The sequence below is a fragment of the Acidovorax sp. JHL-9 genome, assembly GCF_000426205.1.
Lineage (GTDB): Bacteria > Pseudomonadota > Gammaproteobacteria > Burkholderiales > Burkholderiaceae_C > Acidovorax > Acidovorax soli.
In genome coordinates, this window is record NZ_AUEX01000028.1 from 1 (window position 1) to 49,961 (window position 49,961).

Sequence of the window (49,961 nt, forward strand, 5' to 3'; positions counted from 1 at the left end):
GATGCGCAGAGCGCCGGCGTCGGTCAGCACGGTCTTGGCGCTCTTGCCGTTGCGGTGATTGGCCGCAGCCCCTTCGGGCTTGGCCTGGCCGGGGGCGTAGCCCAGGTGGTGACTCATCTCCGCGCCCAGCGCGCGCTCAAGCACCGACTTCTTGAACTGCTGGAAGATGCCCTCAAGCTCGGCTGGCGTGACTGGCCCGGGAATGAGTTGCTCAAGCAGCTCGGCTGAGAATTGCGGCTGCGCCGCCTTGTCCGCTGATGCGGTGGTCTTCGTCTTGCGTGGCATTCATGCTCCTTGTTGACATGCTATGCCTCACACACAAACTTTCTGACAGGCTCGAACTTTCACGAACCCAGCCACAGCATCACGATTGCACCTCTACTGATCGCAACTGAAACCGATCGCGGATTCAGTTCTGTGGCTACCAGCCATCACAACGATGGAGTGTTGCTTCCCATACAAGTCTCACCGTCTTCATTGAAAGACTGCATCGAAAAAGTACTGTGGATAAGCGAGGGTTTGGCAATTGACCCGCTTCTGTGGATTTCTGGTCGATACAAGCCAACGCCTACGATCGTGGAGGCTGCATCCGCTCTGTACGGGCAGCACTCGGTGGCCGATTTGTCACGCAGCGATGCAGGCGCCAAGAATTTGTCCATCACATCCAATGCTGTCAGTCAGTTGATTCGACGTGTCAAGGATCAACACCGAAAAGCCATTTGCTTCATCACAGGTGTTCCCGGGGCAGGCAAGACATTGGTAGGTCTCGACGTTGCCACCAAAAACATGGACGCGAACAGTGAGCTGCACAGCGTCTATTTGTCAGGTAACGGTCCGCTTGTAAAGATTCTTTGCGAAGCGCTCACGCGTGATGAAGTGGCGCGAAAGAAGTCAGAGGGTATTCGGCTACGCGTCGGAGAAACGCGCAAGGCCGTTGAAGCGTTTATCCAAAACGTTCACCACTTTCGCGATGCCTACCTTATTGACGAGCGCGCGCCTGTAGATCACGTCGTGATTTTCGACGAGGCCCAGCGTGCGTGGACGCTGGAGCAAACATCACAGTTCATGGCCAGAAAAAAGGGCCGCACCGATTTCAATCACTCAGAACCGGATTTCCTGATCTCTTGTATGGATCGGCATACAGATTGGGCCGTGGTGGTGTGCCTCGTTGGGGGTGGTCAAGAAATCAACACAGGGGAAGCAGGAATTAGCGAATGGATCCATTCCATCGCATGCCACTACCCTGATTGGGAAGTTCACATATCGCCCCATCTCACGGACAGTGAGTACGCTGCGGGTAAGGCCATCGAATCCTTGAAGACCCGATGGGGCGTGCACTTCGATGGAGACCTGCATCTGGCCGTTTCGATGCGGTCGTTTCGCGCGGAACATGTGTCTTCGTTGGTAAAACACTTGTTGGACCGCGACGTTGCACAGGCCAGGGCGGCGCTGGAGGAGGTTCAATTGCGATACCCCATCGTCATCACGCGCGATTTCACCAAGGCAAAACAGTGGCTCAAATCGCAAGCACGGGGTTCTGAACGTTTTGGCATAGTGGTTTCATCACAGGCAGAGCGTTTGAGGCCGCACGCCATCAATGTACGTTCGCCAATGGATCCCGTGCATTGGTTTCTGGACGACAAAGACGATGTTCGCTCGTCGTATTACTTGGAAGATGTAGCAACCGAGTTTCAAGTTCAGGGGCTGGAACTGGACTGGGCCTGCGTGGTCTGGGATGCAGACCTGCGGATCGGTGCCAAGGGCTGGCGCCACCACCAGTTTGTGGGAAACAAATGGCAAAACATCAACAAGGCTGAGCGGCAGAACTATCTCAAAAATGCCTATCGTGTACTCCTGACCCGCGCTAGGCAGGGAATGGTGATAGTGGTACCGCAGGGCGACTGCGAAGATCACACCCGAGATCCTTCGTTCTACGATCCCATTTTTGAATATCTAAAAGCTATTGGAATTGCGGTGCTGTAAAAGCACGCCGGCGCAATTTGGATCAATCAATACAAAGACTATGAGTTCTTGGACCAGCAGAGCGCTTGTTGCGTCTGAACGTACGCGTTCAAGCTGTTGTATGAAAGGGCGGCAGGCCAACGCTATCGCCCCGCACTCAGTGTTTAATTTTGACAGCCGACACGGCTGAGGCTGGTGGACGCATTCGAGGCCAGGCACGCGAAAGCCCGGCGCATAGCCAGGTGGCTGCAAAAGATGCGGTTTTATGTTCCAGTGAGCGTCGAACCCTGTACCAGGGCACGGCGGTACGTGTGGCGCCGGTTACTTAACGCTACCGCGTGTCACCCCGCCGACCGACAACGGGCAGGCTCCACGAATAGCGCAGCGCCAGCAGGCGGATGGCCAGGCAAATCAGGGCCCCGAACCAGGGGGTGATGGCGAATTTCCAATCCATGAGTTGCCCCAGTACCTGGATGGACGCCCCGACGAGCGCCGCCACCGCATAGATTTCCTTGCCCAGGATGACGGGCACGCGGTTGAGCAACACGTCGCGGGCCACACCGCCGCCCACGGCACTCACTACGCCCAGGACGATGGCGACCTCGGGGTTGTGGTCCATCGCCAGCGCCTTTTGCGCGCCTGTGACGGCGAAGAAACCCAGCCCCAGCGAGTCGAAGAAAACAATGGGGCGTTGCAGGCGATCGATGAGCGGGCGCGCCCAGATGGCCATGGCGGCAGCCAGCGCCGATGTGGCCAGATAGCGCCCATCGGAAATTGCCACCGGCGGCAGCGATCCCAGGCTCAGGTCCCGGATGAAGCCGCCGCCGCAGGCGGTCAGGTGGCTGATGACCAGAACACCAAACAGGTCGAGCCGCCGTTGCCCGGCGGCCACGGCTCCGCTGACGGCAAAGGCGAAGGTGCCGCACAGGTCCATCAGGACCAGGACTTCGCGCTCCGTCATGCCTTGGGCGCAGGGCACAGCCAGGCCGAGGCAGCGCTCAGCATGGCCTGCAGCCCGGTCTCCAGCGTGGGATGGATCACCGGTGCGAATTTGGGTGAATGGTTGCTGGGGATCTTGTTGACCTGCTTGTCCGCCTTGGCCTGTGCAAACACAGCGGCATCGGTGCCGCCGACGAACCAGAAGACGTAAGGCACGTTCCAGGACCGGCCGAACACGCTGAAGTCTTCGCTGGCCGAGGCCGGCGCGGCCTGCAGGGCCTTGTCGCCAAACTGGGCCTTGAAGGCATCGGCCACCCGCTGCGTGGCGGCGGCGTCGTTCTCGGTCAGGGGGTACTGGCTGAGGGTGGTGAATTCGGGCGGCCGCTCGGCGCCGGAGGCATCGCACTCGGCGCAGCAGATGCGCCGGATGGACTTGAGCATGTACTCGCGCACGTCTTCGTCATAGGTGCGCATGTTGAGCTTGATGGTGGCTTCGTCAGGGATGATGTTCTCTTTGGTGCCAGCCTGCAGCGAACCGATGGTGAGCACAGCGCTGTCCAGCGGCGAGATCTCGCGCGAGACGATGGTCTGCAGGCGCATAGTGGTGGCGGCCGCCATGATGACCGGATCGATCGATGTCTGCGGCTGCGAGCCGTGCGAGCCGCGCCCGAACAGCGTGATTTTCAGGCTGTCGCCTGCCGACAAAATAACCCCCGGCCGGTAGCTCACGGTGCCGCTGGCCCCCACCATGACATGCTGGCCCAGGATGATGTCGGGCTTGGGAAAGCGGTCGGTGCCCCAGTTGTCCACCATGCTGCGGGCGCCGCTGCCCACTTCTTCGCCCGGCTGGAACACCACCATGAGCGTGCCCTTCCAGACATCGCGGTGCTCGGCCAGCACGCGCGCGGCCCCCATCAGCCAGGCCGTGGCCAGCAGCGAGAAGATCAAACTCACAAGGCTCGGCCAGCACGCGCGCGGCCCCCATCAGCCAGGTGACGTGCATGTCGTGCCCGCAACTGTGGGCTACGCCCACTTCCACGCCGTCTTCATCCTTGGCCCGAACGGTGCTGGCGTAGGGCAGGCCGGTGTTTTCGACCATGGGCAGCGCGTCCATGTCGGCGCGCAGCATCACCGTGGCGCCTTCGCCGTTGCGCAACACCCCCACCACGCCGGTGATGCCGACCTTGCGGGTCACCTCGAAGCCCAGCGCCTCGATGTAGTCTGCCGCCACCTGGGCCGTGCGCTCCTCCTGCATCGACAGCTCGGGGTGCTGGTGCAGGTCCTTGTAGATGCTTTCGAGTTCCCCAAACAGAGCATTGCTGGGGCCTGCAATGGCTTGGATGAGTGCATTCATGGCAAATCCTGGGGTGGTGGATGCGCCAGTATGCGAGATTCAGTTGCCTCCAGCCAGCGTTTTCGCAGGGATGGCGCTCTCGGTTATCGTTGCGGACCAGAGCACCACCGCGCAGCCGACGCGCTGCACTCCGCCCCCTCTTTGGCCACCATGAAATCCCCCATCTCCATCGTCAACGTAGACCGCCTCGACACCTGGACCCGCTACCGCGCAGGCCTGTGCGACACCTGCGCGGCCAACTGCTGCACCATGCCGCTGGAGGTGCAGCTATCGGACCTGGTGCGGCTGGGGCTGGTGGATGCATTCGAGGCCGAGCACGAGGAGCCCCGGCACATTGCCAGGCGGCTGCAAAAGGCGCGGCTGATTGACCACTTCAACCACAAGAACGTGGTGTTCACGATGGCGCGGCGGGCCAGTGGGGACTGCAACTTTCTCGACCCTGCAACGCGGCGCTGCACGGTGTACGAGAAGCGCCCTGAGACATGCCGTCTGCACCCGCAAAAGAAGAGCCCCAAACCGGGCTTTTGTGCGTATGGGCGCCGCGCGGCATGACTACAGGGGTGGGTGCGGCGGCTGATTCTTCCAATGGCTGCGGTCTGGTCACGCACACCTCCGCACCATAAGCTGCCACGAAGCGCTGTTTCAATCCGCGCCCGCCATTGCTGGCAGGCGAATCGCTATGCCTTCTTGGCTCTGGCGGGCTTCGCCTTCGCCGACGTCGGTGCCGTTGGTGCAGGGGCCTTCGTGCTCGGGGCGAGTTTCGGCACCTTGGGCGGTGGCGGTGGCAGGTAGTTGGCACCTGTCACGACCGACTGGCGCGTCTGGCTCTCGAGTTGCTGGCGGCCCCGGCGCGCAATGCGGCCACCGCTTTGGGCGGCGGTCTTGTTTTCGGCCATGCCGGTGGCCTGCACGCTCTCGGCAATCTGGCGGGTCGATAGCTCGGCCAGGGCGGTAAAGATCAGCTCGGCCTCACTCATATGGTCGCGCAGGTTGTGGCTGGTCAGCCCCTTCTTTTCCTTGTGCTGCGCCACACTCAGGCCCGACCATTCTTGGTGAATGATGTTGGTGAGGATGACAAATTCGCTGCTCGCCTTGATGTCATGCTCGCTCCAGTAGTCGGTGAGCTTGGTGCGGGTTTCCTGGCCCGTCATGCGCTGCTGGATCCACTTGTCGCTGCGGCCGTGCTGCTGCCAGGTCTGGCGTGCGCGGGCTAGCGAAAGGGCAGGGTCGGCCATCTCCTGGATGCGCTCGTAGCCCACTTTAGCCAGCCAGAGCTTGATGGGCTCGGCCTTGGGGCTAGGGATCGATTGGACAATACGCAGCAAACTTTCTGTGGTGGCCACATCGGTCAACCGCTGCTTGCCGTCTGCAGCCGGTAATTTCAACTGTCGACAAAATGCCGACAGTTCAGCCCCGTCTTCTGACTTGACCCGCAGCTTCATCTTGAACCAGTAGTCGCGAGCGTTCTCGCTGTCCGTCAGCACCTGAACCATATCGATCACGGAAAACCACCAGGTTTCCGTGCTCTCGTCGTACACGCGGCGGATGGACTGAGCATCAAATTCTGCAGGCAGGGTTGTCATGGGCGCTCCAGCATCGCTCTTCGGATATTACTGTATAAATCACCAGTATTACCCATCCATCCACCTAAAAATGCTACATAATAGATAGCTTATAGCGCTTATATATAAAGCTATAAAGCCCATTTTTATATCCAATGTCGTCACCAGAATGGGCTGCGCAGGCCCTTGAATCTTTCGATGCGGTGGTGCAGGCCACCGAGGGTTTCCGCAGCCGTGCCGGCCAGCGGCTGATGGCCGAGCAGGTGGCGCGCACCTTCAGCAGCGCCACGCTGGGCAAGGTGGACGAGGAAAGTGGTGAAGCCGCGCCCACGCGCTCCATTGCCGTCATCCAGGCGGGTACGGGCGTGGGCAAGTCGCTGGCGTACTGCGCGCCCGCGATTGCGCTGGCGCTGGCACGCGGCACGCGGGTGCTGATCTCCACCGCCACGGTGGCGCTGCAGGAGCAGCTGGTCAACAAGGACCTGCCCGCACTGGCGGCGCTGATGCCGCAGCCCTTCAAGTTTGCGCTGGCCAAGGGGCGCGGGCGCTATGTGTGCAAGCTCAAGCTCGACCGCCTGGCGGGCACGGGCGAGGCCGAGGAAGAGGCCGACGACGACCTGTTTGCCGAAGAAGAAGCCGCCGCCCGCGCCAAACGCCCTCGGCACGAGACCGAGGCGCGCATGCAGTTTTATTCGACCATGGCGCAGACGCTGTCGAAAGGCGCGTGGGACGGCGACCGCGACAGCCTCGATACACCGCCCGAGCCCGAGGTGTGGAGCCCCGTGGCGGCCGAGGGCGCATCGTGCACCGGCAAGCATTGCCCGGCCTTCAGCCAGTGCACCTACTACGACAAGCGCAAGGAGCTGGTGGGTGCGCAGGTGATCGTGGCCAACCACGATCTGCTGCTGTCGTCGCTGGGCGCGCGCGTGCTGCCCGAGCTGGACAACTGTCTCTTGGTGCTGGACGAAGCCCACCACCTGCCATCGACCGCGCTCGACCAGTTTGCGTGCAGCATGGACCTGTCGCGCATCACCTGGATCGAGCGCCTTGCCAGCCGGGGCCTGCGCATCGGCGCGCTGCTGGAGGTGGAAGAGATTGCCGACATCCCCAAGCACTCGGCCCAGCTGCGGCAAACGCTGCAGGACCTGGCGCGCATCGTGATGGATGTGTATGGCGCCCAGCTCAAAAGCCAGCCCAGCGCCTGGGGACCGGCACGTGTGCGCGTGCCCCGGGGCGAATTGCCCGAGCAGTTGATTGCACCGCTGGGCCTGCTGGCCGCGAGTGCCGAGGGCTTTCTCGAAGCGCTGCGCGCCATCAGCAAGGCCCTGCGCGCCGAGATGCGCGACAAGCCCGAAGAGGCCAGGCGTTTGTCCACGCTGTATGCGCAAATTGGCATGCTGGCGCCGCGCCTGGAAGAACTGCACGCCACCGCGCAACTGCTGCTGCAGGACGCACCCGAAGGGGCCGTGCCCGCCGCCAAGTGGTTCACACTGGAGGTGGATGGCGACTTCATCGTGGTCAAGGCACACGCCAGCCCGATCCTGCCCGGCACCACGCTGCGCAACCACCTGTGGAGCGCGGTGCGCGGCGCGGTGCTGACATCGGCCACGCTCACCAGTTGCGGGCACTTTGACTTCTTCTTGCGCGAGGCCGGGCTGCATGGCGACGAAGCGGCCACCACGCTCGAAGTGCCCAGCCCCTTCAACTACGCCGCGCAGGGCACGCTGATTGCGGCCGAGACGCGGGCCGACCCCAAGAACGCCGCCCAGTTCACCACCGAGATGGTCGATGCGCTGCTGCACGACATTGCGCGCGTGGAATACGGCGCGCTGGTGCTGTTCACCTCGCGCGAGCAGATGCGCCAGGCCGTGGATGCGCTGCCCACCGCCATGCGCAGCGTGGTGCTGGTGCAGAACGCGCTGCCGCGCACGCAGCTGCTCAAGCGCCACCGCGAGCGCGTGGACAGCGGCGAGCCCTCGGTCATCTTCGGCATGCAGTCGTTTGGCGAGGGGCTGGATTTGCCAGGGCGATTGTGCGAATCGGTCTTCATCACCAAGCTGCCCTTTGCCCCGCCCGACGACCCGGTGGGCGAGGCCCGCGCCGAGTGGCTGCGCGCCGTGGGCCGCGACCCCTTCAGCGAGCTGGTGGTGCCCGCCACCGCCATCCGCCTGGCGCAGTGGGTGGGCCGCGCGATTCGCACCGAAGAAGACATGGCGCACGTGTACTGCTACGACAAGCGCCTGACGCGCACCAGCTACGGGCAGCGCCTGCTCAAAGGGCTGCCGCCGTTTGCGCTGGAGCAACGTGCGCCACTCTGAGCACTGTAAAGTCGCCAGCCCTTTTCACCACGACAACCAGAAAGAACAACCCCATGCCCCACACCGTGCCTGCCTGCCCCCAATGTGGCCAGGAGAACACCTACCCCGACGGCAGCAACTATGTGTGCCCCGACTGCGCGTTTGAATGGCCGCAGGTGGCCGACGCTGCGGACGCCGATGCACCCGAAGGCGACGGCGTGGTGCGCGACGCGAATGGCAACCCGCTGGCCGATGGCGACGCCGTCATCCTGGTGAAAGACCTCAAGGTCAAGGGCTCGTCGTCCACGCTCAAGAAAGGCACCAAGATCAAGAGCATCCGCCTGGTCGATGGCGCCGACGGCCACAACGTGGACTGCAAGACCGACCTGGGCAGCATGCTGCTGAAGTCGGAGTTCTTGAAGAAGGCCTGAGCAGGGGTGCATACACCCGGCGCTGCCGATGCGCGCCGGCATCGACAGAACGGGGGGCAATGCGCGATGATGGGCCTTCGAGCCTGTTGACGATCTCGCAGGTGAACAGACACCATGTCCCCCACGCGCCTCACCGCCCTGACCGTGCTGGCCATGCTCGCCTTTGCGGGCAACTCCTTGCTGTGCCGCGCGGCGCTCAAACACACACCGATCGACGCGGCCACCTTCACCACGGTCCGCCTGGTCGCAGGGGCCGTCGCGCTGTGGCTGCTGGTGGCGCTGCGCCGCAAGCAGGCCTGGCGGGCCGGCAACTGGCTGTCTGCCCTGGCGCTGTTTGTGTATGCCGCAGGTTTTTCGTACGCCTACCTGAGCCTGCCGGCCGCCACCGGCGCGCTGCTGCTGTTTGGCGCCGTGCAGGCCACGATGATCGGCCATGCCTGGCTGAAAGGCGAACGCCTGGCACCCGCGCAACTGGGGGGCATGGGGCTGGCCTTCGGCGGCCTGGCGGGCCTGCTCATGCCTGGCATGTCGGCGCCCCCGATGGCCGGTGCCGCGCTGATGCTGGCGGCGGGGGCGGCCTGGGGCATCTACTCGCTGCGCGGCCGGGGCGGGGGCAACCCCATCGAGATCACGGCGGGCAACTTCTTGCGCGCGGCGCCCATGGCGCTGCTTTTGAGCGCGGTGGCATGGGAGCACGCCACCTGGAGCAGCGCAGGCCTGGGCTACGCCGCCGCATCGGGCGCGCTGGCCTCGGGCATGGGCTATGCGCTGTGGTACACGGCCCTTCCGGGGCTGCGCGCCACCCAGGCCGCCACGGTGCAGCTGAGCGTTCCCGTGCTGGCAGCGTTCGGTGCCGTGCTGTTGCTGGATGAAGCCGCGACGCTGCGGCTCGTGCTGGCCTCGGTGGCCATCCTCGGCGGGATCGCCCTGGTCATCTGGGCCAAGCGCAAGCCCTGAACGCCGGGGTGCACGGCACCTTGCCACGCGCGGCGGCACAATCCCTCCGGCCCCCTGCGCCGCCCCGTTGTTTGCACATCCTCCTTTCTTCCATGCCCCCCATCGCCGTCATCGACTTTGAAACCACCGGCATCTCGCCCGGCCAGGGCGCGCGCGCCACCGAGGTGGCCATCGTGCTGCTGGAGAACGGGCAGGTGGTGGACCGGTTCCAGAGCCTGATGAAAACCGGCGCATGGATTCCGCCGTTCATCACCCAGCTCACCGGCATCACCAACGCCATGGTCAACGCCGCGCCCGATGCGGCACAGGTGATGCAGGAAGCGGCCCGCTTTGTGGGCAACGCGCCCATGGTGGCGCACAACGCGGCGTTCGACAGCAAGTTCTGGCAGGCCGAACTGGCGCTGGCCGGGCTGCCTGCACCGCAGCCTTTTGCCTGCACGGTGCTGCTGTCGCGGCGCCTGTACCCCGAGGCGCCCAGCCACAAGCTCGGCGTGCTGGTCGATTACCACGGCCTGCCGCGCACCGGCCAGGCGCACCGGGCACTGGCCGATGCCGAGATGGCCGCCGCGCTGCTGGCACGCATGCAGCACGACCTGCGCACCCGCTGGGGCGTGTCGGAGCCCAGCCATGCGCTGCTGATGGCGCTGCAGCGCTGCGCCCGGCCCGCGGTGGGCAAGCTGCTGGCGCAGCACGGCACCGGAGCCTGAACGCCCACCCCGCAGGATTACTCTGTTTTTGATAGCTGTTGGCGCTTATCCATCGGTCACCACAGGCTTTGTCTATCCATAAGGACGGGCCGTCATCTTGCTTGTCCATAATCGCGCCACTTCTTCCACAGAAAGGCCGCATATGTCGTACCTGGTTCTCGGATTGCTGCTGTTCCTGGGCCTGCACTCGGTGCGCATCGTCGCCGATGGCTGGCGCACGCAGGCGCTGGCACGCATGGGCGAGCTGCCGTGGAAAGGTCTGTACTCGCTGGCATCCATCCTTGGCCTGGCGCTCATCGTCTGGGGCTATGGCCTGGCGCGGCAGCAACCCGTGGTGCTGTGGGTGCCGCCCATCGGCATGCGCCACGCCGCATCGCTGCTCACGCTGATCGCCTTTGTGCTGCTGGCCGCCGCCTATGTGCCGCGCAATGCCCTCAAGGCCCGGCTGCACCACCCCATGGTGCTGGGCGTGAATGTGTGGGCGCTGGCGCATCTGCTGTCCAACGGCAACCTGGCCGACGTACTGCTGTTTGGCAGCTTCTTGCTGTGGGCGGTTTTCGACTTTCGCGCCGCGCGCCAGCGCGACCGGGCGCAGGGCACGGTGGTTGCCCCTGGCACCGCTGCGGGCACGGGTGTCACGCTGGTGGTGGGGGCAGTGGCCTGGGCGGGTTTTGCTTTCTGGGCCCATGCACTGCTGATCGGCGTTTCGCCCCTGGGGCAGTAAGCAGCCTGCGGACCATTGCCCCCCACCCTGAGGCGTTCTTGCATGCGCGGAAATATCGCAGCCATCGTGCTGGTCCTGCTTGCGGTGGGCGTGGGCCTATGCTTCACACCCAACCGGGTGAAGCAATAAGATGCTATTTGTTCAATAGCCTCCAGTGCTTTTTCATCCAGCGGTCAAGGCCCTTTTGATGCCGATTTTTATCCCGCAAATCCACACCAGACGCCAGGCCCTGCAGGGCCTGGCACTGGCCTGTGCCCTGCTGCTGGGCGGCTGCAGCACGCTGCCGCCATCGTCAGCGTCCGCACCGTTGCGCAGCGCAGCGTCGCAGCTGTCGGACGACCAGGCGCACGACATCGCCATCCACGCGCTGGGACTGGTGGGCACGCCCTACCGCTATGGCGGCAACACGCCCGACGCAGGTTTTGACTGCAGCGGTCTCATTGGCTACGTGTACCGCCACCGCGTGGGCACCGTGGCGCCGCGCACAGTGGCGCAGCTCAGTGGCTGGGGCCAGCCGATTGCCAACGGCGATCTGCGCAGCGGTGACCTGGTGGTGTTTGGCGCAGGCCCTGCCCCCACCCATGCGGGCATCTATGTGGGAGAAGGGCGCTTCGTGCACGCCCCATCCACCGGCGGCACGGTGCGGCTGGACCAGTTCAGCTCGGGCTACTGGGCGCGGCAGAAAACAGCATTTCGCAGACCCTGAAAACCGCCTCCGCTTGCAACGGCCGCGCCACCTACGCTCAGGCCAAGGTGTACGCTGTCTTCACGCTGGTATAGAAATCCTGCGCATGGCGGCCCTGCTCGCGCGGGCCATAGCTGCTGCCCTTGCGGCCACCAAACGGCACGTGGTAGTCCACGCCCGCCGTGGGCAGGTTAACCATCACCATGCCGGCCTGCGCATGGCACTTGAAATGCGTGGCGTGCTGGAGGCTGGTGGTGGCAATGCCGGCCGAAAGGCCGAACGGCGTATCGTTGGCCGTCGCCAAGGCTTCGTCGTAATCACGCACGCGGATCACGCTGGCCACAGGGCCGAAGACCTCTTCGCGGTTGATGCGCATGGCTGGCGTGCTGTCCACAAACAGTGCTGGCTGCATGAAGAAGCCTTGTTTGCCGCTGCCCGTGTGGCAGGCCACGCGGGCGCCGCCGGCGGCCAGCACCGCGCCCTCATGCTTGGCAATTTCTACGTAGCCCAGGTCTTGCTGCAGCTGCGCCTGGCTGACCACCGGGCCGATATCGGTGCCGGCAGCACGGGCATCGCCCACCGTGATCTTCGCCATGCGGGCCTGCAGCGCTTCAACAAAGGCCGGGTAGATCTTGTCCGTCACGATCAAACGACTGGACGCGGTGCAGCGCTGGCCGGTGGAATAGAAACAGCTTTGCACCGACAGCTCCACCGCCTGTTTCAGGTCGGCATCGTCCAGCACCACCTGCGGGTTTTTGCCGCCCATCTCCAGTTGCACCTTCTTGCCGCCTTTGACGCAGGCCTCGGCAATGCCGCGGCCCACGCCCACCGAACCCGTGAAACTGATGGCCGCCACATCGGCATGCTGCACCAGGGCGCTGCCAATGACGCTGCCGCGCCCCATGACCAGGTTGAACACACCCGCTGGAATGCCGCTGCGGTGGATGATGTCGGCCAGCGCCCAGGCGCTGCCAGGCACCAGATCGGCGGGCTTCAAGACCACGCAGTTGCCAAAGGCCAGGGCCGGCGCGATCTTCCAGGCCGGAATCGCGATGGGGAAGTTCCAGGGCGTGATCAGGCCGACCACGCCTATGGGCTCGCGGGTGATTTCCACGGCAATGCCGGGGCGCACCGAGGGCAGGGTCTCGCCGGCCAGGCGCAGGCATTCGCCGGCAAAGAACTTGAAGATCTGGCCGGCACGCGCCACCTCGCCAATGCCTTCGGGACGGGTCTTGCCCTCCTCGCGGGCCAGCAGGTCACCGAGTTCTTCCTTGCGAGCCAGGATCTCGTTGGCGATCTTGTCCAGCGCGTCATGGCGGGCCTGGATGCCCGAGTGGGACCAGGCCGGGAAGGCGGCCATGGCTGCGGCGACGGCGGCGTTCACATCGCTGGCGTCACCCTGTGCGTACTCGCCAATCACATCGGACAGGTCGCTGGGGTTGATGTTGGAAATATTGCTTTTGCCAGTGACCCATTGGCCGCCGATCAGGTTGTCATAGGTGGGCACGTTCATTCTTTCAGCGCGCCCAGCGCAGCACCAAAGGGTCCAGGCGGCGGGCAATGTCGATCAGCTGGCGGCGCACCTCGGGGTGCATGGGCGGCCAGGGCGCGCGCGGCGCGTCGCAGGCGATCACGCCACCTTCCTTCATCAGCGCCTTGGCGGCCAGAAAGCCGGCCTGGCGGTTCTCGTGGTTGATCAGCGGCAGCCAGCGCTGGTATTCGGCAAAGGCCCGGTCCTTGTCGCCGTTGCGGTGCGCCTTGATGATGGGACGGATGCCGTCGGCGAAGCCGCCACCGGTCATGGCGCCGGTGGCGCCGGCCTCCAGATCGGCCAGCAGGGTGATGGCTTCCTCGCCGTCCCACGGGCCTTCGATGGCCTCGCCGCCCAGGGCGATGAGTTCGCGCAGCTTGTTGGCCGCACCGGCGGTTTCCATCTTGAAGTAGCTGACCTGCGCGATCTCTTGGGCCATGCGCGCCAGGAAGGCCGGCGGCAGCGGCGTGCCAGCAGCGGGCGCGTCCTGGACCATGATGGGGATGTCGATCGCGTCCGACACGCCCTGGTAGAAGGCCTGGATCTGCGCCTCACCGAAACGGAAGGTGGCACCGTGGTAAGGCGGCATGACCATCACCATGGAAGCACCCATGTCCTGCGCGCGGCGGCTGCGTTCGGCGCAGACCTTGGTGCTGGTGTGGGTGGTGGTCACGATCACCGGCACACGGCCGGCCACGTGCTCCAGCGCCAGGCGCGTCAGGGTTTCGCGCTCCTCGTCGGCGACCAGGAACTGCTCGGAGAAGTTGGCCAGGACGCACAGTCCATCCACGCCCGAGTCGATCATGAAGTCCAGGCAGCGCTTCTGGCTGGCCAGGTCCAGCGTGCCGTCTTCGTGGAAGGTGGTGGGCACCACCGGGAAGATGCCCTGGTATCGGGGATTGGAAAGTCCAGGCATGGCGGCCCTCACTCGGTGATCTGGAACTGGTCCAGGTACTCGGACTTGAGCGTCAGGCCCAGGCCCGGCACGTCGTCGCGCAGCTGCAGGAAACCGTTGTCGGCGATGGGCTCGCCATCGAAGATGTACCAGAACAGTTCGTTGCCGACTTCCACATCGAAGATCGGGAAGTACTCGGCCATGGGCGACGCGAGCGTGCTCATGGTCAGGTGGTAGTTGTGCATCTGGCCGGCGTGCGGAATGACGGGCACGCTGTAGGCTTCGCACAGCGCGTTGATCTTGTGCGCCGCGGTGATGCCGCCGACGCGGTTGGTGTCGTACTGCACGACGCTCACGGCCTTCTTGTCCAGCAGCTGCTTGAAGCCGTACAGGCTGAACTCGTGCTCGCCGCCCGAGATCGGGATGCTGGTGAGCTGGTTCAACTCGGCGTAGCCGTCGATGTCGTCGGCGATCACCGGTTCCTCCAGCCAGCGCGGCTCGAACTTTTCCAGCTTCGGGCACATGCGCTTGGCGTACTCCAGGTTCCAGCCCATGTAGCACTCCAGCATCAGGTCGTTGTCGTAGCCGATGACCTCGCGGATCGCCTCGACCGACTTGAGGTTCTCCTTCACGCCGTCCTGCAGGTGGGCCGGGCCGTAGCCGAAGCGCATCTTGAAGGCCTTGAAGCCCTGGTCCTTGAACTTCTGCGCCTCCTCCTGCATGGCCTTGAGGTCGGTGCGGTAGAGCTTGCTGTAGTAGCAGGGGATCTTCTCCTTGGTGCGCCCGCCCAGGAGCTTGAACACCGGCTTGTTCACGCTCTTGCCCAGGATGTCCCAGATGGCCAGGTCCACCGCCGAGATGGCGGCCATGGTCACGCCCTTGCGGCCCCAGGCGTGGGTGGCGCGGTACATGCGCTGCCACAGGTACTCGTAGTTCCAGGGGTCCTGGCCCACGACCAGGGGCGCGAGGTACTCGTCGATGATGGCCTTGGCGATGCGCGGCGCCAGGGCCACGTTGCCCAGGCCGACGATGCCGTCGTCGGTCTCGATCTCCACCACCGTCCAGGAGTGGAAGCGGAAGGTGCTCATGGTCTCGGTCTTGGAATAGACCAGGTCCATGGCGTTGGAACAGAAGTTGCCCTGCGGCGGAACGGTCTTGCCCTTCCATTCGTAAACGCGGGCGCGGACGGACTTGATCTTCATACAGACCTCGGTGATTAAAAAGGAAAGAAAAGAAAAGGCGGCCAGGGCCGCCCGGGTGTCAGGCGGCGGTCGCAGCGGCTCCGGGGGCCACTCCGTGGTGGGCTGCACCCATGCGGCAGGCAATCAGGAAAGCCTGCCAGGTGGCCTCGACATTCGCCTTGCCATGCCCTGCGATGTCGTAGGCCGTGCCGTGGGCGGGCGTGGTGATGGGAATCGGCAGGCCACCCTGCACCGTGACGCCGCGCGAGAAGCCCAGCAGCTTGATGGCGATCTGGCCTTGGTCGTGGTACATGGTCACGATGGCCTGGTACTCGCCGGCCTGGGCTTTCAAGAAGATGGTGTCGGCCGGGAAGGGGCCGTGAAACGGTGCCTCACTGGGCCAGTCGCGCGCCTGCAGGGCGGCCACGGCGGGGCCGATGATGTCGATTTCTTCCCGCCCGCAGGTGCCACCGTCGCCGTTGTGCGGGTTGAACCCAGCGATCGCCACCTTCGGCGCCGCCATGCCACTGGCACGCAGGGCGTTGTAGATCAGCTCGGCCGCCTGCGCGATGCGCTCCTGGCTCAGGTAACGGGCCACATCCCTGAGCGGCACATGCGATGAGATGCGCGAGGTCCACAGATTGCCCAGCGTGTTGAACTCGCAAAAGTAGCCGGTAACGCCCAGGTATTCGGCAAAGTGGTGCAATTCGTCCTCGTGGCGCAGGCCGCCCATCTTCATGGCCTGCTTGTTCAGGGGGGCAAAGCAGATCGCGTCGATATCGCCGGCCAGAGCGGCATCCATGCACTGGTTGAGTATTTGCAGCACCGAACGGCCGCCCGCCACGCCGACCTGGCCCTGCACCACATCGGAGCTGGCAATAGTGTTGACCGCCACGAAGGCGGGCAGCTGCGAGTCGGCACGAGCCCGCGCCGCAGCCAGGTTGGCAAGCGTGGTGGTGGCTACCTGCACGCCAGCGATGCGCTGGCCTTGTTCCCACAGCCAGGGATCGCCGATGAGCACCAGATTGGCCTGCTGGACGGCCTCGGGCTTGGCCAGCAGGCGCGCGATGAGTTCGGCACCGATGCCGGAAGGGTCGCCCAAGGTCAGGGCGACGACGGGAAGGGTGGACGCGGGCATGGATCTCAGTCGATCTTGATGTTGTTCTTGCGGATGATGTCGCCGAAGCGCTTGTACTCAGCGTTGTGGAAGCTGACGAAATCGGCCTGCGCCATGGGTGCGAGTTCGGCGCCCACGGCCTCCAGACGCGTCCGGGTCTCGGGCATGGCCAGTACCTTGTTGACCTCGTCATGTACGCGCTGCTGCACCGCCTTGGATGTTGCGGATGGCATGTAAACGCCATACCAGGCGCTCGCCTGCACGCCAGGCAGGCCGGCCTCTGCCATGGTGGGTACGCCCGGCAGTTGAGCATTGCGCTGTGGTGTGGTGACGGCCAAGGCGCGCAGCTTGCCGTTCTTGATCTGCCCAATGACCGATGGCATGGTGTCAAAGCTCATCTGCACCTGCCCCCCCACCAGATCGACCAGCGCAGCCGAGCTGCCCTTGTAGGGCACATGCGTGATGTCGATACCGGCCGCATCCTTGAACATTTCGGCGGCGATGTGCTGGGTGCTTCCCGTACCGCTGCTGGCATAGTTGATCCTGCCTGGCTCCTTCTTCGCCAGGGCCACCAGTTCATTGACCGATTGCACGGGCAAGCCATTGCCCACCACCAGCACGTTGGGCACGGAGCCCACGAAGGCCACGGGCACCAGATCCTTGTTGCTGTCGTAGTTCAGCTTGAGCAGGTGTGGCGCAATGGCATGGGCCGTGACCACGCCCATGACCATGGTGTGGCCATCGGTGGACTTGGCGGTGACGTCGGCCGCCAGCGTATTGGAAACACCGGGGCGGTTTTCCACCACCACGGGCTGCTTGAGTAGCGGCGCCAGGCGGTCGGCCACGGCACGCGCCATGGCATCCGTGCCGCCACCGGGAGCGGAACCCACCAGCAGGCGCACCGGCTTGGTCGGCCAGTCGGCCCCGTTTTGCGCCATGGCGCTCCATGGCAGCAGTGCCACCAACGCCACTGCGGCGGCCATTTTTCGTCTTTGCATGCTTGTCTCCTGTGGATATCGTCAAATGCAGTGCCCATCGTAGGCAGGGTATTGATTGCCGTAAACTGAAAAGTCTTGATCTATCAATAACCCAAAGTAATCATTCATGGGCTCCATCGACCGGCAGGAAAGCACGTCGCAGCTGCTCAACCGGCTGCGCATGCGGCAAATTGCGCTGATCCTCGCCATCGACGCACAACGCACGCTGCGCGGCGCGGCAGCGCAGCTCGGCCTGACACAACCGGCAGCCACCAAGATGCTGCACGAGCTGGAAGACGCGCTGGGCCTGCCGCTGTTCGAGCGCGTGGGCCGAGGCCTGCAGCTCAACGCCGCAGGCGAACGCGTGACGGATTACTTTCGGAATATCCGGGGCAGCATGGAAGCGTTGAACCGCGAAATTGGCGAGCTGCGGCTGGGCAGCGCCGGGCGCCTGGCGGTTGGCAGCATCATGGCCGCGTCGCCCGGTCGCCTGACCGAGGCGCTGCTGGAACTCAAGGCGCAGTTTCCGCTGCTCGCGATCGAGGTGGCGGTGGACACCAGCGATCTGCTACTGGCGCAGTTGCGCGAGGGCGTACTGGAGGTCGTGGTCGGACGCCAGGCTGGCCAGCTTGGCGGCGGCTACGACTTTCGACCGATCGACGATGAAGGGCTGTCCGTCGTGGTGGGAAACGAGCACCCGCTGGCGCGCAAGCGCCAGGTCACATTCACAGCGCTGCAAGATTACGCCTGGGTGCTGCAGCCGCCCGGCAGCCCCATGCGCGAACTCATCGAGCAGGAGTTCCGCGACCACCAGCGGCCGCTGCCGCGCGGGCTGATCGAGACCGGCTCCATCCTCACCACAATCAACCTGATCCGGCGCTCCACACTGGTCGCCGTGATCCCCGAGACCGTGGCACGCCTGAACGCGGCGCACGGCCTGCTGCGCGTGCTGCCTTACCGACTGCACCGCACCCTCGATGCCTATGGCAGCCTGGTGCGCAACGACCGGCCGTTGAGCAAACCGGCCGAGCAGTTTCTGGCACTGCTGCACCGCACGGCACCGGGCTGATTCGCGGGCTTCTGCCGCGCGACAATCCGAGGCATGACCACCCACGCCCACTCCAACATCCCGCTTTCCACCCACGACACCACGCGCATCGACGATCTGCGCATCAAGGCCGTGCGCCCGCTCATCACGCCGGCCCTGCTGCAGGAATGGCTGCCCGCGCCCGACGCCGCGCAAAACCTGGTGGAGGCCAGCCGCGCCGCCATCTCGCGCGTGCTGCAGGGGCGGGACGACCGGCTGGTCGTGGTGGTGGGGCCCTGCTCCATCCACGACCATGGCCAGGCGATGGAATACGCGCACGCGCTCAAGGCCCAGGCCGATGCCCTGGGCAATGACCTGATCGTGGTGATGCGCGTCTATTTCGAAAAGCCCCGCACCACCGTGGGCTGGAAGGGCTACATCAACGACCCGCACCTCGATGGCAGCTTCGCCATCAACGAAGGGCTGGAGCTGGCACGCCAGCTGCTGCTGGATGTGCTGGCCGTGGGCCTGCCGGTGGGCACCGAGTTCCTCGACCTGCTGAGCCCGCAGTTCATCAGCGACCTGGTGAGCTGGGGCGCGATTGGCGCGCGCACCACCGAGAGCCAGAGCCACCGGCAGCTCGCATCGGGCCTCTCTTGCCCCGTGGGGTTCAAGAACGGCACCGACGGCGGCGTGAAGGTGGCCAGCGACGCCATCCAGGCCGCGCAGGCGCCGCACGCTTTCATGGGCATGACCAAGATGGGCCAGGCCGCCATTTTTGAAACGCGCGGCAACCACGACTGCCACGTCATCCTGCGCGGCGGCAAGCAACCCAACTACCAGAAGGCCGATGTGGACGCCGCCTGCGCCCTGCTCAAGGCGGCGGGCCTGCGCGAGCAGGTGATGATCGACGTGAGCCACGCCAACAGCAGCAAACAGCACCAGCGCCAGATCACCGTGGCCGCCGAAGTGGCCCAGCAGATCGCCGCCGGCGACGCGCGCATCACCGGACTGATGATTGAAAGCCACCTGCAAGAGGGCCGCCAGGACATCGTGCCCGGCCAGCCGCTGCAGCATGGGGTTTCGGTGACCGACGCCTGCATCAGCCTGGCCCAGACGGTGCCGGTGCTCGAAAACCTGGCCGCCGCGGTGCGGGCAAGACGCCAGAAAAACGCCGCATAGCCGGTGCCCGGGCGGGGCACCGGAAAACAGCCCCGCGGCGTGGAACCAACATTTGGCGGCAAACATCCTTGGGGCATGCCGCACCCGCAAAGTCAATCCCAGATTGACCAGCGCTTTGTGCACGACCTGTTCACCGGCCCCAACGATGCCGCCATGGTGGACACCATCATTGCCCTGTCGCGCAGACTGGGGCCGGCCATGATGGCCGAGGGCCTTGGATCGCCCGGGCAACGCGATCTGCTGGCCCCTGGGGGGGCCACCCCCAAGGGCTCCCTGTTCGCCCACGGCCCTTCTGGAGGCCTTCTTGCGCCCTGAAGCCGGCTCATAGCCCGGTTGAGCGAACTCACCGCAGCCTGGTCTGCGGTTTTTTTTTGCCTGTTTCCCCGTGGAGCCATTGCCTGCCCCGGTTCAGGCGCGCAGAAAACGGCGCGGCGTTGCTCTGCTGTTATTAATCAAAGACTTCTATAAATACATAGTGGTAGTAGTAGAAGGCGGCATTTGCTGTGGACAAGTGACTTTTGCCTTGGCCTGACAGCCACTTGCGCTGCGCCAAACCCTGTGGACCAGGCCCTGCTCACGCTGTCTTGCGCACGGGGATAAAACCGGGCCAGGGCCGATTTCTGTGGATAAGCCCCCGGTTGTGCCAGAACTATCCCCAGTTTTGTTCTTGCGGGCAGTGGTGGCAAAAAACGGCCATCGAACCCTATGCAGCCAGCCAGGGCCTGATTTCCCAGTGCCACAACGCCAGGCTGGCGCCGATCCAGACGGCCACGATCAGCACCGCACCGATACGGCTGGTGGGCTTGCTGCCCTTGGTTGCTATCCACAGATCGGCCTGTGCGCGGCATTGCTGCAGCACCAGCGCCGGGATCAGCCGGATCACCAGCCAGATCAACCCCGGCAGCAGCAGCACATCGTCCAGGTAGCCCAGCACGGGGATGAAGTCCGGAATCAGGTCGATGGGGCCAAGAACCTGTTCAATGCCTTTTTGGATTCACACAAGTGCCTTGCCCGAAGGGGTGGAATGAAATCGGGCGATTGGACGCCCAGTGCCTTGGCATACCAGGGCGCCTGCGGGTGGCGCGCGGCAAACCACAGGGTCACGCCGTCCCGTTTGACGCTTTTGGCCCAGGTTTTCAGATGGCTCGCAAGGTGCACAGGTTTTTCAGGGGAGGGGGAAGAAGGCCCCCATTTTTATGCCATGCAACACAACTGCAGCGCCGCAAAGAAGGTTTTGGTTGTTCTTCTATGGTTCTATATATAAATAGCAGTAGTAGTAGAGGGCGCCATTTTTTGTGGACAAGGCCATTTTTATGAATGCTGGCGCGCAGTTGCGTTGGCTGGAAGCATGTGCGCAGTGCCCCCTGAACTTTGGTGCCGGCAGATAACAACTTCCGGCTCCTCGTTTTTTCTGTGGATAACCGCCCGGTTGTTCCAGAACTGTCCCCATGTTTGTCCACAACGAAAAAAGCCCGGTGCATTGGAAGGCACCGGGCTCGGAGGATCCGTCGAGGATGGCTGTCGCAGGCCTTATCGGCCAGGGCCTCCCATGGGCATGTCGCCGCCGCGCATCATGCCGTGTCCATCAGGACCATAGCCCCAGTCGCCGCGGTATCCGCCCTTGCCACCCTTGCCGCGCATGTGCCCGGCCTGGGCGTCGAAGGTCTTTTGCTGCTCTGGCGTCAGGGCGGCATAGAAGGCCTTGATGGCTTCACCGCGGCGGTCGGCTTCGGCGGCGTGCTGGGCGCGCAGGGCGCGCATGCGGTCGATGCGTTCGGGCGTGGTGAGCTTTTGCATGTCGGCGCGGTCCAGGCGGGCGGGACGTTCGCCAGGTTGCATGGCGGCGGTGAAGGTGGCCCAGGCCGGTTCCTGCGCGGGGGTCAGTTTCAGTTGCGCCTTCATGGTTTCGGCACGCTTGGCCATGTAGGCCTGGTGGCGTTCTTGCCAGTCGCCCGGCTTGCGTGCCTGTTCGGCCGCTGCACCGGCGGCTGGGGGCGCAGAGGGTGCTGGCTGGGCCAGCACGGGAAGGGTGAGGGCCGCCATCACGGCGGCGGCGGCAATGCGGCGTTGGAAGAAAGACATGGTGGAAGCCCTTTCGTTGGGTTGGTCCGCTGGTACAACCGTTCCAGCGGTTGAAGGCAAGTGTGCGCGGCCCGTGTAACCCGCCCGTGTGGGATTGATACGCCTGTGTAAAGTTGCAAGAAGAAGCCCGGTGCCCCTGCTGTATGGATTTCAGCTAAAAACGGCAGATAAAGCCTTTTAAATAAGCGCCGAAAGCTATTAAAACAATAGTAAAAACCGCTGCTGCACGGGCCAGGCGACCCGCCGACCCCCGACAATATCGGCTGTGCCCTGGATTGGCTAGAGAAACAAAGGTTGTCCGTGTTCAAGAACATGATCGTGTACCGCATTGCGCCGCAATGGCAGGTGGAATTGACGCAGGTGGAAGAGGCGCTGGCCAAGATGCCTTTCCTCGAATGTGGTGCTACTCAGGAAAAGTCCCTGGGCTGGGTGCCGCCGCGCGGTGATGCGCATGGCCCGCTGGCCGAGTCGGTCGGGGGGCAGTGGATCCTGCGCTTCATGGTCGAATCCAAGGTGCTGCCCGGCAGCGTGCTGGCCCGCCGCGTCAAGGAAAAGGCCGAACGCATCGAGCAGGAAACCGGCCGCAAGCCCGGCAAGAAGGAAAGCAAGGAACTCAAGGACGAGGCCAAGCTCGACCTGCTGCCCATGGCCTTCACCAAGCAGGGTTCGATGTGGGTGTGGATCGACACCGCATCGCGCCTGCTGGTGCTCGATACCTCAGCCCAAGGCCGTGCCGACGAGGTGGTGACCCTGCTGGTCGAATCACTGCCGGGCCTGTCGGTCTCGCTCATCCACACTGCCACCAGCCCGCAGGCTGCCATGTCGCACTGGCTGGCCACGCAGGAGCCGCCCGTGGGCTTCACCGTGGACCGCGAATGCGAACTCAAAAGCGCCGACGAGGCCAAGGCCGTGGTGCGCTACGCCCGCCACCCGCTCGACATCGAGGAGGTGCAGGCCCATATTGCCGCCGGCAAGCTGCCCACCAAGCTGGCGCTGACCTGGGACGACCGCGTGTCCTTCATGCTGACCGAAGGCCTGCAGATCAAGAAAGTTTCGTTTCTCGACACGGTGTTCGAGGGCACCAAGGCCGACGATGGCGGTTTCGACACCGATGTGGCCATTGCCACGGGCGAGCTGGTCAAGCTCATCCCCGACCTGATCGAGGCGCTGGGCGGCGAGGCCGAGAGCGGCGTGGCCAGCGCGGCGCAGGCGATGGCCGCAGGCGCTGCGCCAGCTTCTGCACCATCCGCACCTGCACGCCAAGCAGCCGGCGGTGGCATGGTTACCGGGCCCAAAGAAGCGCCGGTGGACACCGACCCGGAGTCGGCGCCGTTCTGATTTCATTGCCCCACCCTCCGTACCGCAGCGGCACTGCCTGGGACGCGTGTGGCAGCTTTCCCGGGTTACTCAAGAGGTCGGCCGCCGCCGCCCGGCCGCGGGCATTGCCTTCGATGCCGTCGCACCTGGGAACACGCTGTGCTCCACGTCCAGCCAGGGCGGGTTCTCGGCATACATGGCCGCCACCGTCTCCTTGATGGCAGGGATGTACCAAGCGTTGTCGTTGAGCCGGTGGCTCATGATGATCGGCGATGTGATGCGCGGGTCGTCAATCAGGCGGTAGACCAGATCGCTGCGCAGGCGTGCTGATGCGGGGATCAGGCACAGCCCGGACTCTGCGGCCACCAGCCCCAGGGCGGTCTGGATCTCTCGCACCTCGTGCACTTCAGATGGCCGTACGGCATAGTCGTTGAGCAGGCTCAGTACATGGTCGGCAAAGCTGGGCCGGGGCTCCTTGGGGTAGACGATGAGCTTTTGCCCTTCGATCGCGCTCAGTGGGATGCGGCTGGATTCGCCTGCCAGCGCCGAATCTGGCGGCAGGGCCAGCACCAGCCTTTCCTCGCGCAGGATGGTGCGCGCCACGGTGGAGTCGTTGCCCCGTATGCGCCCAAAACCCACATCGATGCGGCCGGACTTCAGCGCGGCAAACTGCTGGAGCGATGTCAGCTCCACCAGGTGGATGTCCACATCCGGGTAGCGGTGGCGCAGCTGGCGCACCAGCATGGGCAGGCCGCCATACAACGTGGACGCCACAAATCCAATGGACAACGTCTGCTTCTCGTTCAGGCCGAGCTGGCGGGTGGTGGTCTTGAGCTGGTCCAACCGGTTGATGATCTGCAACGCCTGCTCGTAGAACACCCGCCCCGCTTCAGTCAGGCGCAGGGGACGGGTGTTGCGCAGAATGAGCTTGACGCCCAGCTCTTCCTCCAGCAGCTGTATCTGGCGGCTCAGCGGCGGTTGGGCGATGTGCAGCAGTTCTGATGCACGCGTGAAGTTGCGTGCATTGGCAACGGCCACAAAATATTTGAGCTGGCGGATATCCATTAGGGTAAACCATAGGTTTTCAGATGGTTCAACCATAAGTTGTTGATTCTTATGGATGGAATTTTAAACTATACCAACAGGGTATTGAACAAGACATATTTGGTGTTGGATCGTTTGGGGGGTGCGCGGTCCAATTCGCCCCATGCAACCTACAACACGCCCTGAATCCCGCACCAGCCTGGCCGTTGTCGAGCGGGTAGAGACCCTTCTGCTGGACCTGCCCACGATCCGTCCCCACCAGCTATCGATGGCCACGATGAACGGCCAGACTCTGATGCTGGTGCGCCTGTACTGCTCGGATGGCACGGTGGGCGTGGGCGAAGGCACCACCATCGGCGGCCTGGCCTACGGCGCCGAATCGCCAGAGGGCATGAAGCTGGCAGTGGACACCTATTTCGCGCCGTTGCTGGTCGGTGCCGATGCCAACCACGTGCCGGCCATCATGGCCCGGCTCAACAAGGCCATCAAGGACAACCGCTTCGCCAAGTGCGCCATCGAGACGGCGCTGTTCGATGCGCTGGGCCACCGCACCGGGCTGCCGGTGTCGCAGCTGCTGGGCGGGCGTGTGCGCGACAGCCTGCCCATTGCCTGGACATTGGCATCGGGCGACACGGCCAAGGACATCCACGAAGCCGAACGCATGCTTGCGCAGCGCCGCCACAACATCTTCAAGCTCAAGATCGGCCGCCGCAGCGTGGCCGACGATGTGGCCCATGTGGCCGCCATCAAGAAAGCACTGGGTGATCGTGCCTCGGTGCGCGTGGATGTGAACATGGCCTGGAGCGAGCTCGATGCCCAGCACGGTCTGGCGGGCCTGGTCGATGCCGGTTGCGATCTGGTGGAGCAGCCCGTGGCGTCTGTGGACGCACTGGCGCGGCTCAAGGGTCGCTACCCCATTGCCGTGATGGCTGACGAATCCCTCACCGGGCCTGCCTCTGCGTTTGCGCTGGCGCGCATGGCCGGTGCCGACGTGTTCGCCGTGAAGATCGAACAATCGGGTGGCTTGCTCGAAGCCCTGCAGGTAGCGGCCATCGCCGATGCCGCGGGCATCGAGCTGTATGGCGGCACCATGCTCGAAGGTGCTGTGGGCACCCTGGCTTCTGCCCATGCGTTCGCCACCTTCCGCACCTTGCAGTGGGGCACCGAACTGTTCGGCCCCCTGCTGCTCACCGAAGAGATTCTGGCAGAGCCCCTGCAGTACCGAGATTTCCAGCTGGCGGTGCCGACGACGCCAGGCCTTGGAATGGCGCTGGACGAAGACCGTGTCCAGCACTTCCGTCGCGACCGGAAACGGACCAGTGCCGTGGGGGCGGCGCAACCCGCCGCCACTGCGCACTGAGCCTTGCACGCGTCTTTCACTTTCCCTGTTCGGTTCCCCGCATTCATTCCACGATCCAAGGAGATAACCATGGCCACCCATATTTTCAACACCCCCGAAGTCCAGGACTTCCTGCATCTGGCCAGCGGCCTGAGTCAAGCCGGCGGCAATGCACGTGCCAAGCAGATCGTGCATCGCCTGCTGTCGGACCTGTTCAAGGCCATCGACGACCTGGACATCACCTCGGACGAATACTGGGCCGGCATTGCCTACCTGAACACCCTGGGCGCCCGTGGCGAAGCCGGCCTGCTGTCGCCCGGCCTGGGCCTGGACCGCTTCCTGGACATGCGCATGGACGCCAAGGACAAGGAACTGGGGATCGAAAACGGCACGCCCCGCACCATCGAGGGCCCGCTGTATGTGGCAGGCGCCCCCGAAGCGCAGGGCTTTGCCCGCCTGGACGACGGCAGTGACAAGGCCGGCCATACGCTGGTCATGCACGGCACGGTGTACGGCGCCGACGGCAAGCCCCTGCCCAATGCCAAGGTCGAGGTGTGGCATGCCAACACCAAGGGCTTCTATTCGCATTTCGACCCCACGGGCGAGCAGCAGGGCTTCAACATGCGCCGCACCATCATCACCGACGCACAGGGCCGCTACAAGTTCCAGAGCATCGTGCCCAAGGGCTACGGCTGCCCGCCCGACGGCCCCACGCAAGCCCTGCTGAACCAGCTGGGCCGCCATGGCAACCGCCCTGCGCACATCCACTTCTTCGTGACGGCCGACGGCCACCGCAAGCTGACCACGCAGATCAACATCGACGGCGACCCGCTGGTGAATGACGACTTCGCCTACGCCACCCGCGAAGGCCTGGTGCCTGCCCTGGTCGAGCGCACCGATGCCGCCAGCATCCAGGCGCAGGGCGTGGACGGTCCGTTTGCCGAGATCGCCTTTGACTTCACGCTCAGTGCCCTGGTCAACGGCGTGGACAACCAGCTCGTGGACCGCCCACGCCTGGCAGCCTGATTCACCGCGGCCGGGTGCCCCGCCACCTGGCCGACCCCGCTCCCTTTTGCTTTCGCCCCCTGCACTGCCGCACCGCGCGCGGCGGGGGGACAGCTGCACCCTGAGGAATCCACCATGAACACCACCGCTGCCACCGCCGAGCGTTCTGATGTTGAAGCGCTGATCGAAGACGCGCTGCAGGACGACAAGGACAATGGCGTCTTCCGCTGCCGCCGGGACATCTTCACCGACCCTGCACTCTTCGAACTGGAGATGAAGCACATCTTCGAAGGCAACTGGGTCTATCTGGCGCACGAAAGCCAGATCCCCGAGATCAACGACTACTTCACCACCACCATCGGCCGCCAGCCCATCGTCATCACGCGCGGCAAGGACGGCCAGCTCAACGCGGTGATCAATGCCTGCGCCCACCGCGGCGCCATGCTGTGCCGCAAGAAGCATGGCAACAAGGGCAGCTTCACCTGCCCCTTCCATGGCTGGACCTTCAACAACACCGGCAAGCTGCTCAAGGTCAAGGACGAAAAGACCACCGAGTACCCGGTGCAGTTCAACAAGGAAGGCTCGCACGACCTCAAGAAGGTGGCGCGCTTTGAAAGCTACAAGGGCTTCCTGTTCGGCAGCCTGAATGCCGACGTGCAACCCCTGCAGGACTTCCTGGGCGAGACCAAGGTGATCATCGACCAGATCGTGGACCAGGCGCCCGAAGGCCTGGAAGTGCTGCGCGGCAATTCGTCTTACATCTACGACGGCAACTGGAAGCTGCAGATGGAAAACGGCTGCGACGGCTACCATGTGAGCTCGGTGCACTGGAACTATGCCGCCACCATGGGCCGCCGCAAGGAAGGCGGCACCAAGGCCGTGGACGCCAACGGCTGGAGCAAGAGCACGGGCGGCGTGTATGGCTTTGAAAACGGCCACATCCTGCTGTGGACCAACACCATGAACCCCGAGGTGCGCCCGGTCTACAACCGCCGCGACGAACTCAAGGAACGCCTGGGCGAAGACAAGGCCGAGTTCATCGTCCAGCAGACGCGCAACCTGTGCCTGTATCCCAACGTGTACCTGATGGACCAGTTCTCCACGCAGATCCGCGTGACGCGCCCCATCAGCGTGGACAAGACCGAAATCACCATCTACTGCTTTGCCGTCAAGGGCGAGAGCGCCGAAGACCGTGCCACCCGCATCCGCCAGTACGAGGATTTCTTCAACGTGTCGGGCATGGGCACGGCCGATGACCTGGAAGAGTTCCGTTCCTGCCAGAACGGCTATGCCGGCAAGGCAGCACCCTGGAACGACCTGAGCCGTGGCGCGCCCCTGTGGATCGAGGGACCTGACGAGAATGCCCGCAAGATGGGCCTCAAGCCCCTGCTCAGTGGCGAGCGCAGCGAAGACGAAGGCCTGTTCGTTTGCCAGCACGAGTATTGGGCGCAGGAGATGCGCAAGGCCGTGGACCACGAGCGCAAGGGAGAAGCAGCATGACCGCCGACTACAACGCCATCTGCACATTCCTGTACCGCGAAGCCCGCCTGCTGGACGACCGCCAGTGGGACGAATGGCTGGAGCTGTACGCCGAGGATGTCGAGTACTGGATGCCCGCCTGGGACGACGACGACCGCACCACCGAAGACCCGCACAGCCAGATCTCGCTGATCTACTACGGCAACCGCAACGGCCTGGAAGACCGCGTGTTCCGCATCAAGACGGAGCGCTCCGGTGCCTCCACGCCCGAGGCCCGCACGGGCCACGCGGTGCTCAACGTCGAGGTGCTGGCAGACCGTGGCACCGAGGTGGACGTCCGCTACAACTTCCACACGCTGAGCCACCGCTACAAGGCCACCGACGCGTTCTTCGGCACCATGTTCGTGACGCTGCGCCGCCAGGAGGGCAGCTTCCTCATCGGCCGCAAGAAGATCGTCCTGAAGAACGACTACATCCGCCAGGTCATCGACGTGTACCACGTCTGACGCCGCCAGGAGAACATGATGAGCAGCAGCTACAACATTGCCCTGAATTTCGAAGACGGGGTGACCCGCTTCATCGCCTGCGGCGCCCAGGAAAAGGTCCTGGATGCCGCCTTCCGCCAGCGCATCAACCTGCCCATGGACTGCTCGGACGGCGTGTGCGGCACCTGCAAGTGCCGCGCCGAGAGCGGAGACTACGACCTGGGCGATGACTACATCGAAGACGCGCTGACCGCCGAGGAGGCGGGGCAGCGGCTGGTGCTGACCTGCCAGATGGTGCCGCGCTCCGACTGCGTGATTGCAGTGCCCGTGCCTTCCACGGCCTGCAAGACCGGCACGGCGAAGTTCGGTGGCACCGTGGCTGCGGTGGAGCGCTTTGGCGATGCCGCCTACGAGCTGGCACTGGATGTGCCCGAGGACGCCCCGGGCTTCCTGCCAGGGCAGTACGTGAACATCGGCGTGCCCGGCAGCGGGCAGCACCGTTCGTACTCGTTCAGCTCGGCCACCGGCGCGCGCCGCATGACCTTCCTCATCAAGCATGTGCCCGGGGGCCTGATGAGCAGCTGGCTCGCGGGGGCCCAGGCCGGCAGCAAGCTGGAGATGACCGGCCCGCTGGGCAGCTTCTACCTGCGCCCCGTCACGCGGCCACTGCTGTTCCTGGCCGGGGGCACCGGGCTGGCGCCCTTCCTGTCGATGCTGGAGACGCTGGCGGTGCAAGGCTGCGCGCAGCCCATCCACATGCTGTACGGCGTGACGCGCGACCAGGACCTGGTGATGGTGGACCGCCTGGAAGACTATGCACGCCGCATCCCAGGCTTCACGTTCGGCACCTGCGTGGCCGATGCCGCCACCGCGCATCCGCACCAGGGCTATGTCACCGACCACCTGCCGCCCCAGGCCCTGCACGAGGGGAATGTGGATGTCTACCTGTGCGGACCGCCACCCATGGTCGATGCCGTGCAGCGCCACTTCAAGGCGGCGGGCATCGCGCCCGCCAGCTTCCATTACGAAAAGTTCACCCCCACCCAGGCTGCTGCGCCCGCGGCGGTGGCTGCGTGACCCAGGAGCAAGGCATGAACAAGCGATTTGAAGGCAAGGTGATGCTGATCACCGGCGCCGCGCAAGGCATAGGCGAGCGCGTGGCCGAGCGTGCTGCCCAGGAGGGTGCCACGCTGGCCCTGGTGGACCGCTCGCCGCTGGTGCGCGAACTGCGCGACCGGCTGGCCGAAACCACCCGCGTGATCGCCATCGAGACCGACCTCGAAAAGTTCGAGGGCGCACTGCAGGCCGCAGAGGCCACGCACAAGGCCTTTGGCCGCATCGACGTGCTGGTGAACAACGTGGGCGGCACCATCTGGACCAAGCCCTACGAGCACTACGGCGCCGAGGAGATCGAGGCCGAGGTGCGCCGCTCGCTGTTTCCCACGCTGTGGGGCTGCCGCGCCGTGCTGCCCTACATGCTCAAGAAGAAAAAGGGCGCCATCGTCAACGTGTCGTCCATCGCCACGCGCAGCGTCAACCGCGTGCCCTACGGCGCGGCCAAGGGCGGTGTGAATGCCATGACGGCCTGCCTGGCCTTCGAGAACGGCGAGCGCGGCATCCGCATCAACGCCGTGGCCCCGGGCGGCACCGAAGCGCCACCGCGCCGCATTCCGCGCAACAGCGCCAAGCCCGGCAAGAAGGAGCAGGCCTGGTACCAGCAGATCGTGGACCAGACCGTGGACAGCACGCTCATGAAGCGCTACGGCACGCTCGATGAACAGGCCAGCGCCATCCTGTTCCTCGCGTCGGACGAATCGTCCTACATCACCGGCACGGTCATTCCCGTGGGCGGTGGCGACCAGGGCTAGCCCCGCAGCCGTGCCTCGGCCCCATCTTTTGAGGAGACAACTATGAAAACCATTGAAATCAATCCCATCATCGACAACGCCCGCTTCACCAGGTTTCACTGGATGGTGGTGGCACTGTGTGCCCTGTTGCTGATCTTTGACGGCTATGACCTGTTCATCTACGGCGTGGTGCTGCCCGTGCTCATGGCCGAATGGGGACTCACCCCGGTGCAGGCAGGCGCCCTGGGCAGCTATGCACTGTTCGGCATGATGTTTGGCGCCTTCATCTTCGGCCCGCTGGCCGACCGCATCGGCCGCAAGAAGGGCATCGCGATCTGCTTCGTGATGTTCAGCCTCGCTACCTTCCTCAACGGCTTTGCCACGACACCCACCGAGTTCGGCATCTACCGCTTCATCGCGGGGCTGGGCTGCGGCGGCCTCATGCCCAATGCCGTTGCGCTGATGAACGAATACGCGCCCAAGCGCGCCCGCAGCACCCTGGTGGCGCTGATGTTCAGCGGCTACTCGCTGGGCGGCATGCTGTCGGCCGGGCTGGGCATCTACATCCTGCCGCGGTTCGGCTGGCAGGCCATGTTCTTTGCTGCCGCCGTGCCCATGCTGCTGTTGCCGCTGATCATGTGGAAGCTGCCGGAGTCCGTGGGCTTTCTGGTGCGCCAGGGCAAGGACAAGGAGGCCCGCGACATGCTGGCCCGGGTGAGCCCCGATGTGAAGATCGACGCCGACGCACGTCTGGTGGCTGTCGACGCCAAGGGCGCTGGCGTTCCGATGCTCGACCTGGTCAAGGACGGGCGCGCGGTAGGCACCTTCATGATCTGGCTGGCGTTTTTCTGCTGCCTGCTCATGGTGTACGCGCTGGGCTCGTGGCTGCCCAAGCTGATGGCGGGTGCGGGCTACAGCCTGGGCTCCAGCCTGTCGTTCCTGCTGGCGCTGAACTTTGGCGGCATGGCCGGTGCCATTGCCGGGGGCTGGCTGGGCGACCGTTTCAGCTTGCCCAAGGTGGTGCTGGCGTTCTTTGCCGTGGGCACCGTGGCGATTGCGCTGCTGGGCTTCAACAGCCCCATGCCCCTGTTGTACCTGCTGATCACGATTGCGGGTGCCACCACGATCGGCACGCAGATCCTGCTGTACGCCAACACCGCGCAGTTCTACCCGCTGGCCATGCGCTCTACCGGTCTGGGCTGGGCATCGGGTGTGGGCCGCACGGGTGCCATCGTCGGTCCGCTGCTGGGTGGTTCGCTGCTGGCGGCCAAGCTGCCACTCAATATGAACTTCCTGGCGTTTGCCCTGCCTGGTCTGGTGGCTGCCTTGGCCATGGGTGGTTTCATCCTCTGGTACCGGCGCGATGCGGGTTTGGCACAAGCTTCGGTTGCCGATACCGTCAAAATGCAGACGGTGCAGGCCGGCCTGTCGCGCTGAAGGCGTTGACCTGCGGCTGCCAGCGCCCAAGCAGCCTGAGGCGCCGCAGTATCTGCCCGAGCACTTGAGCCGCGCGCTGGAGCAAGTTGCTTCAGCAGCGCAACATCCGCGCGGACGGACCCACCCGGTGCCCCGCACACAATGCTGTACATGATTGGTTGAATCACATGCGGTTCAAGGACTGGTCTCTGACCGCCTGGGTGGCGGGTTTTCTGGCGGTGCTGATTTCATATGCCGGTCCGCTGGTGATCTTCATCCAGGCGGCGCAGGCGGGCCGCGTTTCGCCAGCCGAGCTGACATCCTGGATCTGGGCGATCTCGATGGGTGCGGGTATCAGTGGCCTGCTGCTGAGCTGGTGGCTCAGGCTGCCCATCGTGACCGCCTGGTCCGCACCGGGCACGGCGCTGCTCTTGACCCTTTTCCCGCACGTCAGCATGCCCGAGGTGGTGGGAGCCTACCTGGTGGCGGCCGCGCTGGTGGTGCTGCTGGGGGCCACGGGCTATTTTGAAAAGGTCGTCAACCAGATTCCCAAGGGCATTGCGGCCGGCATGATGGCCGGCATCCTCTTTCAGTTCGGCGTGCAGGCGTTCCGCGTGAGCGGGGAGGCGCCCGCCGTGGTGCTGTCGATGCTGGGGGCCTACCTGCTGGGCCGGCGTTTTTGGCCGCGCTACGCCATCGTGCTGGTGGCATGCACGGGCTTTGCTGTGGCGTGGGCATTGGGCTCCACCCAGCTGCAGTCGCTGGGGCTGTCCCTGGCCACACCGGTGCTCACCGTACCCCGGTTCGAGGCGGGGGCCATCCTGAGCCTGGCGGTACCGCTGGTGCTGGTGAGCCTGACCGGGCAGTACCTGCCCGGCATGGCTGTGCTGAGGCTTGCAGGCTACCCTGTGCCAGCGCGTGCCGTGGTGACGGGCACCGGCATCGCTTCGCTGCTGGTTGCGTGCTTTGGCGGCATCTCCATCGTGCTGGCTTCCATCACGGCGGCGCTGTGCACCGGCAAAGATGCGCACCCTGACCCTGACAAGCGCTACGTGGCCGGCATGGCCAATGGCGTGTTCTACCTCATTGGGGGGACCTTCGCCGGCACCATCGTGCAGGTGTTCGCAGCGTTCCCGGCATCCCTGGTGGCGGCGCTCGCAGGGCTGGCACTCATCGGTGCGGTGGTGTCCAACATCCGGGCGCTGGCCGAGGAGGGGGAATACGTCGAGCCCTCGGTCATCACCTTTTTAGCCACTGCCTCGGGCATGTCGCTGTTCGGTTTGGGGGCCGCGTTCTGGGGCGTGACGCTGGGCATGCTGGCTTATTGGCTCATCCCGCAGGCCGGGCGCAGCGGAGCGCGTTGACACTGCGCTGGCCGAGGCCCGGCAGGGGCTTGCGCAAAAATCCCCGTTCAGCGCCCCAGCAGTGAGCGCGCCACCAGCTCCTTCATGATTTCCGACGTGCCGCCGTAGATGCGCAGCACGCGCGCGTCGGTCCAGAAGCGCGAGATCGGGTACTCGGCCATGTAGCCGTAGCCACCAAAGAGCTGCAGGCAGGCATCGGCCACGCGGCCAAAGACTTCGGTCGTGTGCAGCTTCAGGGCGCTCACCGCTTCGGGCGTGAGTTCGCCGCGCTCGTGAGCGGCCACGCTCAAGGCCAGGAAGGCCTCGGCGGCGGCAATGTCGGATGCGCATTGCGCCAGCGTGAAGCGCGTGTTCTGGAACTGGCCGATGCGCTGGCCGAAGGCCTGGCGCTCCTGCACATATTTCAGCGTGGTGTCGAGCGCACCCTTGGCGCCGTGCACTGCCTGCACGCCGATGATGAGGCGCTCGCGTGGCAGTTCGCGCATCATCTGCACGAAACCCTGGCCCTCCACGCCGCCGAGCAGCGCATCGAGCGGCACGCGCAGGTCGTTGAAGAACAGCTCGGAGGTGTCGCCCGCGTGCTGGCCGATCTTCTCCAGGTTCTGGCCGCGCGTGAAACCGGGTGCTTTCGTATCGACCAGGAACAGGCTCACGCCCTTGGCGCCCGCGGCCGGGTCGGTCTTGGCGGCCAGCACCAGCAGGTCGCAGTGCTGGCCGTTGCTGATGAAGATCTTGCTGCCGTTGATGACGTATTCAGCACCCTCCCGCCGTGCCGTGGTGCGGATGGCTTTCAGGTCGCTGCCCGCACCCGGCTCGGTCATGCCGATGGCCGCCACGGCATCGCCGCTGGCCATGCGCGGCAGCCAGTACTGGCGCTGCGCTTCGGTGCCGCAGTGCAGCAGGTAGGGCGGGATGATGTCGTTGTGCACCTGCAGCCCGCCGACGAAGCCGCCATAGCCGCGGCGCGAAAGCACCTCCACCACGGCGAAGGAAAAATGCACGCTGGCGCCGGGACCGCCGTATTCCTCGGGCACGTCGGCGCACAGGTAGCCGTTTTTTCCCATCTTGCGGAACAGCTCGCGCGCCACCAGGCCGGCCTTTTCCCAGTCGCGGTAATGGGGCTCGATCTCGGCGTCGCAAAAGCGCTCCAGCGATTCGGTGAAGAGCTGCAGTTCGGCCTGCTGCTCGGCCGTGAGGAGGGTGTTGGGGAGCATGGTTGCTATTGAATGGAGGGCTTTCAGCGTTTGATGAGCAAGCGCTGGAGGCCAAAAAGACTCAAACCCGTTCGAAGATCGCCGCGATGCCCTGGCCGCCGCCGATGCACATGGTCACCAGCGCATGGCGCCCGCCGGTGCGGTGCAGCTCGGCAATCGCCTTGGTGGTGATGATGGCGCCCGTGGCGCCCACCGGGTGGCCGAGCGAGATGCCCGAGCCGTTGGGGTTGACCTTGGCAGGGTCCAGGCCCAGCGCCTGCACCACGGCGCAGGCCTGTGCGGCGAAGGCCTCGTTGGCCTCGATCACGTCCATGTCCTGCACCTTGAGGCCGGTGCGCTGCAGCACCTTCTGCGTGGCCGGCACGGGGCCGATGCCCATGTAGGCCGGGTCCACGCCGGCGTGCGCATAGCCCACGAGACGCGCCAGGGGCTTGAGGCCCAGGGCCTGTACGCGGTCGCCGGCGGCCAGCACCACGGCGGCGGCGCCGTCGTTGATGCCCGAGGCGTTGCCGGCCGTCACCGTGCCGCCTTCCTTCTTGAACGCGGGCTTCATGCCGGCCAGCACTTCCAGCGTGGTGGCCGCACGCACATGTTCGTCTTCCTGGAACAGCACGGTGCCCTTGCGCGTGGCGATTTCCACGGGGACGATCTGCTCCTTGAAGTAGCCGGCGGCGATGGCGGCGGCGGCGCGTTGCTGGCTGGCCAGGGCCAGCTGGTCCTGCATCTCGCGCGAAATCTTGTAGCGCTCGGCCACGTTCTCGGCGGTGATGCCCATGTGCATCTTCTGCCAGGGGTCGTGCAGGATGCCGAGCATGTAGTCGATGCTCTTGGCGTCGCCCATGCGGGCGCCGTAGCGCGCGGCGGTATCGAAGTAGGGGCCGCGGCTCATGGATTCGCTGCCGCCACCCACGGCCATGTCGCAGTCGCCGTAGCCAATGGCCTGCGCGGCGCTGATGATGGCCTGCAGGCCCGAGCCGCACAGGCGGTTGACGTTGAAGGCGGGCGTCTCGATGGGGCAGCCGGCGTCGATGGCGGCCACGCGGGAGAGGTAGGCGTCCTTGGTGTCGGTGGGGATGACGTTGCCCATGACCACATGGCCCACGGCGTCGGGCGCGATGCCGGCGCGCGCGATGGCGGCCTTCACGGCGGTGGTGGCGAGCTGGGTGTTGGGCACGTCTTTCAGGCTGCCGCCGAAGGTGCCAATGGCGGTGCGGGCGGTGCTGACAACGAAGACGTCACGGTGGGTCATGGCAGAACTCCTGGAAATGGAAAAAGGCTGCGCTCAGCGGCCCTGGAACCGGGGCTTGCGCTTGTCGAAGAACGCTTGCAGGCCTTCGCGCATGTCGGCGGTGTGGGCGCAGGTGTCGAACGACTGGGCCTCGGCCGCCAGTTGCGCGCCCAGGTCGCGGTCAAAGCTGGTGCGCAGCAGGCGGCGCATCTGGCCGTAGGCCTTGGTGGGGCCGTTGGCCAGGCGTTCGGCGAAGGCCTGGGTGGTGCGGTCCAGTTCGGGGGCGGGCACCACGCGGTTGACCAGACCGAGGCGCAGTGCGTCGTCGGCGGTGAACGCGTCGCCCAGCAACGCAATTTCCAGCGCGTGGCGCAGGCCCACCAGGCGCGGCAGCGCCCACGATCCGCCGACGTCGCAGCTGGTGCCCAGGTTGATGTAGGCCAGGTTGAACTTGGTGCCTTCGGCGGCCAGCACGAAGTCGCACATCAGCATCAGCGACAGGCCGCCACCCGCCGCCGCGCCATGCACCTGGGCGATGACGGGTGCGTCGATCTGTTGCAGCAGCTGCAGCGTGGCGTTCAGCGGGGCCAGCAGGTCGCGTGCGCCCTGGGCCGGGTCGGCGTGCAGCGTGGCCAGGTCGCCTCCGGCAATGAAGGCGCGGCCCGCGCCCTTGAGCACCACGGCGCGCACGCCGGTGTCGGCGGCGATGGCCTGCACCGCCGCGAGCAGGGCCTGGGCCATGGGCAGGTCCAGCGCGTTCAGGGCTTCGGGGCGGTTGAATTGCAGGGTGACGATGGCGCCCTGGCGGGTGACGATCAGGGGAGTGTTGCCGGACATGGTGTGCTACTGAAAAAGGAGCATTCAGCGGTTTGCTGGAAAACGTTGAAGGCCAATGTGGTTAAAGAATGTGCTCAGACATACAGCGCCTCGATCTCGGCGGCGTAGGTCTTGTAGATGCTGGAGCGCCGCACCTTCATGGTGGCGGTGACTTCGCCGTCGTCGTGGTCCAGTTCCTTGGGCAAAAGGTGGAACTTGCGGATCTGCGCCACCTGCGCCAGCCTGGCATTGCCGGTGGCGATCTCGGCGTCGATGAGTGCGCGCACCTGCGGTGTTTCGACCAGCGAGCGGAAATGCGTGAACGGGATGCGCTGTGCCTCGGCCCATTTGCCCACGGTTTCATAGTCGAGCATGACCAGCGCGCCGACGAACTTGCGTCCCTCGGCCACGATGACGCATTCCTTGATGTAGGGGCTGGCCTTCATCGTGTTCTCGATCTCGGACGGCGTGAGGTTCTTGCCGCCCGCCGTGATCATGATGTCCTTGAGGCGGTCCACGATCTTGAGCTGGCCGTCCACCAGGCGCACCACGTCGCCGGTGTGCAGCCAGCCGTCCACGATGCTTTGCGCCGTGGCCTCGGGGTTCTTGTAGTAGCCCGCGAACACCATCTCGCCCTTGATCTGGAACTCGCCGCCCATGGCGTCGTCACCGCTTTGGGCGATGCGCCACTCCACGCCGTGCGTGGGCACGCCCACGGTGCCCACCACCACATCGTCGAGCCTGTGGCCCGTGACCATGCCGGTGGACTCGGTCAGGCCATAGACCTCGACCAGCGGCACACCGAGCACGCGAAAAAATCGCACCACCTCGGGCGGAATCGGCGCCGCGCCCGTGAGCGCCACCTTGGCCTCGCGCAGGCCGATGAAGTTCTGCAGCGCGCGGAACACCAGCCAGTAGCTGGCGGTGTAGGTGAGCATTTCGCCGAAACTCCAGCGCGCGCGAGGCTTGTCGGCCAGCGGCTGGCAGGCGGCATGGGCCTTGCGGAACAGCGCGCGGCGCAGGCCGCCGGTTTCCTGCAGCTTGATGCTGATGGCGGCGTGCAGCTTCTCCCAGATGCGCGGCACGCCCAGGAACATGGTGGGTGCCACCTCGCGCAGGTCCTCCTGCACGGTGCGGATGGATTCGCCGAAGTTGACCTGCGAGCCCACATACACCGGCACGAAGGTGGTGAGCATCTGCTCGGCCACATGGCACAGCGGCAGGTAGGACAGGTGCGTGGTCTCGCGCGAGAGTTCGAGCCGGTCCGCGATGCCAGGCACCACGCCGCGGATGTTGCGGTAGGAAATCATGGCGCCCTTGGGCTTTCCGGTCGAACCCGAGGTGTAGATCATGAGCCCGATGTCGTCGAGCGTCTGGCGCGCCAGCGCGGCCTCGATGTCCGAGAGCCTGCCGCTCTGTGCGCCCAGCCGCTCCACCTCGCCGAAGGGGATGATGAGGTCGCGCACCGCGGGCGCGAAGCTGCGCAGGCCCTTGGTTTCCATGACCACGATCTTTTTCAGGCGCGGCAACCCGTCCAGGGCGTCGAGCACCTTGTCGGTCTGCTCCTGGTCCTCGCAGACGATGATCTCGATGTCGGCGTGGCCCACCACGTAGGCCACTTCCAACGACGGGCTGGTGGGGTACACGCCCACGGTGACGGCGCCGACCAGGCCCGCGCCCATCTGCGTGAGCACCCATTCGATGCGATTCTCGGCGATCACGCCCACATGGCCGCCCTCGGGCAGCCCCAGGGCGCGCAGGCCCAGGCCGAAGTGGCAGGCCCGCTCGAAATACTGTGCCCAGGTGAAGGGCTTCCAGATGCCGAAGTCCTTTTGCCGGATGGCGACGCGGGTGGCATCCTGGCGCGCGCGTTGGCGCAGCATCTGGGGCAGGGTGAGTTCGGGGAGGTTCATGACAGCCATCTTTTGCGGCGCTTGTAGTGCTTGATCTCTTTGAAGCTCTTGGCTTCCCCGGCCCCGCCCATGCCGAGGTAGAACTCGCGCACGTCGGGGTCGCCCGCCAGGCGCTCGGCCGAACCGTCGATGACGATCTTGCCGTTCTCCATGATGTAACCGCGGTGCGCCACGGCCAGGGCCACGGTGGCGTTCTGCTCCACCAGCAGCATGGAGGTGCCGCGCTCGGCGTTGATGCGCGCGATGATGGTGAAGATGTCTTCGACCAGCTTGGGCGACAGGCCCAGCGAGGGTTCGTCGAGCAGGATGAGCTGCGGCTGGGCGATGAGCGCGCGGCCGATGGCCAGCATCTGCTGCTCGCCGCCCGAGAGGTAGCCCGCCAGGCCCTTGCGGCGCTCGTGCAGGCGCGGGAAGTAGGTGTAGACGAGGTCGAAGTCGGGCTTGGCCGCGCCCGTGCGGCCCGTGAGCGCATAGGTGGCGGCGACCAGGTTTTCCTCGACCGTGAGGTCCTCGAACACCCGTCGCCCCTCCATCACATGCGAGAGCCCGCTGCGCACCAGTTGCTGCGGCGCCAGCGCGGCGGTGCCCTGGCCGTTGAAGAGAATGCTGCCGCTTTCCAGCGCGCCATCCTCCAACGCCAGCAGGCCCGACACCGCCTTGAGCGTGGTGCTCTTGCCCGCGCCGTTGCTGCCCAGCAGCGCCACGATCTGGCCGCGCGGCACGGCCAGCGACAGGCCGCGCAGGGCCTGCACGACCTTGTTGTAGATGACCTCGATGTTGTTGACTTCGAGGACGTGAGCAGCCACGGTTTCGTTCATGGGCATGGGTCGAACGTCGCAACGAGTGTGGAGTCAGCGATGGTCGTGATCGCGAGGCCTGCGCGCGGGGCACCGAGCAAGGGCCGCCCCGCAGCGAGGGTGCCGTCCCCCTTCCCGCAGCGCGCAGCGTTGCGAGAGAAGGGGGAAGCGGCGCAGCCGCTCAGGGGGATGTACCGCATCAGAGCTTGATCCAGTCGGAGGCGGCCACCATTTTTTGGGCTTTCATGTCGGCCTTGTAGACGCGGCCCACGGGAATGGAATTGCCCGTGATGGTGATCGGCACGCCGATCAGGCCACCGGTGTCGAAGTCCTTGAGCGTGTTCAGCGCGGCCTTGAGATTGGCACCGGTGAGCGGCTTGCCCGCATCCAGCGTGCGCTTGGCCGATTCGAGGAACAGCATGGCGGCCAGGAAGCCCTGGATATAGGCCGTGCTCTGGTATTCCGGGCGCAGGGCGCGGATCTTTTCCAGCATGGGCGCCTTCTCGGTGTCGTAGTAGTAGCGGAAGGGCATCACGCCCATGAAGCCGTCGCCGTCCGGGCCCATCTTCATGACGGTAGAGCTGTCCATGGTCCAGAAGGTGCCCATCCACTTGCTGGTCATGCCTTGCTGCTTGCCCTGGGTGATGAACTCGGGGATGGGCGCGAGGATGTAGCCGTGGAAGATGGTGTAGTCGGGCGCGGCGCGGCGCAGCTTGATGACTTCGCCGGAGACGTCCACGCTGCCGGCGGGCGTCATGATCTTCACGGCCACCGACAGGCCCAGCTTCTTGGCTTCGGCCTCGCTTTTCTCGATGGGGTCGCGGCCGAACTCGGAGTCGGAATAGACGAAGGCCACCTTGGCGCCGGGCTTTTCCTTGGCGATGTGCTTGAGCAGGATGCTGAACATCTCGGTGTAGTCGGGGCCGACCAGGAACTGGTGGGGGTACTTCTTCGGGTCGTTCAGTTCGGAGGCGAACGAGGCACCGGCCATCAAAATATTGCCGTTGCGGTCCAGCTCGGGGTTGATGGTCTTGGCGAAGCCCGTGGAGTCGCCGTAGTACACATTGACCTTGTTCTGGCTGGTGATCTTCTTGAACGTGGCCACCGACACATCGACCTTGTAGCCCGTGTCCTCGGGCACGTACTTGACCTTGCGGCCCTTGATGCCGCCCGCGTCGTTGACGATCTTCACGTAGTCCTGGATGCCGGCGTTGATGCCCACGCCCGCGAAGGCGAAGACGCCCGTCATGGGGATGGAGCCGCCGATGACGATCTCTTCGGCGCCTTGCGCGAGCACCGACAGCGGGTGCGTGAGCGCGGCGGCGCCCGCGGCTGCGGCGCCCAGCACCAGGCTGCGGCGCTGGGGGGAAATGCGTTGGTGGTCCATGCTTGTCTCCTTCGGTTGTGATGCAGTGGCAGGAAAGCGGGGTGTGGTGGCTTCAGTTGCGGAAGGGCCACAGGTGGAAGAAGCGGCGGATGCGCCGCCACACTTCGGCCAGGCCGTGCGGCTCGAACACCAGGAAACCGATGATCAGCAGACCGAAGATGATGGTGCGCACGGGCGAGAGGAACACCGTGTATTCGGTGCTGTTGGGCAGCAGGTCGAACACCAGCTTGAGCAGCTCGGGCACCATGGTCATGAACACTGCGCCGAGGATGCCGCCCAGGATGGAGCCCATGCCGCCGACGATGATGGCCGCGAGGAAGAAGATGGACATCAGCAGCGGAAAGCTCTCGGGCGTGACCACGCGAAAGAAGTAGGCCCACAGGCCGCCCGCCACGCCGGCGTAGAACGACGACAGGCCGAACGACAGCAGCTTGTAGCGCAGCAGCGGAATGCCCAGCACCTCGGCCGAGATGTCGCGGTCGCGGATGGCGATGAAGGCGCGGCCGATGCGTGTGCGAAACAGGTTGGCGGCACCGAGCAGCATCAGCACCGTGACTGGAACGATCAGCCAGTACAGGCGAAAGGATGTCTCCAGCGGCATGCCAAAAAGCCTGGCGGGCGGCACGCTCAGGCCGCCGGTGCCGCCGGTGAACTTCCAGTTGGCAAAGATGAAGTGCGCGATGAACGATGCCGCGATGGTGGCAATGGCCAGATACAGCCCCTTCACGCGCAGCGACGGAATCCCCACCACCAGCCCGCCCAGCATGGCGACAAAGCCGCCGGCCAGCAGGTTGAGCAGGAAGGGTGTGCCCAGGCGCGTTTCCAGCACCGCAACCGTGTAGGCACCCAGCCCCATGAAGGCCGCCTGCCCCAGGCTCACCAGCCCGGTGTAGCCCGTGAGGATGTTGAGCCCCGTGGCACTGGCCACGTTGATGCTGACCAGGCAGGCGAGGTAGAGCCAGTAGTCGCTGGCCATGAAGGGGAACAGCACGAGCAGGGCGGCGGCCACGGCCAGCCACGCCTTTTGCGTGCGCGAGTCGAACAGCGCCGCGTCGGCGATGTAGGTTTCCTTGAGGGTTCCGATACGCATCAGAGTCTCTCGATCTCGTGGGTGCCGAACAGGCCGTAGGGGCGGACCATGAGGATGCCGACCAGCACGATGAAGGTGGCGAGCAGCTTGAATTCGCCACCCAGGTAGGCACCGGCCAGGGCTTCGACCAGGCCGATGCACAGGCCGCCGACAAGCGCGCCCAGCACGCTGTCGAGCCCGCCGACGATGACGACGACCAGCACCGACAGGCCGAACACCCCCATGCTGGACGAGATGCCGCCGATCGAGCCGACGATGATCCCGGAGATGGCCGCCAGCATGGCGGACGCCACCCAGGACAGCGAGAACACGCGCGGCACGTTGATGCCCACCGAATACGCCGCGGCCTGGTCCGACGCCGTGGCGCGCAGCGCCACGCCACCGCGCCAGAAGCGGAACACCAGCAGCACGGCGGCGATGAACAGCACCGCGATCACCGCGCCCCAGAACACCTTGGGCGCGAGGAAGGCGTCGCCCACCATGATGGGCTGCGTGGGCATGAAGTCGGGCAGGCGGCGCTGGTCGGCGCTCCAGATCATCTCCACCAGGCCCACCAGCACCGAGGCCAGGCCCACGGTGACCATGAAGACGGAGATGGGTGGCTCGCCCAGCAACGGCCGGATCATGGTGCGCTCGATCACCGCACCCAAAAGCCCGGTGCCCAGCACGGCGCCCGGAATGGCCAGCCACAGCGGCAGCGCCATCATCGAGGCAAAGGTGAAGAACAGGTAGGCGCCGACCATGAGCAGCTCGCCGATGGCGATGTTCACCACGCGCGTGGCCTTGTAGACCATCACGAAGGCCAGCGCCGCCAGGGCGTAGAGGCCGCCGCTGGCAATGCCGGTGAGGCTGATTTCAAACAGATAGGCCCAATCCATCATGCGGCTCCTTGGGCGGCTGCGGCGCCCGCCTGCAGCTTGCGGCGCAGGTCGCCCACGTCGCCCGAGCCGAGGTAGGCGCGGTTGACCTCGGGGTCTGCCTGCACCACGGCGGGGGCGCCCTGCGCAATGACCTGGCCGAAGTTGAGCACCACCACGTGGTCGGACAGGTCCATCACCATGCCCATGTCGTGTTCCACCATCAGCACCGTCACGCCCCATTCGGCGCGCACGTCGAGGATGAAGCGCGCCATGTCTTCCGTCTCCTCGCGGTTCATGCCGGCCACGGGCTCGTCGAGCATCAGGATCTCGGGCTGCATGGCCAGGGCACGCGCCATTTCCACGCGCTTTTGCAGGCCGTAGGGCAGGGCCGCGACTGGCGCGTGGCGGATGTGGTCGATCTCCAGGAAATCGATGATGCGTTCCTCGATGTCGCGGCGCAGCTCTGCCTCTTCGCGGCGTGCGCGGCCCAGGTACAGCAGCGCGTCGAATACGTTGGTCTGGAGGTGCGCGTGGCGGCCGAGCTTGATGTTGTCGAGCACCGTCATGCCGCGGAACAGCGCAATGTTCTGGAAGCTCCGCCCCAGGCCCATGCGGGCGCGCTGCGGCGCGGGGATGCGCGTGATGTCCTGGCCACGGAAGCGGATGCTGCCTTGCGCAGGCCGGTAAAAGCCCGAGATGGTGTTGAACAGCGAGGTCTTGCCGGCGCCGTTGGGGCCGATCACGGCGGTGATGGTGCCTGGCTGCACATCAAAGCCCACGCCCGACAGCGCCTTCACGCCACCAAAGGTGAGCGTGACGCCAGCGACCTGCAGCAGGGGGGCGGTGGCAGGGCCACGGGGTTGGTTTGTCTCCATCGGGCTCTTGTGCGGGTTTGTTCGAACCTGTAAATTTCTACTTTTACGTAAACTACTTACTCACGAGTAGATTCTTGGGTCAACCACCTTCCCCGGGCATCGGTAGTTTCCCGATGCGACAAGCACCATGAACCCAGCAACGGCCGCCAAGACCCCGAAGACCCGCAAGAAGACGGCATCGGCCGTGGCATCGCCCTGGGCTACCGCCCCCGATCGAGAACAGCAGCGCGAGGCCAAGCGCCAGGCCGTGCTGCAGGCGGCCGCACAGTTGTTCAACGAGCGCGGCTTCCATGCCACCTCGCTCGACGACATCGCCGCGCGGCTGAGCGTCAGCAAGCCCACGCTGTACTACTACGTGAAGAACAAGGACGAGATCCTGCTGCAGTGCGTGAGCCAGGGGCTGCAGATGACGCTGGAAGGCATCGAGGCCTCGCGCCAGGCCGGTGGCAATGCGGTGGACCAGCTGCGCGCCTGCATGCAGGTGTATGCCGACATCGTGATGCAGCCCTTTGGCATGTGCCTGATCCGTGTGGGTGACGAGGAGGTGCCCGAGCCCAGCCGCACGGAGCTGCGCCGCATGAAGTCGGAGATCGACCAGGCTTTCAGGCGCCTGGTGGCCCAAGGGGTGCAAGAGGGTTCGCTGCAGCCGTGCGACCCGAAGATGACGGCCTTTGTGATCGCCGGCGCCCTGAGCTGGATCGGCCGCTGGTACCAGCCGGGCGGGGAATACACACCCGAGCAGATCGCGCAGCAATGCATCGCCACGCTGTGCGACGGGGTGCTGCGGAGGGTGGAGGCACCGGCCAGGGCGGTGGCCCCGAAAGCGCCACGCAAATCACGGCGTTCATCCCCTGCACCGGTGGCGGGGAAGTGAGCGGCGCGGGCGGGCTTATGCCGCCTCTTGCTGCGGTTCGAACTGTTCGAGGGTTTGGAACAGCCGCTCCACCGTGGCCGATTCGAACACGCCCTCCGGCCCCTGCGCGTGGATGTCGGTGAACGGTGAGGCATAGAGCCGTTCGGCGGGCATGGCGCCGTGCTCGGTCAGGTGCTGCACGATTTCTTCGATGAACTGCAACTGGCTGGCGCTGGCTTGCCCCCCGCCAATCAGGTTCGAGAACGCGGCCATGGCGGCCTCGCGGTCCAGCCCGACCAGCGAGCGCACAAACACCGGCAGGCTGGTGTGCAGCGTGCGCGCACGTTCAATGTCGCCATCGGTGCCGCCCGCCTCGTGCAGCAGGGCTTCGAGTTCTTGCAGGTCGGCCGCTGTGAGGGGCTGGTTACGCCGCAGCTTGTGCAGCGCCAGCCGGTCTTCGTGGGCGCGCAGAAAGACCTTGGCCTTGGCGCGAAAGCGGTCAAAGTCTACGGCGCTAGCCACCAGGGGCAAATCCACTTCGGCGGTCTCGCCAATGGCGTCTTCAAAGTCGGTGTAGACCACTTTGCGGCTGCTTTTTTCGATGAGTTTGATCAGGCTGCGCAGTTTGCGCCGCGCCTGCTCCAGCATGCTGAGGGTCACGTCCTGCCACCACTCATCGCCCGCCACGGCCTCGATCAGCAGCAGCTCGTTCTTCACGGCTGGCACGCTGGCCAGCTCCAGCAGGCTGGCGGCCAGTTGCTGCACCCTGGCTTGCAGGCGGGCCAGGGCAGGTTCGCTGCGCAGCAGGGCCAACTCGGTGTTTAGTAGCAGGGCATCAAAGCGTTTGGCGTCTTCGTCATCGTCGCGTACGGCGGTGGGCAGGCCCGACAGGTGGGTAGCCACCTCGGCCAGTTGTTCGGGGCTGGGGCGCTTCCATGCATCCGGCTGCGCCCACGCCTCTACCCAGCGGCGCTGCGGGCGCACCACAAAGTTATCCAGCGACATGCCCGCCACCATGCTGTGCAGCAGGGTCGCTGTGTCGTGGCGGATACCGGCGTCGGTCAGCACAGGTGATTGCTGCGCCTCCTCGGCCACGCCGTCGCTGGCCAATCGTTTGTCGAGCACTTCAATCAGCTCCAGCCGCGCATTGAACAGGCGCTGCGACAGCGGCTGCGCCACGGCGCCTTCGCTGCCCTCCAGTTCCTGGTTGAAAAACTCCAGGTTCTGGCAGAAGTCGAAGATGAAAAAATCTTTCTTGTCCTGCCCCGGTCCGTACAGGTCTTTGCACAAGCGCGTGCCGCGCCCCAGCATCTGCCAGAACTTGGCCTTGGAGCGCACGATCTTGAAAAACACCAGGTTCACCACCTCGGGCACGTCGATGCCGGTGTCCAGCATGTCCACCGAAATCGCGATGTGTGGCGCCTGGTCTTTTTGCGAAAACTGGTCAATCAGCGACTGCGCGTATTCGGTCTTGAAGGTGATGGTGCGCGCAAACTCGCCCCGGTATTCGGGGTAATTGGCGTCAAAGCGCTGCTGGATGAACTCGGCGTGTTTCTGGTTCTTGGCAAAGACGATGGTCTTTCCCAGCCGGTCGCCGCCCGCCACCTTGTGGCCGCGCTCCATCAGCAGGGCCAGCATCTTGTCCACCGTGTCGGTGTTGAACAGCCACTGGTTCACCGCCTCGGCGCTCACTTCATCGGGGGCTTCGCCGCCTTCTTCGTCCCATTCCAGCGCATCCCACTGGTCTTTTTCGTCCTCGCTCAGCTCGTCGTAGCGAATGCCCTGGCGCTGGAACTTCAGCGGCACCGACACCGCGCGTGGCGGGGCCAGGTAGCCCTCGGCAATCGCGTCGTCCAGTCCATAGGCATCGGTGGGCACGCCGCTTTCCAGGCCAAACAGGCTGTAGGTGTTGCGGTCGATCTCGTCTTTGGGCGTGGCCGTCAGGCCCACCAGCAGGGCGTCAAAGTAGCTGAAGATGGAGCGGTACTTCTGGTAGATGGAGCGGTGCGCCTCGTCCACCACGATCAAATCAAAGTGCCCCACGCCAAAGCGGCGCTGCCCGCCGCCCGCACTTTCGTTGATGAGCCCCATCATCGTGGGGTAGGTCGATACGTACACCCGGCCTTCGGTGGCACGGTCGGTCACCAGGTTCACCGGTGCGGCGTCGGGCAGGTGGGCCTTGAAGGCGTTCACGGCCTGGTTCACCAGCGCTACACGGTCGGCCAGGAACAGCACGCGCTTGCACCAGTTGGCGCGCATGAGCACATCCACCAGCGCAATCACCGTGCGGGTCTTGCCTGCGCCCGTGGCCATCACCACCAGCGCCTTGCGGTGCTGGTCGCGCTCAAAGGTATCCAGCACGCGGCGGATGGCGCGCTGCTGGTAGTGGCGCTCCACAATGCCCGCCGCAATGGGCAGGGTGGCCAGCGGCTTGCGCGTGGTGCGGCGCTGGGCCATCAATTCCAGCTCGCCCTTCGTGTGAAAGCCCTGCACCGCACGCGGCGGGCTGGTGGTGTCGTCCCACATCCAGTGTTCGTAGCCATTCGTGCCGTAGATCACAGGGCGGTGGCCGGTGCTTTTTTCCAGGCAGTCGGCGTACAGGCGGGCCTGCTGCTCGCCTTCCTTGGCACTGCGGCGGGTGCGCTTGGCTTCCACAAGGGCCAGCGGCACTTCGCCGCTCCACAGCACATAGTCCACAAAGCCCTTGCCTTCGCCGTTGGGCATGCCCTGCACTTCAAATTCGCGGTCGCGTGGCTGGTCCAGCGCCCAGCCGGCTTCTTTGAGCAGCAGGTCGATGAACAGGTCGCGCGTGGCGGCCTCGTTGTAGTCGTGGGCTGGTGCGGGCTGCGCGGCGTTGACGGCCTTGGCGGCGGCAATTTCTGCGCGGTAGCGGGCCAGTTCGGCGTCCAGTTCCGCGTTGCGCGCGGCGGCTTCGCGCAGGGCCGCGTCGCGCTCGGCCAGGGCCTGGGCCTGCCGGGCCAGCGCCTCTTGCGCGGCCACCTGGGCGGCGCGGCTGGCGGCCTGCTCTTGCGCCACGGCGGTGCCCGCAGGCGGTGGCAGCAGGTCGGCGCGAAATTGCAGCGTGGCGGCGGGCCGGTCAGACACGCGGCGAGCGTAGTGCTGCGCCAGCCAAAAGGCCACATGGAACAGCTCGCGCAGCGCGTTGAGCGCATCCTGCGGCGGCACCGGGCGCGTGTGGTGCACGGCCTGGTTGCCCAGGCGGCGAATCACATCCATCTTGGCGTGTACCGCCGGGCCTACGAGTTGCTGAAAGCTGGGCTCAAACAAAAACGCCGACAAATCCGCCTTGTACGGCATGCGCAGGCAGCCACCCCGGCCCCCTTCGGCCTGGTAAAGCCAGGCCACCGTCAGCTCCAGCGTGCGGCGGGCGTAAAAGCAGGCGGTGCGCGGGTCGGCATGGGCAGCGGCCTCGGAGCGGCGGGCTTCGGCCAGCAGGTCGGGCCAGTCGGGTTGCAGGAAGGCGAAGTTTGAAGGCGCGACGCTCACAAAGGTCCTTTCTGAACGGGCTATTCGCCCGCCATGGGGTCGGTCATGGAGAGAGCGCTGGCCACGTGGGCGTTGAACACCTGCTCCATGGCATTCAGCAAGGCCTGCTCGGCGGGCGTGGGGGTGTGCTGCGCATCGATGTTGGCGCGCACCTTCTGCCACGCACGCGGCAGCGCTGTTGCCATGGCGCGGAAGGCCTTGAGTGTGTCGGCCAGACGGAAGCCGCAGTCGCCGCAAAACGCCTCCCACGAATGGCGGCCTACGGCATCAAAGTGATCTTCATCGCCGATGAACAGCGCCAGCCCGGTGTCGCCATAGGCGCGCACGCACAGCAGGTCGTACAGCGGGGCCAGGCGGTAGCCCTGGTCGCTCACCAATACCGACAGGTTCTTGGCATGCGCATCGGCGTTGCCGATGAGGTAGTTGAACATCACCCAGCGCTGGAACTGCAGCAGGTCGGCACCTGGCACCTTGACGTCCCGCAACGCCTGGGCCAGTTTGGCCAGGCTCACCAGGCCGCCGTTGCGTTCGTACTTCCACCCGTCGCCTTGGCCCAGCAGTTGGCAGCCATCAATCTGGTGCAGCGCCACGATGTGGCCCGCTACCAGCGCGCGGTCGTAGCGTCGCACCACATAGGCGGCCTCGGGCACGCGCAGCAACCACACCGGGGGCACCGGCAGCTTCAGCGCATGTGCCAGCTGCATGCAGGCGTATTCGTTGATGGCGCTGGGCGCATAGCGGGCCTGGCGTGAATCGGGTTTGAGGATGTGGGTGGTGGGCGAGGGGCCCAGGCTGTCGTACAGCTGCAGGTTCTTTTCGTCCAGCCGCAGTCCGATCTTGTCTTGCGCCCCCGCCAGCGACATGGTGGTGGCCCGGTTGGACACCAGCAGCGGCAGTTGGGCGCGGCCTGCCAGCCGTTCGCTCAGCGCAGCCAGGGGCAGGGGCTGGTAGCGCTGCAGCAGTTCGGGCTGCTCCCCCTCGGGCAGCAGGGCCAGCACACCGGGCAGCTCTTGTCCTAGACGGCCCAGCAAGTCAAAACGCGACGCATGGCGCAACTGCAGCGCGGCCATGATGTCTGCCAGCGCCTCGCCCTCGGGCAACAGGTTGTCAAAAAAGTGGCGCACCAGCGGGCCTGTGTAGCGCTGTGCGGCCAGCGCAAACTGCGGCGCCAGGGCAAACGCGCCGGGCTGGGCCAGCCACTCGGGGTCGTACTCGAAAAAGATCTCTGCGCCCGCATGGCCCAGCCAGCCCATAGGGCGGGCATTGGCCCACACGCGCAGGCGGATCATGGGGTCGAGTCCTCAGGTGGAGGGCCCAGCACGACGGAGGGCTGCCCGAACTCCAGCGGCGAAGCGCCTTGAGCCTGTACCACCACGCTGGGCCATCCCGTCACTTCCATCGTCAGCCCCAGCCCCTGCACCAGCAGCAGCAGCTTGCCCAGCGAACAGCGCTCGGGGGCGCTCTCGGCATCGCGAATGAATGAGGGGCTCACATTGCATACCGCCGCCGCCTGCGAGCGCGACAGGCCCTGGCGCTTGCGCTCTGCCTGCAGGCGCTCGGCCAGGAGGGCGAGGGTGGGAGGGGTGAGTTGCACGGTTTGACCTTATGGGGGCAATTACAGCACAAACCAGGGATTGAAGGTGGTTTTTGACCCCATAGGGTCTATTTCAACGCACGAGGTGCTTTGGGCACAGCCACGGAACGGGCGCAGTTGGAATAAATGCCCTGATAGGGTCAAAATTACTGAAATCATGGGGTCAAAGTCTCAGTTTTGACCCTGTAGGGGCACTTTTCGGGGCGTTGGTGTGGAACCCCCTCCGCCATCAAAGCTGCCCCGCAAACGCCCGCTGCTGCAGCGAGGCAAACAGCGCATCCAGCGCGGCCAAGGCGCGGCGGTGGGTGGCTTTGAGGGCTTCGATGGAGGCGATGCGGGTGGCGAAGGTTTGTTGGAGGGGGAGGGGGGGAGGTGAAATCCGCAGCCCTGCAACGATGCCCTTGTTTAAGTTGGGCATGGTTGCACCCAAAGAAAACTCTTCGAGCTTTGCTTTCATGCTTGCGCTGGTCAGTACGTGGAACAAGTACGTGGCCGTCGCAATTGTTGCGTTCGGTCGAATGTAGAGAGAGCCAGTGCCGCACATGAGTGGTCCATGTTCCGCAGTCACGATAGCGCAGCGGCCCATTTCTCCACGGCGACCGGGCCTGTCCGAATTTCTGTGTGTGAGGCTCATTGAACCTTCACCGATTTCGTGAAGCTGGTTGACTATCTTACGTGCTCGATTTCGTGAACCGATCTTCGTAGAGGATCGCGAATTGGTTCATCGCTGATTTCCAGTGGTTGGCCGCCCGTCCCCAGTCCTCGGTGATGTTGCGCAGTGCCAGCCAGATCAGCTTGGTGGCCGCGTCATCGCTGGGGAAGTGCCCGCGCGTCTTGATGATCTTTCGCAGCCGCGCATTCACGCTCTCAATCGCATTGGTCGTATAGATCACGCGCCGCACCTCTGGCGGGAAGGCGAAG

45 protein-coding genes and 2 pseudogenes are annotated in these 49,961 nt (G+C 65.1%); 21 read left to right on the forward strand and 26 right to left on the reverse strand.

Annotated features, from left to right (window positions below; all coding sequences use genetic code 11):
* The coding region (locus tag K225_RS20970; RefSeq protein ID WP_026436496.1) for a transposase at window positions 1–285 on the reverse strand (285 nt) is incomplete at its 3' end.
* A gap of 132 nt (window positions 286–417) precedes the next feature.
* On the opposite strand from K225_RS20970, the gene K225_RS20975 reads away from it, so the two are divergent.
* Complete coding sequence (locus K225_RS20975) at window positions 418–1,983, forward strand: DUF2075 domain-containing protein (protein ID WP_238323247.1); 1,566 nt, start codon at window positions 418–420, stop codon at window positions 1,981–1,983.
* A gap of 310 nt (window positions 1,984–2,293) precedes the next feature.
* Here K225_RS20975 and K225_RS0115615 read toward each other — a convergent pair whose 3' ends face one another.
* Window positions 2,294–2,923 carry a trimeric intracellular cation channel family protein gene (locus tag K225_RS0115615; protein WP_026437280.1) on the reverse strand — a complete coding sequence of 210 codons (630 nt, stop codon included), beginning with the start codon at window positions 2,921–2,923 and terminating at the stop codon, window positions 2,294–2,296.
* A pseudogene (locus K225_RS20980) lies at window positions 2,920–4,255 on the reverse strand (M20 family metallopeptidase). The gene K225_RS0115615 and the pseudogene K225_RS20980 overlap by 4 nt, the downstream one beginning before the upstream one ends.
* Window positions 4,256–4,405: 150 nt before the next feature.
* On the opposite strand from K225_RS20980, the gene K225_RS0115625 reads away from it, so the two are divergent.
* Window positions 4,406–4,807, forward strand: a complete 402-nt coding sequence (locus tag K225_RS0115625) for a YkgJ family cysteine cluster protein (protein WP_026437281.1) — start codon at window positions 4,406–4,408, stop codon at window positions 4,805–4,807.
* Window positions 4,808–4,932: 125 nt separating this feature from the next.
* Here K225_RS0115625 and K225_RS20985 read toward each other — a convergent pair whose 3' ends face one another.
* The gene (locus K225_RS20985) at window positions 4,933–5,793 is read right to left on the reverse strand and encodes a Bro-N domain-containing protein (RefSeq protein ID WP_238323248.1); all 861 of its coding nucleotides are present in this window, start codon (window positions 5,791–5,793) and stop codon (window positions 4,933–4,935) included.
* A 179-nt stretch (window positions 5,794–5,972) separates the two neighbouring features.
* On the opposite strand from K225_RS20985, the gene dinG reads away from it, so the two are divergent.
* The 6 genes from dinG (at window position 5,973) to K225_RS0115665 (ending at window position 11,639) form a co-directional block, all read left to right on the forward strand.
* Window positions 5,973–8,135: an ATP-dependent DNA helicase DinG gene (gene dinG / locus K225_RS0115635; protein WP_026437282.1), complete on the forward strand. Its 2,163-nt coding sequence runs from the start codon at window positions 5,973–5,975 to the stop codon at window positions 8,133–8,135.
* Between the two features lie 53 nt (window positions 8,136–8,188).
* Window positions 8,189–8,545 carry a zinc ribbon domain-containing protein YjdM gene (locus K225_RS0115640; RefSeq protein ID WP_026437283.1) on the forward strand — a complete coding sequence of 119 codons (357 nt, stop codon included), beginning with the start codon at window positions 8,189–8,191 and terminating at the stop codon, window positions 8,543–8,545.
* Window positions 8,546–8,659: 114 nt separating this feature from the next.
* Window positions 8,660–9,502 carry a DMT family transporter gene (locus K225_RS0115645; protein WP_026437284.1) on the forward strand — a complete coding sequence of 281 codons (843 nt, stop codon included), beginning with the start codon at window positions 8,660–8,662 and terminating at the stop codon, window positions 9,500–9,502.
* A 92-nt stretch (window positions 9,503–9,594) separates the two neighbouring features.
* A complete protein-coding gene (locus tag K225_RS0115650; protein WP_026437285.1) occupies window positions 9,595–10,209 on the forward strand; it encodes a PolC-type DNA polymerase III in 615 nt (204 codons plus the stop codon).
* A gap of 142 nt (window positions 10,210–10,351) precedes the next feature.
* The gene (locus tag K225_RS0115655; RefSeq protein WP_026437286.1) at window positions 10,352–10,933 is read left to right on the forward strand and encodes an NnrU family protein; all 582 of its coding nucleotides are present in this window, start codon (window positions 10,352–10,354) and stop codon (window positions 10,931–10,933) included.
* A gap of 187 nt (window positions 10,934–11,120) precedes the next feature.
* Window positions 11,121–11,639, forward strand: coding sequence for a C40 family peptidase (locus K225_RS0115665; RefSeq protein WP_051249007.1), 519 nt, complete (start codon window positions 11,121–11,123; stop codon window positions 11,637–11,639).
* 37 nt (window positions 11,640–11,676) lie between these two features.
* Here K225_RS0115665 and K225_RS0115670 read toward each other — a convergent pair whose 3' ends face one another.
* The 5 genes from K225_RS0115670 to K225_RS0115690 are packed head-to-tail and all read right to left on the reverse strand — an operon-like array spanning window position 11,677 to window position 17,340.
* On the reverse strand, window positions 11,677–13,125 hold the full coding sequence (locus K225_RS0115670) for an aldehyde dehydrogenase family protein (protein WP_238323250.1): 1,449 nt from the start codon (window positions 13,123–13,125) through the stop codon (window positions 11,677–11,679).
* 10 nt (window positions 13,126–13,135) lie between these two features.
* On the reverse strand, window positions 13,136–14,065 hold the full coding sequence (locus K225_RS0115675) for a dihydrodipicolinate synthase family protein (protein ID WP_026437289.1): 930 nt from the start codon (window positions 14,063–14,065) through the stop codon (window positions 13,136–13,138).
* An 8-nt stretch (window positions 14,066–14,073) separates the two neighbouring features.
* Window positions 14,074–15,246, reverse strand: coding sequence for an L-rhamnonate dehydratase (locus K225_RS0115680; protein WP_026437290.1), 1,173 nt, complete (start codon window positions 15,244–15,246; stop codon window positions 14,074–14,076).
* 58 nt (window positions 15,247–15,304) lie between these two features.
* Complete coding sequence (locus tag K225_RS0115685; protein WP_026437291.1) at window positions 15,305–16,363, reverse strand: 4-hydroxythreonine-4-phosphate dehydrogenase PdxA; 1,059 nt, start codon at window positions 16,361–16,363, stop codon at window positions 15,305–15,307.
* Window positions 16,364–16,368: 5 nt separating this feature from the next.
* A complete protein-coding gene (locus K225_RS0115690; RefSeq protein ID WP_026437292.1) occupies window positions 16,369–17,340 on the reverse strand; it encodes a tripartite tricarboxylate transporter substrate binding protein in 972 nt (323 codons plus the stop codon).
* 106 nt (window positions 17,341–17,446) lie between these two features.
* Between K225_RS0115690 and K225_RS0115695 the strand changes: the two genes are divergently transcribed.
* The 3 genes from K225_RS0115695 (at window position 17,447) to K225_RS0115705 (ending at window position 19,843) form a co-directional block, all read left to right on the forward strand.
* Window positions 17,447–18,388, forward strand: a complete 942-nt coding sequence (locus K225_RS0115695; RefSeq protein WP_026437293.1) for a LysR family transcriptional regulator — start codon at window positions 17,447–17,449, stop codon at window positions 18,386–18,388.
* A gap of 33 nt (window positions 18,389–18,421) precedes the next feature.
* Window positions 18,422–19,528 (forward strand): 3-deoxy-7-phosphoheptulonate synthase, encoded by a 1,107-nt coding sequence (locus tag K225_RS0115700; RefSeq protein WP_026437294.1) that lies wholly within the window; start codon window positions 18,422–18,424, stop codon window positions 19,526–19,528.
* Window positions 19,529–19,603: 75 nt separating this feature from the next.
* A complete protein-coding gene (locus K225_RS0115705) occupies window positions 19,604–19,843 on the forward strand; it encodes an EAL domain-containing protein (RefSeq protein WP_026437295.1) in 240 nt (79 codons plus the stop codon).
* A 388-nt stretch (window positions 19,844–20,231) separates the two neighbouring features.
* Here K225_RS0115705 and K225_RS20990 read toward each other — a convergent pair.
* Window positions 20,232–20,686: pseudogene (locus K225_RS20990) on the reverse strand (YkvA family protein).
* A 372-nt stretch (window positions 20,687–21,058) separates the two neighbouring features.
* Entirely contained in the window at window positions 21,059–21,610 is a 552-nt protein-coding gene (locus tag K225_RS0115715; protein WP_026437296.1) for a Spy/CpxP family protein refolding chaperone, read from the reverse strand.
* A gap of 300 nt (window positions 21,611–21,910) precedes the next feature.
* Here K225_RS0115715 and K225_RS0115720 point away from each other — a divergent pair, with 300 nt between their 5' ends.
* The gene (locus K225_RS0115720) at window positions 21,911–22,948 is read left to right on the forward strand and encodes a recombination-associated protein RdgC (protein WP_026437297.1); all 1,038 of its coding nucleotides are present in this window, start codon (window positions 21,911–21,913) and stop codon (window positions 22,946–22,948) included.
* A 69-nt stretch (window positions 22,949–23,017) separates the two neighbouring features.
* Here K225_RS0115720 and K225_RS20995 read toward each other — a convergent pair whose 3' ends face one another.
* A complete protein-coding gene (locus tag K225_RS20995) occupies window positions 23,018–23,992 on the reverse strand; it encodes a LysR family transcriptional regulator (protein ID WP_051249009.1) in 975 nt (324 codons plus the stop codon).
* Window positions 23,993–24,134: 142 nt separating this feature from the next.
* Between K225_RS20995 and K225_RS0115730 the strand changes: the two genes are divergently transcribed.
* The 8 genes from K225_RS0115730 to K225_RS0115765 all read left to right on the forward strand — a co-directional run bounded on the left by K225_RS0115730 (window position 24,135) and on the right by K225_RS0115765 (window position 32,906).
* Window positions 24,135–25,331, forward strand: a complete 1,197-nt coding sequence (locus K225_RS0115730; protein ID WP_026437298.1) for a muconate/chloromuconate family cycloisomerase — start codon at window positions 24,135–24,137, stop codon at window positions 25,329–25,331.
* Window positions 25,332–25,400: 69 nt separating this feature from the next.
* On the forward strand, window positions 25,401–26,336 hold the full coding sequence (catA, locus tag K225_RS0115735) for a catechol 1,2-dioxygenase (protein WP_026437299.1): 936 nt from the start codon (window positions 25,401–25,403) through the stop codon (window positions 26,334–26,336).
* 114 nt (window positions 26,337–26,450) lie between these two features.
* Entirely contained in the window at window positions 26,451–27,815 is a 1,365-nt protein-coding gene (locus K225_RS0115740) for a Rieske 2Fe-2S domain-containing protein (protein ID WP_026437300.1), read from the forward strand.
* Window positions 27,812–28,300, forward strand: coding sequence for a benzoate 1,2-dioxygenase small subunit (gene benB / locus K225_RS0115745; protein WP_026437301.1), 489 nt, complete (start codon window positions 27,812–27,814; stop codon window positions 28,298–28,300). Before K225_RS0115740 ends, benB begins: the two co-directional genes overlap by 4 nt.
* An 18-nt stretch (window positions 28,301–28,318) precedes the next feature.
* Entirely contained in the window at window positions 28,319–29,356 is a 1,038-nt protein-coding gene (gene benC, locus K225_RS0115750) for a benzoate 1,2-dioxygenase electron transfer component BenC (protein ID WP_034713019.1), read from the forward strand.
* Between the two features lie 14 nt (window positions 29,357–29,370).
* Window positions 29,371–30,147 carry a 1,6-dihydroxycyclohexa-2,4-diene-1-carboxylate dehydrogenase gene (locus K225_RS0115755; RefSeq protein ID WP_026437303.1) on the forward strand — a complete coding sequence of 259 codons (777 nt, stop codon included), beginning with the start codon at window positions 29,371–29,373 and terminating at the stop codon, window positions 30,145–30,147.
* A gap of 42 nt (window positions 30,148–30,189) precedes the next feature.
* Entirely contained in the window at window positions 30,190–31,563 is a 1,374-nt protein-coding gene (locus K225_RS21000; protein ID WP_051249010.1) for an MFS transporter, read from the forward strand.
* A gap of 167 nt (window positions 31,564–31,730) precedes the next feature.
* A complete protein-coding gene (locus K225_RS0115765; protein ID WP_026437304.1) occupies window positions 31,731–32,906 on the forward strand; it encodes a benzoate/H(+) symporter BenE family transporter in 1,176 nt (391 codons plus the stop codon).
* 47 nt (window positions 32,907–32,953) lie between these two features.
* Here K225_RS0115765 and K225_RS0115770 read toward each other — a convergent pair whose 3' ends face one another.
* The 9 genes from K225_RS0115770 to K225_RS0115810 all read right to left on the reverse strand — a co-directional run bounded on the left by K225_RS0115770 (window position 32,954) and on the right by K225_RS0115810 (window position 43,086).
* Window positions 32,954–34,120, reverse strand: coding sequence for an acyl-CoA dehydrogenase family protein (locus K225_RS0115770; RefSeq protein WP_034712997.1), 1,167 nt, complete (start codon window positions 34,118–34,120; stop codon window positions 32,954–32,956).
* Window positions 34,121–34,181: 61 nt separating this feature from the next.
* Entirely contained in the window at window positions 34,182–35,369 is a 1,188-nt protein-coding gene (locus K225_RS0115775) for an acetyl-CoA C-acyltransferase family protein (protein WP_026437306.1), read from the reverse strand.
* Window positions 35,370–35,402: 33 nt separating this feature from the next.
* Window positions 35,403–36,185, reverse strand: coding sequence for an enoyl-CoA hydratase/isomerase family protein (locus K225_RS0115780; RefSeq protein ID WP_026437307.1), 783 nt, complete (start codon window positions 36,183–36,185; stop codon window positions 35,403–35,405).
* Between the two features lie 74 nt (window positions 36,186–36,259).
* The gene (locus tag K225_RS0115785) at window positions 36,260–38,077 is read right to left on the reverse strand and encodes a long-chain fatty acid--CoA ligase (RefSeq protein ID WP_026437308.1); all 1,818 of its coding nucleotides are present in this window, start codon (window positions 38,075–38,077) and stop codon (window positions 36,260–36,262) included.
* Entirely contained in the window at window positions 38,074–38,895 is an 822-nt protein-coding gene (locus K225_RS0115790; protein WP_026437309.1) for an ABC transporter ATP-binding protein, read from the reverse strand. Before K225_RS0115790 ends, K225_RS0115785 begins: the two co-directional genes overlap by 4 nt.
* 178 nt (window positions 38,896–39,073) lie before the next feature.
* A complete protein-coding gene (locus tag K225_RS0115795) occupies window positions 39,074–40,261 on the reverse strand; it encodes an ABC transporter substrate-binding protein (protein WP_026437310.1) in 1,188 nt (395 codons plus the stop codon).
* A gap of 52 nt (window positions 40,262–40,313) precedes the next feature.
* A complete protein-coding gene (locus K225_RS0115800) occupies window positions 40,314–41,351 on the reverse strand; it encodes a branched-chain amino acid ABC transporter permease (RefSeq protein ID WP_026437311.1) in 1,038 nt (345 codons plus the stop codon).
* Complete coding sequence (locus K225_RS0115805) at window positions 41,351–42,232, reverse strand: branched-chain amino acid ABC transporter permease (RefSeq protein ID WP_034713001.1); 882 nt, start codon at window positions 42,230–42,232, stop codon at window positions 41,351–41,353. Before K225_RS0115805 ends, K225_RS0115800 begins: the two co-directional genes overlap by 1 nt.
* Window positions 42,229–43,086 (reverse strand): ABC transporter ATP-binding protein, encoded by an 858-nt coding sequence (locus K225_RS0115810; RefSeq protein ID WP_026437313.1) that lies wholly within the window; start codon window positions 43,084–43,086, stop codon window positions 42,229–42,231. The genes K225_RS0115805 and K225_RS0115810 overlap by 4 nt, the downstream gene beginning before the upstream one ends.
* Before the next feature lie 127 nt (window positions 43,087–43,213).
* Between K225_RS0115810 and K225_RS0115815 the strand changes: the two genes are divergently transcribed.
* Window positions 43,214–43,960, forward strand: coding sequence for a TetR/AcrR family transcriptional regulator (locus K225_RS0115815; RefSeq protein WP_026437314.1), 747 nt, complete (start codon window positions 43,214–43,216; stop codon window positions 43,958–43,960).
* Between the two features lie 15 nt (window positions 43,961–43,975).
* On the opposite strand, the gene K225_RS0115820 is transcribed toward K225_RS0115815, so the two are convergent.
* The 5 genes from K225_RS0115820 to K225_RS0115840 all read right to left on the reverse strand — a co-directional run.
* Window positions 43,976–47,446 (reverse strand): DEAD/DEAH box helicase family protein, encoded by a 3,471-nt coding sequence (locus K225_RS0115820; RefSeq protein WP_026437315.1) that lies wholly within the window; start codon window positions 47,444–47,446, stop codon window positions 43,976–43,978.
* A gap of 20 nt (window positions 47,447–47,466) precedes the next feature.
* On the reverse strand, window positions 47,467–48,735 hold the full coding sequence (locus K225_RS0115825; protein WP_026437316.1) for a HipA domain-containing protein: 1,269 nt from the start codon (window positions 48,733–48,735) through the stop codon (window positions 47,467–47,469).
* A complete protein-coding gene (locus K225_RS21005) occupies window positions 48,732–49,040 on the reverse strand; it encodes a helix-turn-helix transcriptional regulator (RefSeq protein WP_081679711.1) in 309 nt (102 codons plus the stop codon). The genes K225_RS0115825 and K225_RS21005 overlap by 4 nt, the downstream gene beginning before the upstream one ends.
* Window positions 49,041–49,269: 229 nt before the next feature.
* Window positions 49,270–49,674 (reverse strand): restriction endonuclease subunit S, encoded by a 405-nt coding sequence (locus tag K225_RS21830; protein WP_081679712.1) that lies wholly within the window; start codon window positions 49,672–49,674, stop codon window positions 49,270–49,272.
* A 37-nt stretch (window positions 49,675–49,711) separates the two neighbouring features.
* A partial coding sequence (locus tag K225_RS0115840) for a transposase (RefSeq protein ID WP_026437318.1) occupies window positions 49,712–49,961 on the reverse strand: 250 nt, incomplete at its 5' end.

Coding starts and splice junctions, on each gene's coding strand:
- K225_RS0115615 (WP_026437280.1), bottom strand. CDS start 2,923: ATGACGGAGCGCGAAGTCCTGGTCCTGATGGACCTGTGCGGCACCTTC.
- K225_RS0115625 (WP_026437281.1), top strand. CDS start 4,406: ATGAAATCCCCCATCTCCATCGTCAACGTAGACCGCCTCGACACCTGG.
- dinG (WP_026437282.1), top strand. CDS start 5,973: ATGTCGTCACCAGAATGGGCTGCGCAGGCCCTTGAATCTTTCGATGCG.
- K225_RS0115640 (WP_026437283.1), top strand. CDS start 8,189: ATGCCCCACACCGTGCCTGCCTGCCCCCAATGTGGCCAGGAGAACACC.
- K225_RS0115645 (WP_026437284.1), top strand. CDS start 8,660: ATGTCCCCCACGCGCCTCACCGCCCTGACCGTGCTGGCCATGCTCGCC.
- K225_RS0115650 (WP_026437285.1), top strand. CDS start 9,595: ATGCCCCCCATCGCCGTCATCGACTTTGAAACCACCGGCATCTCGCCC.
- K225_RS0115655 (WP_026437286.1), top strand. CDS start 10,352: ATGTCGTACCTGGTTCTCGGATTGCTGCTGTTCCTGGGCCTGCACTCG.
- K225_RS0115665 (WP_051249007.1), top strand. CDS start 11,121: ATGCCGATTTTTATCCCGCAAATCCACACCAGACGCCAGGCCCTGCAG.
- K225_RS0115675 (WP_026437289.1), bottom strand. CDS start 14,065: ATGCCTGGACTTTCCAATCCCCGATACCAGGGCATCTTCCCGGTGGTG.
- K225_RS0115680 (WP_026437290.1), bottom strand. CDS start 15,246: ATGAAGATCAAGTCCGTCCGCGCCCGCGTTTACGAATGGAAGGGCAAG.
- K225_RS0115685 (WP_026437291.1), bottom strand. CDS start 16,363: ATGCCCGCGTCCACCCTTCCCGTCGTCGCCCTGACCTTGGGCGACCCT.
- K225_RS0115690 (WP_026437292.1), bottom strand. CDS start 17,340: ATGCAAAGACGAAAAATGGCCGCCGCAGTGGCGTTGGTGGCACTGCTG.
- K225_RS0115695 (WP_026437293.1), top strand. CDS start 17,447: ATGGGCTCCATCGACCGGCAGGAAAGCACGTCGCAGCTGCTCAACCGG.
- K225_RS0115700 (WP_026437294.1), top strand. CDS start 18,422: ATGACCACCCACGCCCACTCCAACATCCCGCTTTCCACCCACGACACC.
- K225_RS0115705 (WP_026437295.1), top strand. CDS start 19,604: ATGCCGCACCCGCAAAGTCAATCCCAGATTGACCAGCGCTTTGTGCAC.
- K225_RS0115715 (WP_026437296.1), bottom strand. CDS start 21,610: ATGTCTTTCTTCCAACGCCGCATTGCCGCCGCCGCCGTGATGGCGGCC.
- K225_RS20995 (WP_051249009.1), bottom strand. CDS start 23,992: ATGGATATCCGCCAGCTCAAATATTTTGTGGCCGTTGCCAATGCACGC.
- K225_RS0115730 (WP_026437298.1), top strand. CDS start 24,135: ATGCAACCTACAACACGCCCTGAATCCCGCACCAGCCTGGCCGTTGTC.
- catA (WP_026437299.1), top strand. CDS start 25,401: ATGGCCACCCATATTTTCAACACCCCCGAAGTCCAGGACTTCCTGCAT.
- K225_RS0115740 (WP_026437300.1), top strand. CDS start 26,451: ATGAACACCACCGCTGCCACCGCCGAGCGTTCTGATGTTGAAGCGCTG.
- benB (WP_026437301.1), top strand. CDS start 27,812: ATGACCGCCGACTACAACGCCATCTGCACATTCCTGTACCGCGAAGCC.
- benC (WP_034713019.1), top strand. CDS start 28,319: ATGAGCAGCAGCTACAACATTGCCCTGAATTTCGAAGACGGGGTGACC.
- K225_RS0115755 (WP_026437303.1), top strand. CDS start 29,371: ATGAACAAGCGATTTGAAGGCAAGGTGATGCTGATCACCGGCGCCGCG.
- K225_RS21000 (WP_051249010.1), top strand. CDS start 30,190: ATGAAAACCATTGAAATCAATCCCATCATCGACAACGCCCGCTTCACC.
- K225_RS0115765 (WP_026437304.1), top strand. CDS start 31,731: ATGCGGTTCAAGGACTGGTCTCTGACCGCCTGGGTGGCGGGTTTTCTG.
- K225_RS0115770 (WP_034712997.1), bottom strand. CDS start 34,120: ATGCTCCCCAACACCCTCCTCACGGCCGAGCAGCAGGCCGAACTGCAG.
- K225_RS0115775 (WP_026437306.1), bottom strand. CDS start 35,369: ATGACCCACCGTGACGTCTTCGTTGTCAGCACCGCCCGCACCGCCATT.
- K225_RS0115780 (WP_026437307.1), bottom strand. CDS start 36,185: ATGTCCGGCAACACTCCCCTGATCGTCACCCGCCAGGGCGCCATCGTC.
- K225_RS0115785 (WP_026437308.1), bottom strand. CDS start 38,077: ATGAACCTCCCCGAACTCACCCTGCCCCAGATGCTGCGCCAACGCGCG.
- K225_RS0115790 (WP_026437309.1), bottom strand. CDS start 38,895: ATGAACGAAACCGTGGCTGCTCACGTCCTCGAAGTCAACAACATCGAG.
- K225_RS0115795 (WP_026437310.1), bottom strand. CDS start 40,261: ATGGACCACCAACGCATTTCCCCCCAGCGCCGCAGCCTGGTGCTGGGC.
- K225_RS0115800 (WP_026437311.1), bottom strand. CDS start 41,351: ATGCGTATCGGAACCCTCAAGGAAACCTACATCGCCGACGCGGCGCTG.
- K225_RS0115805 (WP_034713001.1), bottom strand. CDS start 42,232: ATGATGGATTGGGCCTATCTGTTTGAAATCAGCCTCACCGGCATTGCC.
- K225_RS0115810 (WP_026437313.1), bottom strand. CDS start 43,086: ATGGAGACAAACCAACCCCGTGGCCCTGCCACCGCCCCCCTGCTGCAG.
- K225_RS0115815 (WP_026437314.1), top strand. CDS start 43,214: ATGAACCCAGCAACGGCCGCCAAGACCCCGAAGACCCGCAAGAAGACG.
- K225_RS0115825 (WP_026437316.1), bottom strand. CDS start 48,735: ATGATCCGCCTGCGCGTGTGGGCCAATGCCCGCCCTATGGGCTGGCTG.
- K225_RS21830 (WP_081679712.1), bottom strand. CDS start 49,674: ATGAGCCTCACACACAGAAATTCGGACAGGCCCGGTCGCCGTGGAGAA.